Below are 52,811 nucleotides of genomic sequence, written 5' to 3'. Positions count from 1 at the left end.
CGGCAGGCCGTTGATGACGATGCCCTTCTCGATCGCGGCGTCGCGCGCCACCGTGACCGGGCTGCCATTGTTGTTGGGGCCGTCCCCGGAAACGTCGATTACGCGGCGGATCCCGCGATAGGGATCCTCGTCGAATAGCGGCATCGCGAAGGTGATCGCGCCGGAGATCGAGGTGCGCGAGGCGCGGCGGATCGGCGTCTTCATGATTTCGGCGGCGACGGCGTCCGCGGTCTCCGGTCCGTCGATCAGCCGCCAGGGAATGATGATCTTCTGGTCGGTCGAGGCGGCCCACTCGAAATAGGTCACCGCGATCCGGCCGTTGGGCCCCATCTTCAACGCCTGCAGGAATTCCTTCGACTGGATCGCCTGCGCATAACCTTCGCGCTGGATCGCCAGTTCGTCCATGTCCATGGAGTAGGAGACGTCGACCGCGAGGATCAGCTCGACATCGACGGTCTGCCCGTCCTTGTCGGCCGCTTGCTGCTGCGGTTGGCTTTTAGGCGCTTCGAATTTAGGCCGCTCAGATTTAGGTCCAGGTGCCGCGATGCCCGCGACGTCCCCTCCGGCAAATACGCCGGCCACCAGCACAGCCCCGATCGAGAACAGCAAGCGCATCGCAGTCTCCCGTCGTATGACGCGATGGTGACATGCAATCGCCCTGCCGCAAAGTGCGAAGATCGCTTGTGCTTCACATTCGAGTTAGGAATTTGCGAGTTAGGATTTGCACGCTTGCGCGAAGATGCCGCCGTTTCGCCATCTCGATGCCGCTGGAGCGTACGGAACACACCGAACGTCATTGCCGGGCTTGCCACCTTCGCTAAAGCCTCGCTGGCCCAGCATCGAAAGCCCGGCGAAGCCTTGGCGGCGCCAGGACCCGGAAATCCATCTCCGCAAGAGCGCTTTCGTTCTGGACGGATGCGTGGGTCAAACCCGTGCATGATATGCGCGGCATCCTCCCACCCTATTGTCCGGCGCGATTTCCATGCTAGGCTGACCGCACAGATGGGGATGGAGTCCCCCCGACAACTGCCCGGCGGTCGATGATCGTAGAGGGCTGATGACTTCTGCTTGAGGCGGGGCAATCTTTGAGCCTCTGCCTTTTGCGGGAGCATGGACAAACCCGCCGATGGCGGGTTTTTTGTTGCGGGATGGTTTTTTTGCCTGAGGACGAAGGCCAGGACGTGACGACGACCGCACCGAATGCCGCGCGCGCCGGACTGCCCAGAGGGATCTGGGTGCTCGGCTTCGTCTCGATGCTGATGGACATCTCCTCGGAGATGATCCACGCGCTGCTGCCGGTCTATCTCGTCACCGTGCTCGGCGCCTCCACGCTGACCGTCGGCTTCATCGAGGGCATCGCGGAGGCGACCGCCTCGATCACAAAAATCTTCTCCGGCGCGCTGTCGGACTGGCTCGGCCGGCGCAAGCTGCTCGCCGCGCTCGGCTACGGGCTAGCCGCCTTCACCAAGCCGCTGTTCCCGCTCGCCCCCAGCGTCGGATGGGTGGTGGCAGCGCGCTTCATTGACCGCGTCGGCAAGGGCATCCGCGGTGCGCCGCGCGATGCGCTGGTCGCCGACATCGCGCCTATAGGCCTGCGCGGCGCGAGCTTCGGCCTGCGCCAATCGCTCGACACGATTGGAGCCTTTCTGGGCCCGCTCGCGGCAATCAGCCTGATGTGGTTCACCGCGGATAATTTTACCGCCGTGTTCTGGGTGGCCGTACTGCCGGCACTTCTGTCCTTCGGACTGATCGCGTTTGCGGTCAACGAACCTGAGCCCGACGCAAGCCGGGAGCCTGCGAAAAATCCGCTCAACCTCGCCGCGATGCGGCAACTCGGAATGGTGTACTGGCGCGTCGTCGCGGTCGGAATCGTCTTCACGCTCGCTCGCTTCAGCGAGGCCTTTTTGATCCTGCGGGCGCAGAACATCGGCCTCAACGCGATGTGGGTGCCCGCCGTGCTGGTGCTGATGAACATCGTGTACGCGCTCTCGGCCTATCCGGCCGGCGTGCTGTCGGATCGGATCAGCCGGACCGGCCTGCTCGCGCTCGGCCTCGTCTTTCTTGCGGGAGCCGATCTCGCGCTCGCTCTGCTGCCGAGCCTTGCGGGTCTGGCGCTCGGCGTCGTGCTGTGGGGGCTGCACATGGGATTAACGCAAGGGCTGTTCTCGGCCCTCGTCGCCGACACCGCGCCGCCCAATTTACGCGGCACTGCGTTCGGCTATTTCAATCTGCTCACCGGCATTGCATTGCTGGCGGCGAGCGTCATCGCCGGCGCGCTGTGGGACGCCTTCGGTCCGGTCGGCACCTTCTTGGCCGGGCTAGGCTTCGCATTGGTCGCGCTTGCTGGGCTGCTCGTGATCGGCAATGGACTGAGCGTGGAGCGCAAGGGATGAGGGGAGACCATTCGTCGTGCTGAGCGGAGTGACCGCGATCGTGATCGGCAGCATGCTGGGCGGCTGCACGCGCTATTTCGTTTCCGGCGCGATCGCGCGGCGGCTGGGCGAGACTTTTCCCTGGGGCACCATGACCATCAACGTCACCGGCGCCTTCCTGATCGGCATCTTCGGCGCGCTGGCGACGCACCCGGCCTCGATTTTCGCCGCACCGGGCCCATGGCTGTTCGCGGTGACAGGCTTTCTCGGCTGCTACACCACCGTGTCCTCGTTCAGCCTGCAAACGCTGACCTTGGCGCGCAACGGCGAGAAGCGCGCTGCGCTCGGCAATATCGTGGCTTCGGTCGGTCTGTGTCTTTTCGCCGTCAGCTGCGGTTTCCTCCTCGCAGACACGCTTGCAGACACACTTGGAGGCTAGTCACACGTGAATGTCCCCTCCTCCACCGAACGCTGGCGCAGCGCGATGCTTTATGCCTGGGTGGCCGCCGGCAGCATCGCCGGTGGCCTGACGCGCTATCTGGTCTCCCTTGCGCTCGACACCGGGCCCGGATTCCCTTTTGCGACACTGTTCATCAACGCGACCGGCTCGCTGATCATCGGCTTCTACGCCGCACTGACCGGTCCCGACGGCCGGGTGCTGGCGCGGCCCGAACACCGGCAGTTCGTCATGACCGGGTTCTGCGGCGGTTACACCACTTTCTCGGCCTTCAGCCTGGAGACCTTCCGCCTGCTCCATGGCGGCATGAAGTACACTGCGTTCGCCTATGTCGCGGCGTCCGTCGTCTGCTGGCTGGTGTCGGTGTGGCTCGGCTATATGATGGGGAGCCGCTACAACCGCTTGAAGAGGAGCTGATCATGCAAATTCCCAATCAGGCCGTTTTGCTCCGGATCTTCATCGGCGAGAGTGACCATTGCGACGGCAAGCCGCTTTATGAGGCGATCGTGATGAAGGCGCGCGAGCAGCACCTGGCCGGCGCCACGGTGCTGCGCGGCCCCATGGGCTTCGGCAAATCGAGCCGGCTGCACACCTCGAAAATCCTGCGGCTTTCGGAGGATCTGCCGCTGCTGATCGAAATCGTCGACAGCGAGGATAACATCAACGCATTCCTGCCCATCCTGGATGGCATGATGTCGAGCGGGCTGATCACCTTGGAGAAGGTGCAGGTCCTGCAATATGGTGAGAAGGCCGCAGGCTGACGCCGCGGCTGGAACCGAGAGACGCCCGCCGTTTCAGGAGGCGGAATGAACGACATTGTTACCAAGCCGAAAACCCGGACGAAGACCAAAGTCGAGCGGCCGAAGCTGCACAAGGTCATCCTCATCAACGACGACTTCACGCCCCGCGAATTCGTCACCATGATCCTGAAGGCTGAATTCCGCATGACGGAGGATCAGGCCTACAAGGTGATGATCACCGCGCACAAGCTGGGCGCCTGCGTGGTCGCCGTGTTCACGAGGGACGTCGCCGAGACCAAGGCGACGCGCGCAACGGATGCCGGCCGGACCAAGGGCTATCCGCTGCTGTTCACGACGGAGCCGGAGGAATAGGGCGCGAGCTCTGCGCGGCGACTACTTTGTTCGTCCTGCTTCAAGCCATCACCACGGGCGCCTCCTCGGCCAGTCCATACACGCGCTGCGCCTTGGAAAATCCCGCGATCGGAAATTCACCAAGCTCACGCCAGCTTTCGCGACAGACACTCGCAAAGCCTTCCGAGGCCACGACGGTCCGTCCTGACCGGCCCGCGATCTTCTCCAGCCGTGCTGCCAGGTTGACGGCAGGGCCGATGCAGGTGAAGTCGAGCCGGTTGCCGCCGCCGATATTGCCGTAGAGGATGTTGCCGACATGCAGCGCGACGCCGAAGCGGAAGCGCTCGATGACGTCGCCGACCGGAAACGCGAGCGCCTCGATGCTGGCACGGGATTCGCGTGCGGCCTCCAGCACGCGCGAACAGACATGAGCCGCGTCGCCGACATATTCGTCGATCGGGAACACCGCGAGCAGGCCGTCGCCCATGAATTTCAGCACCTCGCCGCCGTGGCCCCTGATCGCGGTCACCTGGCAGTCGAAATATTGGTTGAGGATCTCGACCACCGTCTCGGCCGGCAGCCGGTCCGACAGCGCGGTGAAGCCGCGCAAATCCGACAGCCAGATTGCGGCCTGCATGGTCTCGTTGTGGCCACGGCGGATCTGACCGCCGAGGATGCGCGCGCCGGCGCTGTTGCCGACATAGGTGTCGAGCAGCATCTCGGCGGTGCGGCGTAGACTGATGATCTCGCTGACGCGCGCGAGCGGCGCTATCAGAGCCCGGATTGCGGCGATGTCGCTGTCGCTGAAGCCGCGAGGATGTCGTGTGGTCCAGCTCGTTGCGTGGATCGAGCCGTCGAGAAACGGCAGCGGCACCGCGACGTAGTCGGTTACGCCTTCGGCACGCATGTCGTCGAGGAACGGAAAGCGCTTGCTGCCGGGGTCGTCCATGCGGCCCCGCACCTCCAGTCCCTGTTCGAATACGACCCGCAGAGGACTTCTGGCGAATTCCGGCGTCTCCAGGATCTCGAAATCGACCGTGCCGATTTCGACCTCCTCGCCCTCCCGCCAGATGAAGTTGCGGCCGAAAATCTCGGGATGCAGCGTGCGGATGAAGATGCCGAACCGCCATAGCGGCAGGCCGGCTGCGACCATACGTTCGCAGGCTTCCGCAGTCATCTCGGCCGGGGCCTTCGACGACCAGGCGCCGTCGATCAGCCAGTTGATGATGCGCTGGAGCTCGAAAGTTTCCATGACCGCATTTGCGGACGAAGTTGTGGAATCGTCAAGCTGCGCGGTGGGCTAGTACCGCGACATCAACGTCCCACCTGCCCGCGATCGCGCAGGAAGTGGTCGGCCAGCACGCAGGCCATCATGGCTTCGCCGACCGGGACGGCACGGATGCCGACGCAGGGGTCGTGGCGGCCCTTGGTCATGATCTCGGTGTCGGCGCCCTGGCGATCGACCGTCAGGCGCGGCTGGAGGATCGACGAAGTCGGCTTCACGGCGAAGCGCACCACCACCGGCTGTCCCGTGGAGATGCCGCCCAGAACGCCGCCGGCATGGTTGGACAAGAAGCGCGTGCCGTCGTTGCCGTTGCGCATCTCGTCCGCGTTCTCCTCGCCGGTGAGTTCGGCGGCGCCAAAGCCGGCGCCGATCTCGACACCCTTCACCGCGTTGATGCTCATCATCGCGGAAGCGAGCTCGGCATCGAGCTTGGCGTAGATCGGCGCGCCCAATCCTGCCGGCACACCCTCGGCGACGATCTCGAGCACTGCGCCGATCGAGGAGCCGTTCTTGCGGATGCCGTCGAGATAGCTCTCGAAGAACGCCGCCTTGTCCTTGTCGGGACAGAAGAACGGATTGTTAGCGATCTCGTCCCAGTCCCAATTGTCGCGATCGATCTTGTGCGGGCCCATCTGCACCAGCGCGCCGCGCACTTTGACGTCTGGCAGCACCTTTCGCGCGATCGCGCCGGCGGCAACCCGTGTCGCGGTCTCGCGCGCGGATGAGCGCCCGCCGCCGCGATAATCGCGCAGGCCGTATTTGGCCTCGTAGGTGAAGTCGGCGTGGCCCGGGCGAAACTTGTCCTTGATCTCGGAATAGTCCTTGGAGCGCTGGTCGGTGTTCTCGATCAACAGCCCGATCGGCGTGCCTGTCGTCACCTGAACGCCGGTTTCGGGATGCGCCATCACGCCGGACAGGATCTTGACCTGGTCCGGCTCCTGGCGCTGGGTCGTAAAGCGCGACTGGCCGGGCCGGCGGCGGTCGAGGTCCTGCTGGATATCGGCCTCGGTGAGCGGGATCAGCGGCGGGCAGCCGTCGACCACGCAGCCGATCGCCACCCCATGGCTCTCGCCAAAGGTGGTCACGCGGAACATGTGGCCGAAGGTGTTGAAGGACATGCGCTGCTCGCTTGGTTCCGGCGTGTGGTAACGCGCGAGGGGCCGGGGGTCAAACCGCAGCACGGCCCCCGGATGATGGTCGCAGGACTTAACTATACTTCTCCAGCCGCCCGTCGCGGAAGACGTAGACGGCGCCCTGCTCGATATAGAGCTCAGCTGCGCTGGCCGGGGTTTCAATGCCGAGCGCAACCATCAGGGCCCGGCAGGTGCCGCCATGGGCGACCGCGACCGTGTCAACCAGCAGCGACTCGTACCAGTCGAGCATGCGCAGCTGCACGGCCGCATAGGTCTCGCCCCCCGCTGGCGCCACCGTCCATTTGTCGGCGAGGCGGTTTGCATAGACGTCGGGATCGGCTGCCTCGCTCTCGGCCAGCGTCAGCCCCTCCCAGACGCCGTAGCCGATCTCGCGCAGGCGATCGTCGAGCGAATAGTCGGCAGGCGGTAGTTCGAGGCTGCCGCGCACAAGTTCCATGGTCATGCGTGCACGGCCGAGCGGGCTCGACACGTAAGGCAGCGCCGCCTTGTCCTTCCCGTCGCGTTTGAAGAGGTCCGCCAGCACGCCCGCGGCATGCACCGCCTGCCCGCGGCCGCGCACGTTCAGCGGAACGTCCTTGGTGCCCTGGAGCCGCCCGAGCGCATTCCACTCGGTCTCGCCATGGCGAAGAAAGTAGATCGTGGGCACGGGCATTCAGGTAAGGTTTAGTCCTTGCCACCCAGCGAAATGTCCGGCGCGTCCGGCCGCTTCATGCCGAGCACGTGATAGCCGGAATCGACATGATGCACCTCGCCGGTGACGCCGCGCGACAGGTCGGACAGGAAGTACAGCGCGCTGCCGCCGACGTCTTCGGTGGACACGTTTCGGCGCATCGGCGCGTTGTACTCGTTCCACTTCAAGATATAGCGGAAATCGCCGATGCCGGAGGCGGCGAGCGTCTTGATCGGCCCCGCCGAAATCGCGTTGACGCGGATGTTCTTCTCGCCGAGATCGGCAGCGAGATAGCGTACGCTGGCCTCCAGCGCAGCTTTTGCCACGCCCATCACGTTGTAATGCGGCATCCACTTCTCGGCGCCGTAATAACTGAGCGTGATGATCGAGCCGCCGTCGGTCATCAGCTTCTCCGCGCGCTGCGTGACCGCGGTCAGCGAATAGCAGGAGATCAGCATCGACTTGGTGAAATTCTCCTGCGTGGTGTCGACGTAACGGCCGTCGAGCTGCTCGCCATAGGCGATCGCATGCACCAGGAAGTCGATCTTGCCCCACTTCTCCTGCAGCACCGCGAACGCCGCGTCGATCGTCGCGGCATCGGTGACGTCGCAATGGCCGAGCACGAGGCCGCCGATCTCGGCGGCGAGCGGCTCGACGCGCTTCTTCAGCGCATCGCCCTGGTAGGTGAAGGCGAGCTCGGCGCCGGCCGCGTGGCATGCCTTGGCGATGCCCCAGGCGATCGAGCGGTTGTTGGCAACGCCGAGGATCACCCCGCGCTTGCCCTGCATCAGTCCCTGCATCAGACCTGAATTCTGCGCCATTTTCTTGATGTCCCATCGAGCGGGGTTGATGTCTGGAGGTACACCAGCCCTCCTTCGCGGTACAGTCCTAATCCGCGGCGTTAACGCTGTTTGAAACGCCGGAATAGCCGTTCCGTTCGGGTGTTATCATCGTTGAGGCGCTCGCGCCGAACGTTAAGGACGTCAAGACGGCCATGAGTGCGTTTCGCCAGAGTGTCGAAGCCATGATCCCGGCGTTGCGCCGCTACGCCCGCGCGCTGACGCGCGATGCGGATGCGGCCGACGATCTGGTGCAGGACACGTTGGTGCGAGCGCTGCGCTCGGAACGATTGTTTCTCGGAGGCGACGTCAGGAGCTGGCTCTACACGATCCTGACCAACCTCAACAAGAACCGGCGCCGATCGCTGGCAAGACGGCCGCAATTCATGCAGCTGACGGAGAACAACCCCGATGCCAGCGGGACCGAAGCCGAGGGACGCGACATCGAAAGGGCGCTGGCGACGCTCGTCGAGGAGCAGCGCTCGGTGCTGCTGCTGGTGATGCTGGAGGGCATGAGCTACCGCGAGGTCGCCGATATCCAGGGCGTGCCGATCGGCACTGTAATGTCGCGCCTGGCGCGAGCCCGCGCCCACGTCAAAGCATCGCTGGTGGGCGAGCGCCCGGCGCTCAGGCGGGTGAAATGATGGCAGGGTTGATGCATTGCGCATGTCGCGTCCTCTGCTTGCAGAGGGACAAAGCGAAGGTCAGCCGCGAACGATATTTTGGGCCGCAGAGCCAGAGACGACCGATATGAAGGACCGCAATATTCCAATCACCGAGGACGAGCTGCACGCCTATGTCGACGGCGAACTGCCGGCCGAGCGCCGCGCCGAGGTCGAGGCCTGGCTCGCCGCCCACCCCGAGGATGCCGAGCGGGTGCAATCCTGGCGCGCCATGGCCGAGATGCTGCACGCCCGCTACGACGACGTCGCCCAGGAGCCGGTGCCGGCGCGACTGGAACTGGAGCGGCTGGAACGCCGCCCGAGGCAGTGGCTCTATGGCGCCGTCGCCGCTGCACTGGTTGCCTTCGTTGCCGGCGGTGCGGCCGGTTGGGTGGCGCATGGCGCCGCCAACACGCCGTCGACCTTCCAGAGCTTCACGGCGGACGCACTCGACGCCCACCGGCTCTATGTCGTCGAGGTCCGTCATCCCGTCGAGGTCGGTGGCAACGAACGCGACCACCTCCAGGCCTGGCTGACCAGGCGCTGCGGCTGGACCGTGTTCGCGCCGAACCTGGAGGCGAGCGGGCTGAAACTCGTCGGCGGTCGGTTGCTGCCGGGGCCGAACGGGCCCGCGTCGTTCCTGATGTATGAGGGCCCCTCGGGCGAGCGCTACACGATCTACACCGCCAAGACCGAGAGCGGCGCGACGCAGATGCGCTACGCCAAAACGGACAAGGATGGAGCGCTGTTCTGGGCCGACCGCGGCGTCGGCTACGTCGTCAGCGGCAGCGGTGACCGCGACCGGCTGACCAAGGTGGCGCAGGCCGTTTACGACCAGGCAGAGAAAAGCGGCACCTAAACAACCGCGCGAACGCGGTGCCTCGATTCCGACATTGAAAATTTGGAATCAGGACATCGGCGCGTCTCATTATCGCACCGGATGCTCACGCGAAACTGAGCAGCGTTCGATCCGCCGATCGACGCAGGCGGCCTCGATTGGGGTTTTTGGTACCGCGCTGGTCCCCCTCTCGAGGCCGCACCTTTTCATCGGCCGTCCCGCCGGACATCCGACACGTCGAGCACCTGGGATCGCGCAACGTTGCCGCGCTTCAGGCGACGGTATGATGAGCATCATCTGCTAGGAAAATGCTCTTGACCTTTAGGAGAACCCATTCAAATTCCGGTATCGCCCTAACCAAGCCCGCTACGCGGATTGTAGGGATGTTGGTCCCGCCACTTTTCCATCAATGCCTCAAGCTCGGCGTCGTTCCCGTCCGGTAGAATAATCCTGACGATGACGAAGAGGTCGCCGGTTCCGCCCGCCTTGGGCAGACCCTTGCCCTTGAGACGGAAGGTCCGGCCGCTGGAGGTGTTCTTGGGGACCGAGAGCTCCACGGCATTGCCAAGGGTGGGCACGCGGACCTTGCCGCCGAGCACCGCCTCGTAGAGCGTGACCGGCAGATCGATCCGCAGATCGGCACCCTCGACCTTGAAGAAGGCGTGCGGTGCGACGGTGATGGTGATCAGGAGATCGCCGGGCGGATGGCCGGGCACGGTCTCGCCCTGCCCCTTCAGCCGGATCTGCTGGCCGCTGACGACGCCGACCGGAATCTTGACGTTGAGTTCCTTGCCGGACGGCAACCGGACACGCTTCTCCCCGCCTTGCACCGACTCTTCCAGCGAGACGGTCATGGCGACGTTCAGGTCGAGATCCAGCCCGATCCCGCCCGTGTCGAATTCGAACTGCCCGGCGCCGCCGGCACCGGGCCGCGCCCCGCGCATCCCGCCGCCGAACATGCTGTTGAGGATGTCCTCAAACGCGCCCCCGCCCGGGCCTGCGCCCGCACCGCCGCTGCGGAATGTATAGCTTTCGAACCCGCCGGGACCCGCACGCCCGCGCGGACCGCCGCCGCCAGGAAACCCCTGGAAGCGCGGCTTGCCGTCGGCGTCGATCTCGCCGCGGTCGAACTGCTTGCGCTTGTCCTCGTCGCCGAGGATCTCGTTGGCGGTATTGAGCTCAGCGAAGCGCTCGGCCGCCTTCGGGTCGTTCTTGTTGCTGTCGGGATGGTGCTTCTTGGCAAGCTTGCGATAGGCGCTCTTGATCGCGGCAGCGTTGGCGCTCCGCGGCACCCCCAAGACCTCATAGGGGTCGCGCATCCGTCACGTCTCCTCTCGGAAATCGATATGATCAAAGGGCTCCCCGCCCCACCTGGGCTTCATGTGGGGACCAGTGGCATTTTTGCAACTAGCCCGCGGAGCCGATTCCTAACTCCGCCACGGCTTTAGCGTATGAATCTCCCAACGGCCACGGCTGCTTTGGCAGCCGGCGCCCTGAAGCCAGCTTTCGGTGCTGCCGTTGACATAGCTCGCCAGGAAATCGCGGCACTTGCGGCCGTCCTCGGCGGCGTAGGACTGCGCGATCGGGGTCACTGAGCCCCGCGCGCCGGTCTGCGGATTCTCCCAGTGCTGGCTGGAATCTTTGTCGCCCTGGCTCAGGACGTCGGAGGCGGCATTGCGGGCGAAGGCGAGATCGGTCTCGGTCGGTGCGGCCTCCTTCGCCGGCCGCGCGATCGAGCCGGTGAGATCGCTGTCCTCGGCCTTAGCATAGGCGCTGCTCTCGCTGCGAGAAAAGCTGCAACCGCCGGCGCCGAGCCCGATCAGAATCATCGTCATGACAAGGCCGGACGGCCGCATCGCCGATAGGCCAACGCGTCCCCATGCCCTATATAGAGCGGTAGCGGACAACAACGCGTTTTGGGCCTCAGGACGCAACTCGGACTCCAGACATGACCGACACGACCTCGATGAAACACCAGACACCCTTAACATCCGGTGATTTCACCACCGCCGACGAGCCTTTTGCGCTGTTCGAGGCCTGGCTGAACGAAGCGATCAAGAGCGAGCCGAACGATCCGAACGCCATGGCGCTCGCAACCGTCGACGCGGACGGGCTGCCGGACGTGCGCATGGTGCTGATGAAAGGCTTCGATTCCGCGGGTTTCGTCTTCTACAGCCACATCGCGAGCCAGAAAGGCCGCGAGCTCGCCGCAAATCCTAAGGCCGCGTTACTTTTTCACTGGAAATCGCTGCGCCGTCAGGTCCGCATCCGCGGCAACGTGACGCCGGTGTCCGAGGCCGAGGCCGATGCCTATTTCGCCACCCGCCCCAAGCAGGCGCAGATCGGCGCGTGGGCGAGCAAGCAGTCGCAGCCGCTGGAAAGCCGCTTTGCCTTCGAGCAGGCTATCGCCAAGGTCGCCGCCAGACACGTCATCGGCGAGGTGCCCCGACCGCCGGGCTGGAGCGGCTGGCGCATCACGCCGCTGCGCATCGAGTTCTGGCACGACCGCCCATTCCGCCTGCACGACCGCATCGAATTTCGCCGTGACGCCGCCGGCCAGCCGTGGTCCAAGACGCGGATGTACCCCTGACCGGAAAGACTTCAATGCCGCAGCCCTCCAACGCGCCGCGCCGCACGCTGCTCCTGACAGGAGCCAGCCGCGGCATCGGCCACGCCACCGTGATCCGCTTCTCCTCGGCGGGCTGGCGCGTCATCACCTGCTCGCGGCACCCATTCCCGGAGGATTGTCCGTGGGACGCAGGCCCCGAGGATCACATCCAGGTCGACCTCGGCAATCCCGCGGACACGACACGGGCGATTACGGACATTCGCAACCGCCTCGAGGGCGGCATGCTGCATGCGCTGGTCAACAACGCCGCGATCTCGCCGAAGGGACCGGGCGGCTCCAGGCTCGGCTCCGTCGACACCGATCTCGACACATGGACGCACGTGTTTAACGTCAACTTCTTCGCGCCGATCATGATCGCGCGCGGACTGATCGAGGAGCTGAAGACGGCCAAAGGCTCGGTGGTGAACGTCACCTCGATCGCGGGCTCGCGGGTGCATCCCTTCGCGGGTGCGGCCTATGCGACTTCCAAGGCCGCACTCGCATCGCTAACGCGCGAGATGGCGTCGGACTTCGGCCGCATCGGCGTGCGCGTCAATGCCATTGCGCCGGGCGAGATCGACACCTCCATCCTGTCGCCGGGCACGGAGAAGATCGTGGAGCAGCAGATCCCGATGCACCGGCTCGGCACGCCGGACGAAGTCGCCAAGATCATCTACGTGCTGTGCACGGAGACATCGTCCTACGTCAACGGCGCGGAGATCCACATCAACGGCGGCCAGCACGTTTAGGTCAGGCGCGCGAAGCATGGGCCGTTTTGCGAGCACTGCGTCACTCTACGAGCACTTGCGGCCGCCTTACCCGCCTGAGTTTTTTCGCAGCGTCGCGAAAAAGCTCGGCCTTTCCAAGCGATGCGGCCTGATCGACCTCGGCACCGGACCCGGGCTGCTGGCGCTCGGCTTCGCGCCCTACGTTGGCCGCATCGTCGGCGTTGACCCTGAACCTGCTATGCTCGATGCGGCGCGCCGCGCGGCGGCAAGCACAGGCTATGTGCTCAAGCTGATCGAAGGCAAGGCGGAAACATTGTCCCCCAACACCGGCAGCTTCGATGTCGTGACGATCGGCCGTGCCTTGCATTGGATGGATCGCGACCAAACGCTTGCCCTGTTCGATCGGCTGGTCGCGCGCGACGGCGCTATCGCGATCTGCGCCTCGTTCTCAGCTGCCGACGGCCGTAACCCGTGGCTTGATGGTTATAATGAAGCCCGCCGCCGCTGGTCACCAGCGCAGCTCTGGGAGGAGGCCGGCCGCGGCACGCGGACCCATCGCGACCTTCCCGCGTTCTTTCGCGGCAGCTCCTTCCAGCGCGCTGAGCTCGTCACAGTCGAGACAAGCCACGCGGTCAGTGTGCAGGACCTGGCACGGCGCACCCTCACCTACTCATTGTCCTCGCCCGACGCAGTGGGCGAGCATGTCGAGGCGATGCTGCGCGATGTCGAGGAGTGCCTAGCTTCCTTCAACCGGAACGGCGTCATCGCCGAGACCATCGTCTCGACGGCGCAGATCGTGACACGCTAGGTGATTTTCTGGGAAAGCGGGAAGCAAGGCAATCCAGACAAAGCCGCCGCAAGACCTGGATCGCCCGCCCTTCCGTCCGTTGCTCAATCGAGTCGAATCCGACGCGACCGTTCGCGCAGCCGGGGAGCTGCGGCGTTGAGTGCAGTCGAGCAGTCGTCGTCGTTCTCACCGTCGAGCAGCGGAGCACCACAGTGCCGGCACATGCGTGCCGACATCGACGACGCCTTGCCGCTCGCCAGAACCTGACGGTAGTTCGCCAGATCGATGACGTTGCGGGGCGACGTTATGTGTTTTTCAACCATGGCTGTTCCTCGCGGCTACGCACTGCTTATCGCAGACAAGTTTCGCGTAAACGTTCAGCCCACCGCTCAAATTTTACCGGAGGAATTGGGGCGGAGAGCACGTATCACCGCGCAGCCTCAATCCCGCTCTATTCTGCGACACCAACCGCCATGTCTGTGCGAACGGCGAAAGGTCTCGGTAGCTATTACAACCACTTCTTCCACTTGAAGATCCAGTACGGGACGATCGCCGCGATCAGCATCAGCACCAGGGCCATCGGATAGCCGTGCGCCCATTCGAGTTCCGGCATCATCTTGAAGTTCATGCCGTAGATCGAAGCGATAAGCGTCGGCGGCATCAGGACAACGGCCATGACCGAAAACAGCTTGATGATGTTGTTCTGCTCGAGATTGACGACGCCGAGCATGGCGTCGAGCACGAAGGTGATCTTGCTCGAGAGATAGGAGGCGTGGTCGGTCAGCGAGACCACGTCGCGCTGCATGGTCTTGAGCTGCTCGCGCATGTCCTTCGACCATTTCACGCCTTCCACCACCGCCGAGAGGAAGGCGACGACCCGGCCGATCGAGACCAGGCTTTCGCGGACCTTGGAGGTCAGATCGCCCTTGCGGCCGATCGAGATCAGGATCTGGGAATATTGCTTGGCGTGACCGTGACGTTCGCTCTCCGGCTCGAAAATGTCGTGCGAGACCTGGTCGATCTCGGCGCCACACCGCTCCAGAATGTCGGCACAGCGGTCGATCACCGCGTCAACCAGTTCCATCAGCACCATCTCGCCGGTGATGCCCGGCGTACAGGAGCGGGCCAGCTTGGCCTCGACCAGCGCAAAGGGCTTGGGCTGATCGTAGCGCACCGTCACGAGGCGGTGGTCGCCGAGGATGAAGGTCACCGCCGTGGTCCGGGGCATGTCGGTGTCGGAGTGGCACATCAGCGTCGCGGTCATGTAGCGCGCGCCGTTCTCGATATAGAGGCGGCTGGAGATCTCGATCTCCTGCATGTCCTCCCGGGTCGGGATCGCGATGCCCGAGAGCCGCTCCACCGCCTTGTCCTCGGCCGCGGTCGGGTTGAACAAATCGATCCACACCGCATGCTCCGGCACCGCCGCGAGATCGCCGACGATGGCCTTCTTGAGGGAGGACTCGGAGGGAACGAACACAGAAAACATGCACAACTCCAGAAGGGCCTGCGACAGAGCGACAGGCCTTAGCGCGATTCTGACAAGTTCACGATGACAAGCACATTAACGGGGCGTTTGCATTTATGGCCGCCCCGTGGCTCTACCGTGGCGGGGACGGGACATTCGGTGCACTTTGGCCCGAAAATCGACGTCGACGCTGCAAACTTGCGGCAAAAAAGCCACAGCTGGGGTCTCGCAGCGCGGGATAAAGCCTTAAGAGCTGGAATTGTGGCAGATTTCAACGATAATGGGACTAACGGAGTCGAGGAACTCGGGCGTTAAGCTCGGGATTTCCGCACGGTATTGTTTTGATTGGAACCAAATCATGTCGTCGCTGAGAGTTAAGTTAGTCATTTTGGCTGCCGGCCTGATGCTGTCGGGTTGCATGCAGGCCACGCATTTTGAAGCGACCGACACCAAAGCCTTCAAGCCGAAGGACAAGGAACTGCTTGCCAAGGTCCGGTACGAGAACACCCCTGTCGCGGAACCGTTCCGCCGCGCCATCGTCGAATACCACCGCAAGGAAGCGCCGGGCTCGATCGTGGTCGATTCCGACAACCATTACCTCTATTACGTGATGGATGGCGGCAAGGCGATCCGCTACGGCATCACCGTCGGCGAAGAGGCCATGGCGTGGTCCGGCATCGCCAAGGTCGGCAGCATGACCGAGTGGCCGGCCTGGCACCCGACGCCGGGCGAGATTTCGCGCCTGGGCGTGCCGACCTTCGTCGCGCCCGGCCCGGACAATCCGATGGGCTCGCGCGCGATGTATCTCTATTCGGGCGGCAAGGACACGCTGTTCCGCATCCACGGCACCAACCAGCCGGAATATATCGGCGCCTCGATCTCGTCGGGCTGCATTCGCCTGACCAACGAAGACGCAATCGACCTCTACAACCGTGTCAAGGTCGGCACCATCGTCGTGGTGCTCGAGCCGAAGCACGGCGACTCTCCCTACAATTCGCGCCTCGCGCTTCAGGGCGGCGGTTCCAATTCTTCCTACTGAGCGGGCCCTGCCTGAGGCTTTTCAAAAGCGCCGGTTTCACCGGCGCTTTTTTGTTGCGGGCTTGGACGGCTGGGCTTTGCCGTCGGCCGCCGACTTATCCGCAGGCGCCCGGAGTTTCTCCGTCGCCTCGTCATCAGCTTCCTCCTTTCCATCGGGCTTGGCCGCAACCTCGCGCGGCGGCGCCTCCTCGGGGCGTTCCGCCGGCAGCAGTGGGGCGACCTGGGGCAAGGGATCCCAGACGTTCCACTGGCAGATCCGGTAGTCGTTGCGCCGCTGCGCCAGGTCGAGATGGATGTGGTCCTCGTGGTACCAGTCCGAGCCCGGACCCAGCACGGTGGTAAAGCGGGAGCAGACCGAATGCAGGACGCGCTCGCGCACATCGCGCGACATGGCGCGGTCGGTCAGGCCGATCGACCGGCCATTGGCAAGCTTGATGGAACGGACGTCGAGTGCATTGGCCTTGCCATGCTCGGACAGCATCGCGCCCGCGATGCGGTTACGACCACGGCACTCGAAGGAATCGAAATTATCGAGATCGGCGATGGTCGAACCGAGGCTTGTGGCCAGCGGCACCATGTCCGTGCGGACCCAATCGGCGATCGCGGAGGCCATGGTGCAGCGGAGGACCGCAGCCGGCTTGACCGGCACCTTGCGCCTGTCCGGCAGCACGATGGCTTCGAGCCGCACCAGATCCTCGCCGCCGCAGCCGCCGGGTCCGCGGATTTCTGGGATCGAGGGCGCGATCGCAACCTCCTCGGTCAGTGCGAGCCGGCAGGCTGAAGCCTGCTTCTCGGGGGGCGGCGCGGCCTCGGCGGGCTTATCAGGGGAGGGCTTGCCGCCCGCGGCGGGAGCCTCCGGCGCCGGCTCATCCGACGCGTTGGGAGCCTCCTCGGGCCGCGGCTTCGGCAGCGGGATCTTGGCGGAATGAACCTTGCCGCGTGGCCGTGGCGCACCAAGGCCAAAGATATCGAGCGGCGCAGCATATTTTCGCGCCGCCGCAGGCTCCGGGAGCACAAGCAACAGCCCGACCCCGACGGTAACCATTGCCGCGCCGGCGGACGTATAGCCGCGACAAGACCATTTGCGGCGAAAGTCCAGCAGGCTAAAACTCATGGCAATTCTTTGGCCCAGTGCTGAGAGCGATAACAAGTCCAGCCTTACTCGGAGGAACGTCTGAATGCTTGGTCTGATGCAAGATTGGCCCCTGCTCTGCCACCGGATCATCGAACACGCCGCCAGGATTCATGGCAAGCAGGAGGTCGTCACCCGCTCGGTCGAGGGACCGATCCACCGCACCACCTATGCCGAAATCCACCAGCGCGCGCTCAAGGTCTCGCAGATGCTGGAGCACGACGGCATTAAGCTCGGCGACCGTGTTGCGACGATCGCCTGGAACACCTGGCGCCATCTCGAGGTCTGGTACGGCATCATGGGCATCGGTGCCATCTGCCATACCGTCAATCCCCGCCTTTTCCCCGAGCAGATCGCCTGGATCATCAACCATGCGCAGGACCGCATCGTGATGACCGACATCACCTTCGTTCCCGTGCTGGAGAAGATCGCCGACAAGCTTCCAAGCGTGGAGCGCTACGTCGTGCTCACCGACAAGGCGCATATGCCGCAGACCACGCTCAAGAACGTAGTCGCCTATGAGGACTGGATCGCAGAGGCCGACGGCCAATTCAAATGGAAGGACTTTGACGAGAACACGGCGGCCGCGATGTGCTACACCTCCGGCACGACGGGCGATCCGAAGGGCGTGCTGTATTCGCATCGCTCCAACGTGCTGCACGCGCTGATGGCCAACAATGTCGACGCGCTCGGCACCAGCGCCTCCGAGACGATGCTGCCGGTGGTGCCGCTGTTCCACGCCAATAGCTGGGGCATCGCGTTCTCCGCGCCCTCGCAGGGCACCAAGCTGGTGATGCCCGGTGCCAAGCTCGACGGAGCCTCGGTCTACGAGCTGCTCTCGACCGAGAAGGTGACGCACACCGCGGGCGTGCCGACGGTGTGGCTGATGCTGCTCCAGCACATGTCCGCCAATAATCTGAAGCTGCCACATCTGAAGATGGTGATCTGCGGCGGCTCGGCGATGCCACGCTCGATGATCAAGGCTTTCCTCGACATGGGCTCGAACGTCCGCCACGCCTGGGGCATGACTGAGATGAGCCCGATCGGCAGCGTCGCGGCGCTGAAGCCGCCGTTCACCGACGCCACCGGCGAGGCGCGGCTCGACGTGCTCCAGATGCAGGGCTATGCGCCGTTCGCCGTCGAGATGAAAATCACCGACGATGCCGGCAAGGAACTGCCCTGGGACGGCAAGACCTTCGGCCGCCTCAAGGTCTCCGGTCCCGCGGTCGCCAGGGCCTATTACCACGTCGACACCGACATCCTCGACGAAGACGGCTTCTTCGACACCGGCGACGTCGCGACCATCGACGAGGCCGGCTACATGCGGATCACTGACCGCTCCAAGGACGTGATCAAGTCCGGCGGCGAGTGGATCTCCTCGATCGACCTGGAGAACCTGGCGGTCGGCCACCCGGCTGTGGCGGAAGCCGCAGTGATCGGCGTCTACCACCCAAAATGGGACGAGCGCCCGCTCCTGATCGTGCAACTCAAGCAGGGCCAGCAGGCCACGCGCGAGGACATCCTGAACTTCATGGACGGCAAGATCGCCAAATGGTGGATGCCTGACGACGTCGCTTTCGTCGACGGTATCCCGCATACGGCGACCGGAAAGATCCTGAAGACCGCGCTGCGCGACCAGTTCAAGGATTATCGCTTCCCGAACGCTGCGGCGTAAATCATCACAGCCGTCATGCCCGGGCTTGACCTGGGCATCCACGTCTTGGCCGCAAGAAGGGCGTGGGTGGCCGGGTCAAAGCCCGGCCATGACCATGTGGGAGCCCTGCGGAACTCTTGAATTTGCCGCCGGGGCGTGGTCTCAACGGCGCTATCGTCGCGCCAAATTGGCCGGCACCGCCCCAAAACCCCGACAGAGCTTACCCATGGCCCGCAGGTTTTCCGCTCCCTATCAGTCGGAGCCCGTGTCCAGTCTCGCGAGCTGGGCGCGCAATCTGGCCGTGTTCGCGGTGGTGGCGGTGCTGGTGTCGATCGTCATCGTCCGCTTCGGCTTCCTGGAGATGAAGCCGGCGCTCGCGACTTTCCTGGGCGGACTTGCGATCGCCGCGCTCTCAATCCTGTTCGGGCTCGCCGGCTTTGCCGCGATCTGGCAGAACGGCTCGCGCGGGATGGCGCGCATCCTGCTTGCCTTCCTGATTGACGGAGCGATCCTCGCTTATCCCGCCTATCTCGGCCTGCAATACCGCAAGCTGCCGGCGATCCACGACATCACCACCGATCCGATCGATCCGCCGCGCTTCGATGCGCTGGCGCGCCTGCGCACCGGCGACGGCGCCAATCCGGCCGTCTATGCCGGCCTCTATTCGGCCGAACAGCAGCGTCATTTCTACCCTGATATCGAGCCGATCGAGCTCGAGATTTCGGTCGACCGCGCCTATGCGATCGCGCTCCAGCTCGTCAACAAGCGCAAATGGCTCGTGATCGACGAACGCGCGCCGCAGCCGCCGCGCCGCATCGGCCGCATCGAGGCGGTGGCGCGCTCGCCGATCATGGGTTTCCGCGAGGACATCTCGATCCGGGTCGTGCCCGACGGTGACGATTCCCGCGTCGATATCCGCTCCGCCTCGCGCTATTTCGAGAGCGACCTCGGCAGCAACGCCGCCCGCGTCACAAAATTCATCGACGATCTCAACGCCGCCGCCGATGCCGATGCGCTGAAGCCGGTGAAGAAGACGCCAGTCGCGCCGCCCAAGGCGCCCGCGAAGACGGTGAAGAAATAGCCTCGCTGTCATTCCGGGACGGGCGTTAGTGCGAGCCCGGAATGACGAGAGACTAGCTCGCCATCCGGTACGTACCACCAATCACTGGATCACCATCCGTCGCCACCACGCCGCGGGCGACGAGATCCTCCAGATGCGCCAGCACGGAATAACCGGCGGCCGTCGTCAATCTCGGATCGATGCCGATATAAATTGCGCGCACCATGGTCGGAATGTCGGCTTCGCCCTTGGCGAGGCGATGCAGGATGGAGGCCTCGCGCGCCTTGCGGTGACGGATCAGGAACCGCACGAAGCGCGGGCCGTCCGGGATCTCGGGGCCATGGCCGGAGAAATACAGATCCTCCTCGCGGGCGGCGAGCCGATCCAGCGACTCCATGTAGTCGATCATCGAGCCGTCGGGCGGGGCCACAATCGAGGTTGACCAGCCCATCACGTGATCGCCGACGAAGTTGAACTTTCGCTCGGGCCAGGCGAACGCAAGGTGATTGGCGGTGTGACCGGGCGTCGCGACCGCTTCGAGCCGCCAGCCGGCGCCCTCGATGACGTCGCCATGGGCGACTTTGACATCGGGCACGAAATCGCGGTCGGTGCCGGATTCCGGATTGTGCTTTTCGCTCTCGAAGCGCGGACGCGAGGCGCGATGTGGCCCCTCGGCATAGACGGTCGCGCCGGTCGCCCGCTTGATGCGGGCGGTGTTCGGCGAATGGTCGCGGTGGGTGTGGGTGACGAGGATATGCGTTACGGTCTCGCCACACACAGCATCGAGCAGTGCTGCCGCATGCGCCTCATCGTCCGGACCGGGATCGATGATTGCGACGTTACCCTGACCGACGACGTAGCTGACCGTGCCGGTGAAGGTGAACGGGCTGGGATTGTTACAGAGCACGCGCCGCACGCCCGGGCGGACCTCCTCGACGATTCCGGCTTTGAGTGGAAAGTTGCGGTTGAACGGGACGTCGTCGTTGTCGGACATGGCTTGCTCACACCTTGCTGACTTCGTCATGCCCGGCCTTGTGCCGGGCATCCACGTTCTTCGATCGACCTAAGACGTGGATGGCCGGGACATCTAGCGCGAAGACGCGCTTCGCGCTTTTGCCCGGCCATAAGCACTTGGATAGTCCTATCGTCTCACACGCTCACCGCACGCCTGCTCAGAAAAACGCCTGAATGCCGGTGATCGCACGGCCCAGGATCAGGGCGTGAACGTCGTGGGTGCCCTCGTAGGTGTTGACGGTCTCGAGGTTATGGACATGGCGCATCACGTGGTACTCGATCGAGATGCCGTTGCCGCCGTGCATGTCGCGCGCGACGCGGGCGATATCGAGCGCCTTGCCGCAATTGTTGCGCTTGACGATCGAGATCATCTCGGGCGCGAACTTGCCCTCGTCCATCAGGCGGCCGACGCGCAATGAGGCCTGGAGGCCGAGTGCGATCTCGGTCTCCATGTCGGCGAGCTTCTTCTGCACCAGCTGGGTCGCGGCGAGCGGCTTGCCGAACTGCTTGCGGTCGAGCGTATACTGCCGGGCACGGTGCATGCAGTCCTCGGCGGCGCCAAGCGCGCCCCAGGAGATGCCGTAACGGGCACGGTTGAGGCAGCCGAACGGGCCCTTGAGGCCGGAGACGTTCGGCAGCAACGCGCTCTCGGGGACCACGACGCCGTCCATCACGACCTCGCCGGTGATGGAGGCGCGAAGCGACAGCTTGCCGCCGATCTTCGGCGCGGAGAGGCCTTTCATGCCCTTCTCCAGCACGAAGCCGCGGATCTGGTTGTCGTGCTCGGCCGACTTGGCCCAAACCACAAACACGTCGGCGATCGGCGCGTTCGAGATCCACATTTTTGTACCGGTCAACCGATACCCGTCAGAGACCTTCTCTGCGCGGGTCTTCATCCCGGCCGGATCGGAGCCGGCGTCGGGCTCGGTCAGGCCGAAGCAGCCGACCCACTCGCCGCTGGCGAGCTTCGGCAGGTATTTCTTACGCTGGTTCTCGTCGCCATAGGCGTAGATCGGATACATCACCAGCGAGGACTGCACCGAGTTCATCGAACGATAGCCAGAATCGACACGCTCGATCTCCCGCGCGACCAGGCCGTAGGCGACATAGCCTGCATTGGCGCAGCCATATTCCTCCGGCAGCGTGATGCCGATCAGGCCGAGTTCGCCCATCTCGTTGAAGATCTCGCGATCGGTCTTCTCTTCGAGATAGGCCTTGGCGACGCGCGGCAACAGCTTGTCCTGGGCGTAGGCGCGCGCGGTGTCGCGCACCATGCGCTCGTCTTCGGTGAGCTGCTCGTCGAGCAGGAACGGATCGTCCCACTGGAAAGAAGCCGCAGCCGGCTTGTCCTTGGCCTGGGGGCGCACGCTCATGAAACGTCCTTTCGCGTCTGTTCCGTCAATAATTGCCCGACAAATTAGAGCGCCGCGGCAACAAGTGCAAATGCATCCTGGTTTCGATCATTCCGGGGCGCGCGTCAGCGCGAAACCCGATATCCTGATCGTTGCTACACCGAGATTCCAAGTCCGGCGCCGTACGCCATCCGGAATGACAGTATCAGATATCGAGCTGCTCGTTAGCGACGATCTCGATACCGAACCCCGACAATCCCTTGTAGTCGTGCACAGACGAGGTGAGATGCCGGATCGAGGTGACGCCGAGATCGCGCAGGATCTGTGCGCCGACGCCGACTTCGCGCCACTGGCGGTTGCGGTCGGCCTCCGTCGAGGTTTCATCCGGCAGCGGCTCCACGGGAACACCGGCCGCACCGTCGCGCAAGTAAACCAGCACACCACGGCCGGACTTCTTGAAGTGCTCCAGCACGGCCGCCATGCGCTTGTGGCCGGTAAAGGCGTCCTTGACGATGTTCGGCTTGTGGAAGCGCGTCAGCACGTTCCTGCCGTCGCCGACGCCGTTGTAGACGAAGGCGACATGGGCGATGGAATCGAACGGCGAGCGGTAGGCATAGCCCTGGAGCGGCCCGATCGGGCTCTCGGTGACGAACGTCGAGACCCGCTCGATCAGCTTCTCGCGCGCCTGGCGATAGGCGATCATGTCGGCAATCGTGACGTGCCTGAGCTTGTGGTGGGCGGCGAAGCGGGCGACCTGCTCGCCTTTCATGACGCTGCCGTCGTCGTTCATCAATTCGCTGATGACACCGACCGGCGGAAGCCCCGACAGCTTGCAGAGATCGACCGCGGCCTCGGTATGGCCGGAGCGCAACAGCACGCCGCCGTCCTTGGCGATCAGCGGGAAGATGTGGCCGGGCCGGGCGAAGTCGTTGGCGCCCGCGTTGGGATTGGAGAGCGCGCGGCAACACGAGGCGCGCTCCTCCGCCGAGATGCCAGTGCCGCCGTCGGGCTTGTAGTCGACCGACACCGTGAACGCGGTGGTGTGGGCGGAATCGTTATGGGCGACCATCGGATCGAGGCGAAGGCGGCGCGCGTCCTCGGTGGTGATGGGCGCGCAGACGATGCCGGAGGTGTGGCGGATGATGAACGCCATCTTCTCGGCGGTGCAGAGCGAGGCGGCGACGATCAGATCGCCCTCGCCCTCGCGGTCCTCGTCATCGGTGACGACGACGAGCTCGCCCCTGGCGAAGGCCTGCAAGACTTCCTGAACGGTATCGGGCATTTCCCAATCTCTATCGGTTATGGCCGGAGGCTTAGCCGGACTTGGGGCCCGGCGCTAGTGTCCTGGACGCAACCACATATGCCCGGAGGCGGCCTTTGCGCAGGCATTCGGGCTTGCACCGAAGATACCAGCGATATAGGCGCCAATGGCTCGAGCGGTAGGCCAGCCGGAGCCTAGGGCAGCACCTCGCGCCGCTCGCTCAGCCGCACGTCGAGCTCGGCGCGCTTGTCGTCCAGGAGGCCGGCTTGGGCGGCCTCGATCACCGTGAACAGCTCATGGGCATCGCTGACCCGGGTCACGGTGACATAGCTGGCGCCGGCCTCGTAGAGCTCGCCGACATCGGAGAGAAGATCGGCGGTCGCCACGATCAGAGCCTTCGGATTGAGGCTCCGCACGTGGCGCACCAGCTTCTCGTTGCTGGCGCCCTTCAACAGCGCATCCGGCACGCTGAGAATGATCATCTCGGACTTGCCAACGCCAGCATGGAGGAGCGTGTCGACGTTGCTGATATCGCCATAGATCACGTGCAGGCCGCGCGAAAGCAGGGTCTGGTACACATTGGGGTTGAAGTCTATCACCGTGATCTGCTCGAGCAGCAGCGGGTTCTGCCGCTCGATCTCGGCGAGCAGCGCGCTGGCCGCGCGGAAAAAGCCGAGGATAACGATGCGGCGGGCCTCGCCATGGCCGCCCTCGTGTCCCTCCTCGGCGTGGCCGTGGTCGAGATCGCGCAGGCCGATCCGCTTCAGGGGAGCGATCGCCCGGCGGATGATCTCGTCGCTGCGGGTCATCGCGAAGGTCGAGAGCACGGCCAGCACCACGAAGGCGAAGGAGGCCGCATTCGCTGTCTCGGGTGCGATGTGGTGGTCGGCGACGCCGGTCTGGATCACCACCAGCGAGAACTCGGAGATCTGCGCCAGGTTGATCGCCGGCAGCAGGCTGGCGCGCAGGCCCTGCTTCATCAGATAGAGCGGCGTGAAGGTGGTGACGACGCGGCTCACCACCGTGAAGGCCGCGATCATCAGCGCGAGGCCGATGACGGAAAGCCCGGGCACCGGAATGGTCATGCCGAGCGCGACGAAGAACAGCGTGATGAAGAAGTCGCGGAGCGTGGTGACCTTGGCCGTAACGTCGAGAGCATAAGGAAAGGTCGAAAGCGAGACGCCGGCGATCAGCGCGCCCATCTCGCGCGACAGCGAGAGCCGCTCGGCGGTCTCGGCGACGAGGAAGCACCAGGCCAACGCGCCGAGCAGAATCAATTCGGGGCGGCGGGCGATCTGGTGAAACAGGCGCGGCAGCACGTAGCGGCTGACCAGGAGCGCCGCTGCGACCAGTACCGCGACACGGCCAATCGAAAGCAGGATGACGCTGACTTGCAGGTTGGCAAGGCTCGGCTGCACCGCCAGAAACAGGATGGCGAAGATATCCTGGAGCACCAGAACGCCGAGCGTGACGCGGCCGGGCAGCGTGTCGAGCTCGCGCTTCTCGTAGAGCACCTTGACGATGATGACGGTGCTCGACAGCGCGCAGGCGACACAGAGATAAAGCGCGTCGAAATGGCCGCCGCCGAGCGACAGGCCGATGCCGGCGAAGAACAGGACGCCGAACAGGCAGCCGCCGAGGAGCTGGCCGCCGGCCGCGAACAGGATCACCCTTCCCGCCCGCACGATCTTCTTCAGGTCGATCTCGAGACCGATCATGAACAGCATGAAGATCAGACCGAGCTCGGAGATGACGCTGATCGATTCCTGCGACTTGACCCAGCCAGCGCCGAATGGACCAATGCAGAAGCCGGCGATAAGGTAGGACAATATCAGCGGCTGCCGGGAGAAATGGGCGAGCAGGCCCAGCATCCAGGCGAACAGAATACAGAGAGTGATGTCGCGAATGAGTTCGTGCATGCCAAATTGGTCCGTTTTGCCGCACCCTAGAGACAGGTTGCGGCGCGGCAAGCAAGCAATTCGTCACATGTGGATGGGGCTTGCCGCTGCAATGCTGCTATGCCTGCTCGCCTCGGCCGCAGTCGCTCAGTCCAAGGTCAATATCGAGCAAAACTTTGCGGATTCTCTCACGGCGCTGCCGAAGGATGAACTCAGCGTGTCCGGCGGGTTCTACGTGCCGGCCTATTCCAGCGTCGCGATGAGCCAGGGCAAGCTGCGCGTCGACTTCTCGGTGACGCTGAGCGTGCACAACGCCTCCGAGGCCCAGCCGCTGGTCGTCAGACGCATCGCCTATTTCGACACCGCAGGCAAGCAGGTCGAGAGCTATCTGAAAGCGCCGGTGGCGCTGAAGCCGCTCGCCACCATCTCCGTCTTCATTCCGACCGACGACGTGCGCGGCGGGACCGGGGCCAATTTCATCGTCGACTGGGCTGCCACGGGCGAGATCGCCGAACCGGCGGTCGAAGCCTTGATGGTTGGCGGTGTCGCCAATGCGCATTACGCTTTCATCAGCCAGGGACGTCCGACCCGGACGGCCGGCAAGAAGTAAGGCAGGCCGGGGCAACCGGCCGCTCAATAAGAACAGAACGAGGAACGCCCCATGATGTCCAGCTTCGACTTCGCTCCCCTGTTTCCCGCAGGGCTGCCGGCCCCGACTGCGCGCTGGACCGGTCTCGCCAAATACAGCTTCGTCGGCGGCAACAACGATTCCGAGCAGGTCCCGCTCGACGAGCTGGTCGAGGCTGCCAATGCCGCGCTGCGGCGCGAGGGCCGAAACCTCGCGACTTACGGGCTGGCACACGGCCCCCAAGGCTATCTGCCCTTACGCGAATTCCTGGTGACGAAACTCAAGCGCGACGCCGGCATCATCTGCACGGTCGACGATCTCCTGATCGTGTCCGGCTCGTTGCAGGCGCTCGACCTCGTCAACCACACGCTGCTGGCGCGCGGCGACACCGTGATTGTCGAACAGGACAGCTATCAGGGCGCGCTGAATCGCCTGACGCGGCTCGGCGTCAACGTGGTCGGCATTCCCCTCGACGCGGATGGTATGCGCATGGACCTGTTGGCCGCGACGCTGACTGACCTGAAGGACCGCGGCATCCGGCCGAAATACATTTACACTATCCCGACCGTGCAGAATCCGACCGGCAGCATCATGCCGGAAAGCCGGCGTGCCGAGCTATTGCGGTTATCGGCCAACTATGGCGTGCCGATCTTCGAGGATGATTGCTATGCCGACCTCGTATGGTCGGGACAACGTCCGCCGGCGATCCATGCGATGAGCCCGAACGGCGGCGTGATCCATATCGGATCGTTCTCCAAATCGATCGCACCGGCACTACGCGTCGGCTTCGTCGTGGCGCCCTGGGATGTGATGTCGCGGATGCTGTCCCTGAAGACGGATGCCGGCTCCGGCGCGCTGGAGCAGATGGTGCTTGCCGAATATTGCAAGCCGCATTTTTCGACCCACGTGCCGGCGCTGACGAAGGCGCTGCGCACCAAGCTCGATACGCTGATGGAGGCCTTGAACGAGCAGTTCGGGACCGCCGCCGAGTTCGAGGAACCAAAGGGCGGCATCTTCCTCTGGGTGAAGCTGCCCGACCAGGTCGATACGCTCAAGCTGTACGAGGCCGCGCTTGCCGCCGGCGTCTCGATCAATCCGGGGCCGGAATGGTCGACCAACAAGAAGCATTCCAGCTCACGGCTCAGGCTGTGCTTTGCGAGCCCGACGCATCAGCAGATCCGCGAGGGCGTCGCCGTGCTGGCCGAAGTCTGTCGCAGGGAGTTCGCCGTGCCGGCCCGCAGCGCCAACGTGGAGAAGGCGCGGGCCTGATGTCAGGCGGCCTGCCGCTGGCTAGCGTGGATCGCGGAGGCGAGCCGCAGCAGCAGCACGATCGAGACGTTGCCCTTGCCGGCCTCGATCTGGGCGATATAGCGCTCCGAAATTCCCGACCGGCGGGCGAGCTCCCGGCGCGATAGCTCGCAGCGCATGCGCGAGGACCGCAGCCGCTCGCCGAGCTCCGCCAGAAACGCGGTTTCGGAATATGGCGGCACGGCGCAGCTCCCCGGCAGCACCTCGCCGGCGAAATCCATCACTTCGTTCAGCATTGGCCTATCCAATTTCGCCCTTCGGAAGTCCCATCCTATCTGGAAAATGACCGGCCTCATTGACGCGGATCAAATTCCCGCGCGATTGGCGCCTGCCGTGGACGCAACATGAAAATGGCCCCTCACGGAGCCATTTCTTTGCACTCACGAAACGCTTTTTTGGTCAGTCCCACGCCGGCGCGAAGCCCGGATTGACGCAGCGCCTGTCCTTCGGCAGCGCCGCGATCTTGTTGCGGTCGGCCTGGTCGAGCGTGATCTTCAGCGCATCGAGATTGGCCTTTTGGCTTTCGCGGCGTGACGCCTTCGGGATCGCGGCAACGCCATCCTGGTCGAGCAGCCATTTCAGCGCGACCTGCGCGGCGGTCACATCGTGCTTGGCTCCGATCTCGCCCAGCACCGGATCCGAAGCGACGCGGCCCTGTGCCAGCGGGCAATAGGCGACCAGCGGGATGGACTTGGCGGCGAGATAGGCCAAAACCTTCGATTGGTCGAGCATGGCGTGATATTCGATCTGGTTGCAGGCGATCGGCGCCTTGATGTCCTCGACCACGATCTTGAGCAGCGGCGTGGTAAAATTGGCAACGCCGATCGCCCGCGTGCGCCCCTCCTCTTTCAGCTTCACCAGGGTCTCAAACACCGCGCCCCAGTTCGCCGCCTCTGACGGCCAGTGCACGAGATAGAGATCGACATGATCGAGCCCGAGCTTTTTCAGGCTGGCGTCGAAGGCACGGCGGATCGCGGCCGGCGCCAAATTCTCGTGCCAGACTTTTGTCGTGACATGCAGCTCGACTCGCGGCACGCCGGCTGCGGCAAGCGCGGCACCGATCGGCTCCTCGTTGGCGTACATCTCGGCGGTGTCGATGTGGCGATAGCCGAGCGACAGCGCGCTCTCCACAGCGGCGCGGCAGGCATCGCCCTGCATGCGAAAGGTGCCAAGGCCGAGCTTGGGCATGCTGATGCCCTGTGTCTTCAGATTGTCCATGAGGTCAACTCCTGACGAATTCCAGCCCGCCCGGTGCGGGGCAGCGAGAATGGACTCTACGGTGATGGAAACGAGGTGGCGGGAGCTGGCATTATACTGCGCTGGCTACGCAGCAGCCAATCAAGATCGGGTTAGGTGCTTCCTCACCGTCATACCCGGCGGAGCGAGTTATCCGTCGCTCACGAATGCTGCGCCACCACAGCCGGACGCGCCTGCGGCTGCGGTACGATGTCGACCGACCAGAGATCGCGGTTGTCGACGTCCTTCACCGTCACCGTCATGACGCCGGTCGCGCCATCGATGTCGACCTTGCCGAAGAACTGCAAGCCGAAGCACGGCGCGAGGTTCTCGCCCTGCGCTTCACTGCATCCGTTCTGATACATCGCGACCGGACCGAAGGTGTCGTCGAGCTCGCCCGGCCCCCAAGTGCCGGCATGCAGCGGGCCGGAGACGAACTCCCAGAACGGATCGAAATCCTGGAATTGGGCTTTGTTCGGATCGTAATAGTGCGCGGCAGTGTAGTGCATGTCAGCCGTGAGCCAGACGACGTTGCGGACGCCTGCGCGCTTGATCGATGCCAGCAGATCCGCGATCTCATGCTCGCGCCGGTCGGGCGCCCCGTCGCCGAGCGCGACCGCATCGAGACTGATCAGGCCGATCGGCAAATCGGCCGCGATCACCTTCCAGGTCGCGCGCGAGGCGGCGAGCTCGCGCTTCAGCCAGGCCAGTTGCTCGGCGCCCAAAATCCAGCCGCGATGGTCGGCGCCCTTGTTCCAGCTGTCATCGCGAAAGCTGCGCATGTCGATCATGAAGACGTCGAGCAGCGGGCCGTAGGCGATCTTGCGATAGACCCGACCCTGCCGCGCGCCGATGTCGCGGATCGGCATGAAGTCGAAGAAGGCGCGGCGGGCGCGCGCGACCAGACGCGGGGTGCCGTCGTCCTCAAAGCCGGCGTCGTCGTAGCTGCCGGCCGGCGACCAATCGTTGGTGACCTCGTGATCGTCCCATTGCGCGAACATCGGCACTTGCGCGTGGAAGGCGCGGAAATTCTCATCGAGATGGTTGTATTTGTAGTTGCCGCGGAATTGCGCCAGCGTGTGCGCGACTTTCGATTTTTCCTCGGTCACGATGTTGCGCCAAGTCTCGCCGTTCGGGAGCTTCTGTTCGGCGGGAATCGTGCAGTCGGCATAGATGTGGTCGCCGGAGTGGATGAAAAAATCAGGGCGGTTGTCGAGCATGGTGCGATAGCTGCGATAGCCGCCGCGCGAAACGTCGATGCCCCAGCCCTGCCCCGCGGTGTCGCCGGACCAGACGAAAGAGATCGATTGCCCTGCGGCCGGCGCGGTGCGGAAATGGCCGACGCGGCTTTCGCCGGCGAAGCCGGTCGCCATGTCGTCGAACCGCACGCGATAGAAGATATCCTGGCCGGCCGGCAGATCGTTCAATAGCAGTTTTGAGGCGAAGTCGGCCTCCGGCGTTGCGTCACCCGACGCTGACGCGATGATTGTCCTGAAGCTTTCGACGCTCGCGCACTCCACCTGCATCCGCGCGGCCCGGTCGGCGCGGGCCCAGACGATTGCAGAGCCGTCAGAGACATCGCCGGACTGGATGCCGCCCGCGATCTGCGGGCGGTCGGCGGCGCGGCTGATGGACGGGCTTGCGAGCGTGCCCAGCGAGGCGACGGCGAGGCTGGAGGTGGAGCGGACCAAAAACTGCCGCCGGGTCCATGCGCGCTGCGCGCGGAGCGTTGCCATTCAGGAGACCTTCGTCGAATCGTGACGGAAGGTGCCTGCGCTCCTTGACTCCCAGCTTACGGTTTCTTGACTCCACGCCTACGGTTTTGCGACGCGGGGATGACGGGCTGAGCTGAGGCGATGGTCTACTCCCTCGCCCCGCTTGCGTGGAGAGGGTTGGGGGTGAGGGGGAGTCTCCGCAAGGGAGGTGACAGACGGACTCGTGGAGAGTCCCCCTCACCCGGATTGCGTCTTCGATGCAATCCGACCTCTCCCCGCAAGCGGGGCGAGGTGAACCATCAGCAACGGTTCGCTCAGCGCCAGTTGCAGATGCCGCCGGACCGGCAGGGCCATGTCTGGATGCGGGTATCCCTTGCCTGCGCATTCAGCGGATTGCCGTGGCGACGTGCGAGCTTGGTGCGGGCCGCACCGCGCGGCTGCGAGGGTTTTGCGTGCGCGACCTTCGGCTCCGGTACATGCACGCGTTCGGCGACAACTTTCTTCGGTACGTCCATCGGTTCGATGCGCGCTTGCGCGTCATTGCCGCCGCGCGCTTCGAGGGGGACAGGCGCAAACCGCGTCTCGGGCCCGAGCCGCTTCGGCGAAAGCACGGCCTTGGAGAGATCAAGGCCGAGATATTCGTCAGGCTTGTAGTCGTCAGCGCGCGCGACGCCGCCCGCTGCGAGCACGAGAGCAACGGCAAAATGAACGCTCTTCAGGACCACGGACGCCTCCTGAAATTGATTATGAAAGAGGTAATTTACCCCTATTTAGGAGGCGCCGCGCGCAATTCCAGCGGGCAAGTGCCGCCGTGGTTAAGAAGTTTGGCGGTGTCAGGCGACCTTTCGCGCCGCACCCGTCCCGTCCAAGAATCCCATCAGGCGGCTGCGGATGATGGTTTCGGCCTCATCCATGATGCGATCGACGAGTTCCTTGCAGGAAGGGATGTCGTGGATCAGGCCCGCGACCATGCCACAGCTCCAGGCCCCGGCATCCATCTGTCCTTCCAGCATGATTTTGGGATAGACGCCGGCGACCTGATCGTGGATGTCGTCGATCGTGAGCTTGGCGCCCTTCTCGCGCTCGATCTCGAGCAGGCGATCGACGTTGGCGTTCTTGAGCACACGTTCGGTATTGCGCAAGCTGCGCATGATCAACCTTGTGTCGAGCTCGGTCGCCGCGACCAGCGCGTTCTTCACGTTCTGATGCACCGGCGCTTCCTTGGTGGCGATGAAGCGCGTGCCCATGTTCATGCCGGCCGCGCCCAGCGACAGTGCCGCGACGAGGCTGCGCCCGTCGGCCATGCCGCCGGAGGCAACGAACGGGATCTTCAATTCCTCGGCCGCGCGCGGTAGCAGGATCATGTTGGGGATGTCGTCTTCGCCGGGATGACCGCCGCACTCGAAACCGTCGACGCTGACGGCGTCGCAGCCTATCCGCTCGGCCTTCAGCGAATGGCGTACCGAGGTGCACTTGTGGATCACCTTGATGCCTGCCGCCTTCAGGGCCGGCATGTAAGCTTCCGGGCTGCGGCCCGCGGTTTCCACGGCCTTGACGCCGCCTTCGACGATCGCCGCGATGTATTCCGGATAAGGCGGCGCGGAGAAGGCCGGCAGAAAGGTGAGGTTCACGCCGAACGGCTTGTCGGTCATGTCGCGGCAGCGTGCGATCTCCTTGGCCAGCAGCTCCGGCGTCCTCTGCGTGAGGCCGGTGATGATGCCGAGCCCGCCGGCGTTGGAGACGGCGGCGGCCAGGTCGGCAAAGCCGACGAAATGCATGCCGCCCTGGACGATGGGATGCTCGATGCCGAACAGTTCGGTGATCGCGGTCTTCACGTAGTGCCCTCCCGGAGCTTTGGTCCGCGTTGGGATCAGTCTAGCCAGACTTTTGTGCCGCGGTCACCATCTCTATCGGAACGGCCCGATCTCCATCTCCAAGGTCCAGGCGCTCCTCGGCTGCCGATAGAGCTCCCAAGAGGGGTCCACCGACGATCGTGGCATCAGGGGACATCAATGCCCGCGCGCTGGCGCGCGCAAATCGATCGGCCGGATGACCGCGGCAATCGGGATCAACAACGCCGCAATAACGGCAAGCGTCCAGAACACGTCGATATAAGCAAGAAGATCGATCTGCCGCTGGAGGGTCTGGCCGATCCAGGCGATCGCTTGCGAGGCAGCATCCGTTGCGTTCGAGCCTTGGGCCTGGAAGAAGCGCGTCATGGCGTCGATGGTTTGCTGATAGCCGAGATCGGACGGCGCGGCGTGCTCGATCAGACGGCTCTGATGGAATTGCTGGCGCTGCGCCAAGAGCGTTTGCGCCAGCGCCACGCCCATCGAGCCACCGATGTTGCGGGCGACATTGATCAGGGCGGAGGCCTGGTTGGTCTTCTCCGGTGGCAAGCCGTCATAGGATGCCGTTGTCACCGGAAGGAATAGGAAGGGAAGAGCGACCGCGAGATAGATTCGCGCCAGCGCGGCGTAGCCGTAGGTGATGTCCCCGGTAAGCCCGGTCAGATGCCACATCGAAAGTGCGGCAGTCGCAGCGCCGAACATGATCAGATATTTCGGCTGCACTATCGTGACCAGTCGTCCCGCCGCCGGCATCAACATCATCGTCACGACGCCGCTCGGCGACAGCACCAGTCCCGCGAGCATGGCGGTATAACCCAGCTCCGTCTGCAAAAGCTGGGGCAATAGCTGCGTCGTTGAGATCAGCACCGCAAATGTGCCAAGCATGACCAGGAAACAGGACCCGAACTGGCGCCTGCCGAGCAGGCGGATGTCGACGATGGGATCATCCCGCATCAACTCCCACGGGATCAATGCGAGCAGGCAGAAGGCGGCAAGCAGTGCAAAGGACAGGATCATGTTCGATCCGAACCAATCATTGCGCTGGCCTTCGTCAAGGATGAATTCGAGCGAGCCGAGCCCAATCGCGATCAGCAGAAAGCCGATGTAGTCGACGCGCAGGCCTTTGCTCAGCAGCTCCGCCCTCTCCTCTTCCGCGCCCGACGGCTCCTTGACCAGCGTGCCGACCAGGAACAGCGAGATCAGACCCATCGGCACGTTGATCAGGAACACCCAGTGCCAGGAGTAGGTGTCGGTAATCCAGCCGCCGAGCGTCGGGCCAATCACTGGGGCGACCACGACTGCGACGCCGTAGATCGCAAACGCTTGGCCGCGCTTTTGCGGCGGAAAAGAATCAGCGAGGATTGCTTGCTCGCTGGTCGCCATGCCACCGCCGCCCAGCCCCTGCAGAATCCGGAACAACACCAGCGCCTGCAAACTCCAGGCGAGGCCGCACAACAGCGAGGCCACCGAAAAGGTCGCGACGCAGATCATATAGAAGCGCTTGCGGCCGATCACGGTCGAGAGCCATCCCGAGATCGACAGCACGATGGCGTTGGCGACGAGGTAGCTGGTGATGACGTAGGTGCTCTCGTCGATGCCGACCGCGAGCCCGCCGGCGATGTGGCGCAGCGCAACGTTGGCGATGGTGGTGTCGAGCACCTCCATGAAAGTCGCGATCGAGACGACGAACGCGATCAGATACGGATTGTGCCCGCCGGCCGCCGAGCGCTCCGGCGACCAGCCACCTGCGCTGCTTTGCGCGACCTCGGTCACCGCACCCTCGTCCAGGGCACGACTGACATGCCCGGGCCGACCGGCAGATCGGCCGGCCAGTTGTCGACCACGATCTTCACCGGCACACGCTGCACCACCTTGACGAAGTTGCCGGTGGCGTTCTCCGCCGGCAGCAGGCTGAACGCGGTGCCCGAGCCCGGCTGCACGGAATCGACATGGCCGGTGAGCTTGCGGCCGGGATAGGCATCGATGCGGATCTCGACGGTTTGGCCGGGCCGCATGTCGTTGAGTTGGGTTTCCTTGTAGTTGGCGACGATCCACACCTCGTCGGGCACGAACATCATCAGGCTCTGTCCCGCCGTGACGAAGGTGCCCTTGGCGCCGCTCAGCTTGACGACGCGGCCGGACTGCGCCGCGACGACGTTGGTATATTGCAGGTTCAGCTTGGCCTGATCGAGTTGCGCCTGCGACTGCCCGAGCTGCGCATTGGCTCCCTCGAGCTGGGCCTGGAGCGTCTTGATGCCGAGCTCGGCCGCGGTGACCGCCGTCTTGGCGCGCTCGGTATTGGCCTGCTGCGCCTGAAGGTCGGAACGGGTCTGCTGCTGGCGCTGCACGGTGCCGGCGCCCTTCTCGGCAAGGTCCTCGGCGCGCGCAAATTCCTCCTGCGAGAACCGGAGCTGGGCCTGGGCCTGCTCGAGCTGCGCCTGCGCCTGCTTGATCTGCTCGCGCTGCGAGTCGATCTGCGCATCAAGATTGGCGATGTTGGCCTTGGAGGCCTCGACCTGCGCCGCGGCCTGATCGACGGCGATGCGGTAGTCGCGCTCGTCGATCTTGGCCAGCAGGTCGCCGGCATTGACACGCTGGTTGTCCGTGACAGGGACGTCGGTGACGTAACCACCAACCTTCGAAGCCACGGAAAAGCTGCGCGCGGCGACGAAAGCGTCATCGGTGGATTCATAGTGGCGGATCTCCAGCCAGTAGAGCATGCCGCCGACCAGGGCCGCGATCAGCAAGGTGGCGCCGAGGGTTGCGAGCAGCCAATGTTCGCGAAGCCGCTCGCGCAGCGGCGGCGTCGCCGGCTTCTGGTCGTTGGCGTTGTGGGTCTGATCGGGAGACGCTTTCGGAGCGTCCTTCGCCCTCTGCGGCTGCTCCGCAGAGGGCCCACGCTCCCGTGTCTGAGCATCCACGGCGAACACCCTTTCTCGGGACTAAACCGGCAGGGCGGCCAAGGCCGGCGCGCTTGCCGCGAGCCTAACCGCCAGCGTCAAAGCAAGGTTCCGACTGCGGCCGGCATTACCGTCATTCGTGATTGCATCGTCCAAAAAAAAGCGTGCGTGCCGCGCCCATCTCGACCGCCTCGGCGCCTTGCTCAGTGCGTCTTCGTCTGATGCCATTTTTCGAGATCGGGCTTGACCTTGTCGTCCGATCCCTGCTCCTTCTCCGGATTGCCCTTCCAGGGCTTGTCCGTCTGGCGGTGCGATCCCCAGTCACTCTGGCGCCGCGGATCGTCGGTAGGCTTTTCCTTGCTCATCGCGTGTTCCTCGGTGATCCCTAAGGGAAGGGAACGCCGTAATAGGCGTTGATCCCGCGCACCGCCACGTCGTCCCCCCAGTTCCACTCGCCCTTTTCGCTATATTTCGGCGCGCGGCTCAGCTCCTTGGTGGTGATGCCGATGATGTATCCTCCGAGCTCGGTGTCATATTTCAGCGATTGCCAGGGCAACGGATAGTGGTCGTTACCGAGCCCCAGAAATCCGCCAAAGCCGAGCACGGCGTAGGACACCTTGCCGCTGATCTTGTCGATCATCACGCGCTCAATCGAGCCGATCTTGTTGCGATCGGCGCCATAGACCGATGTTCCCTCGACCTTGTCGCTACCGATCAACCGGCCCATCTCGTTTTGGTCCAGTTCGCCTCGATTCAACATCTCATTTTCTCCGCTCAGCCTAAACAAAGATAACCCGGACAAGCGAGCGATCGTTCCGGCGCATGTTCCGCGAGAGTTGAGGAACATCACCGGAGACGGAGGGTTCTCGATCGTCACACCAGGGAGCCAACCGCGATGACCCAGACCGTCTCCGACTTCATCGTCCAGCGTCTGCATCAATGGGGCGTGCGCCACATATTTGGCTATCCCGGAGATGGCATCAACGGCGTATTCGGCGCGCTTCAACGCGCCGACGGCAAGATCGGCTTCGTCCAGGCGCGGCTTCCCATGGAGGTCGGCCTCATCGGCGGGGCGGCCGAGACGCCGCTGCCGCCACACGTCACGTTGCAGCAGGCGAAAAACTTCTCGCTCGCACTGATGAAGGGCGATCCGAACGAAGCCGGGGTGATCAAGGGAGCGGCACGGCAGATGCTCGAGTCGATCCTGCCCGGAAAGGAGTGAACCATGAGCGACTTTCGCGACATCCAGCACGGCGTCAACGATCCGGTCGACGGCGTCGACGTGAAACGGCAGATCAAACCCAACCAGACACCGCACGAGCGGGCGCAGCGTCATGCCGACGTTCGCTCGGCGCCCTCCGCTTCGTCCGCCGAGGCATTCCTGCCGGAGAGACTTCGGCGCGAGCCGACCGACCCGATCAATCCGCGCACCGGCCGCAATCGAGCCGACTAGCCGCTCAGGAACATCCGCCTTTGCATCGTGCTGATCGGTGCAACGACCAGCGACATGTTCGAGATCGAATCGAGCAAGCTCGCCGAGCAGAAGGGCAACGCGCAGGAAAAATTCGGCGGCATGACGCCGCTTTGCCGTCCGGGCCAGCCCGTCGAGCTCGCCTCGATCTACGTGCAGCTTGCGGCGGCTGACGCCAGCTATGCCACCGGCCAAGTGTATGGCGCTTCCGGCGGAGCTGGCCAACCGTAGCCGCGATCGGGGCCGCAGGAGAGCGGCTCGCCGGCGAGGAACCTTCATTGTCACTGAAGCTTTACAAGAGGATCATTAAGGATAGTTCACCGCAGAACGATGGCGTTAGTAGAGGTCAGACCCACCCGCATCGACACAGCCATCGCGAACGAAATCGCGATGCACACCAATTCAGGCATTGAGCGCACCGCACAGACCCTGACCTGGGGCGCTGACGAGCACGTGCTGCTCGCGCTGGCTGGGGCCGGATGGCTCTATGCCCACCTTGTGCAGCCGCGGCAGCGCCGCATCGCCAACCACGTTCTGACTGTTTCGCTGGCGACCGCCTTGCTGCCACATGTCCTGAAATCCATGTTCGATCAGACCAGGCCGGACCGGTTGACCGTACGCGGACATCAAAAAGGCGTCCCTGTCTCCGGACAGCCGCGCGACGCCTTCCCCTCCGGCCACGCCGTTCATATGGGCGCACTTGCCTCGGCGGCGGGCTTGCTGCCGCCGACGTCGCGGCGCGTGGTGCGCTCGGTTGCGGTCGCGCTTTCGCTGACGCGGATTGCGCTGCTCGCGCATTGGACGAGCGACGTGGTGGCAGGCTTCGCGCTCGGCGCTGTCGTGGAAAGACTCGTGCGGCCATTGACGCTGGCAAAGTCACGCAGCCGGCAAGAATCGCGCAGCCGGCAAGACAAGTCACAGGCACGGTCATGACCGAATATATCGTGCGCTTCATTGCCGGCGGCGTGATCGTCTCCGCGTTCGCGATCCTCGGCGACATGTTCAGGCCGAAGAGCTTTGCAGGCCTCTTGGGCGCCGCCCCTTCCGTCGCACTGGCCACGCTTGGCATCGCCGTCGTCCGGCACGGATCTCACTATGCCGCCGCCGAAAGCTGGACCATGATCTATGGCGCTGTTGCCCTCGGCTGCTACAGCGTCGTCGTCTGCCATCTGTTGATGCGATACCGTCTGAATGCGTTGCCGGCTACCACCCTCGCTTTGACCGTGTGGCTTGCGGTCGCCTTCGGACTGCTCGCGGGCCTGGGAGGGGCGGCCTGATGCCGGTCAAGCTGTCACTCTCCGCGCTGGAACAGACTCGCTGGTACGAGTATGGCGTTCGCTTCCTGCTGGGCGGCTTGGCGACCATGCTCACAGGTGCCCTGGGTGCGAACCTCGGTGTGTCTGTCGGTGGTCTCTTCCTCGCGCTCCCCGCCATCTTCTGCGCCAGCGCCACGCTGGTAGAAAGCCATGAGCGCCGCACCAAGGAAAAGGCCGGTCTCAGCGGTCGGCGGCGCGGGCAAGAGGCGGCTGCGCTCGATGCGGCCGGCGCTGCCTGGGGAAGTATTGGTCTTGTGGCATTCGCTGCCGTTTTCTATCTCACCGCAGCTGCAAGCGTCCTTGGCGCCTTCGCCGCAGCCCTGACGGCATGGGCCGTTGTCTCAGTGTCGGCGTGGTGGCTCAGGCGGAAGCTCCGCATCGTGTCCCATCGTGCGCGACGGTCCGGGCGCTGCCCACCATCAGCGAAGAACCCCCACCACCTCCCGTGACGACAGAAATTCGTGCATCTCGGCCGCGGCGCGAAGCTGCTCGAGCCGCGCAGCAACAGCGTCGCACTGCTTGCCATCCGGCAGGTTCGCCGACTCACGTTCAAGCCGGCATTTCTGCGCCTCGATACGCTCCATGAATGTGTGTGGCATCGACCGCTTACGCATTTCGCTCCTCTGGCGGTTGGGGCTTCGGCGGTTGGGGCTTCGGCGGTTGCAGGCCCGGGCTATTGGCCCAGCGCTCCACTTGCTCGATAACCTTCTGATGGCTCGCACGCACCGGCTTGGGTGCTTCCGGTTCTTCGGAAAGCTTGCGGGGTAACCTGACTTCATCCGTCATGGTGAGTCTCCATTCCCGTTTCGCAGTATGCATCAGTCCTCGCACCTTCCCAACACACAAACTATTGATTTCATTGGATTATTTTACTAATTTGATGCTCTTTCCGACTTTTGTGGAACCCGCGTCGGGTTAGGCGGTTGAGTAAACTACTCAAGCTGCACATTCGATGTGGTGAGTCATGAATGATCTTCGCGCCGAGCGCCTCCAGGTCATGCTCTCGCCGGAAGAGTTGGCCGCAGTCGATGATTTCCGCTTCAAGCATCGTATGCCGACGCGTGCCGCAGCGGTCCGCGAGCTTCTCAAGATCGGGCTTGCCGGTGCCGTCCCCGACGGCCCACCAGGGATCAAATCAAGCAATTATGGCGTGTTCGGGCGGGGGGCCGACGGGCACATCCGCGGCAATCGAGCTCAGCCGGGCGACACGGAAGACTGAAGATATTTCATAAGCAAACGGCCCCGGCACAGGTGTGCCAGGACCGTCCTTGGAGACTGCTTCCGGCGCACCGGGGGCATGACAGCCGGAAGCAAACTTTCGACTCTCCGCGCGCGGATTCGTTCCTCGTGAAAACTAGCCGCTCGGCGCGCCGTCGGAATCATCCGGTGTCATGCCTGAGCCGGGCGTCTTGCTGTCGTCGTTCAGCTTGGGATCGCGTGTCGCCTCTCGCGAGGGCGAACCCTTCGGCCCCGACTTGTGCACACTCTGCGCACGCTGCTTATCGCGCGGCTGCTGTTCACCGCGCTTGTCTCTGACAATGCCTTGATCGCAATGGACCATGATGTCCTCTCGCCTCCTCTGATGTCTCGAAGCGCTTACGCGTCGGCGTGTCGAAGGTTCCGGCCCGTGCGAGAGCGACTTGTTGCTAGCTGTGTGCCGCGCGTACCGTGGCCTGTGTACTCGCCAGATGCACTTGCCGCACGGTGGTCACCGTCGCGAACGCGACGGAGACGCCGAAGGCAAGGATGAGTGAGAGAAGGGCTAGACGTGGAGCCATCGCAAATCCTCCTTCTGGAACCGAAAATCAACGCGATCGACTATTCGCTAATCATCGTGGATTTGTCGCCTTCATTCCGTGAGCGGACTCACACGGAGTTTGGCGCAAGCGTGAGCGCTCACACATCCTGCTTGTGGGGGACGCGGTCCGTAACGGGCGGGATTTCGCCATCGAGCCAGTCCTGCTCATTCGCGAGCGCCATCCAGGCCTCCGCCATGCGCGAATAGCGCTTGTAGCTCGGCTGGCCTTCCGCGCGTTCGGCCAGCTGCAGGCAGTTTTCGGCGTTATCTCTGAAGATATCTGATTGCTTCATCTTAAAGACATGGGGCCGGAACCTCGGTCCCGCAACCGCCCTACCAGATCGTAATGTTCGCGGAACTTCGCGCGCCATCGGTCATTGGATGGTCATGCGAGTTCTTGTCGCGATCGTCTTGGCATTCATCGGCACGGCGGCGCTTGCGGACAACATCGGCGAGCGGACGCGTAGGGAGCGCACGCCGACCGCGAACGACGTCGTCAGCAGCCTCTACGCCTTCAGCCACTTTCAGCAGGACCTGTTGGAGGGCGCCGACCTGAAGGGCAATGCGGAGGTCAAAAATCTTGCCGCCTTGCGAGTCGAGGAAGCAGCCAAGCGCGACAAGGCGCTGAAGGAAATTCAGCAAGCGATTGGTGCCGAGCCACACGCCTGCAAGACCGCGCCCGGCGCCAGCCTCGTCGAGCCCGAAGCCTCGGACGGACCAACTTACGTCAGAAGCTTCTATGCCGCGCAAATCCCCGAATATGAGTCCGTTATCACCCTGCTCGAGCACTATCTGAACGGGCCGGACAATCCCGCACTGGCCGCCTTCGCGCGCGAACAGCTGCCTAAGCTGCGCGGCCAAGTCAAGGACGCGGAGCGCACGATGGCCGACAAGTAGCCGCGATCATTTGTCGTCCGAATGCCGCTGCTGGCTCTCGGGGCGCACCGTACGGTCGCTCTCGGGCATCTTGTCACGGCCCGCATCGCCATTGTCATCCTTGCCGCCCGAGGTCGAAGTGCCGCTGCCGCTCGGGCTCGGCCTTGTCGCCGCGCCTGTCGTGGGCGAATCGGCGCGCGGGGTTGCGGAGCTTGCCGCGGGATCACCGGTCACGGCCCCGCGTCCGCTGGGTGCGCCCCCCTGCGCCAGCGCCGATCCGGCGACGAACAAGCTGACGATAATCGCTGCAAACACGGCTCGCATGCGTCTCTCCATGTTTTTGCGGGCCAACCACAGGGCCTGTGCGCTGTTCCGAAGGGCCTCTATCTAGGATACCTGCGGGACGGAAACTTCTTCTGAAAGGGATGGAACCGACGTCCTCCCTCGCCGTTATCGCAATTGGGCTGAGTAGAGCAGGTTCCATTTTCGCGCGCCGCAACCTTGGCGCTTGATTTGGAATTTGGCTGACGCTCTAGTTTGACAATTGCGTCTGGCCTTGGATTCGGCCAACGCCTGCGGGGGAATCATATGAGCGACCTCGATCCCGGAACTGCATCACGCTCCGGTCGTCGCGTCCCAAAGCCAAAAATCAACGATGCGTCGGACCCGGATTCCCGGCCGGAATTGCTGCTCGCATTGCAGGCAATGCGCAGCGGCGATTTTTCCGTGCGCATGAGCGGCGACTATCTCGGCATCGACGGCAAGATCGCCGACACCTTTAATGAAATCATCGCCGCCAACCAGCGGATGGCGCAGCAGCTCGAGCTGGTCGGCCAAGTGGTGGGGCGCGAAGGCAAGACGCGGCAGCGCGTGAAGTTCGGGCTGGCCTCGGGCTCCTGGGCCGACATGGAAGGCTCGGTCAACACCCTGATCGACGACCTGCTGTGGCCGACCCGCGAGGTCACCCGCGCGGTCGCAGCCGTCGCGCAAGGCGACCTGATCCAGACCGTCAAGCTCGACGTCGAGGGCCGACCGCTTCGCGGCGAATTCTTGCAGTCGGCGACCATCGTCAACACCATGATCAAGCAGCTTGGCGTGTTCACCTCCGAGGTGACGCGCGTGGCGCGCGAGGTCGGCACCGAAGGCAAGCTCGGCGGACAGGCGCAGGTGCCGGAAGTGACCGGCGTCTGGAAGGATCTGACCGAGAGCGTCAACTCGATGGCGAACAACCTGACCAACCAGGTTCGCAACATTGCCGAGGTGACGATCGCGGTCGCCAACGGCGACTTGTCCAAGAAGATCACCGTCGATGTCCGCGGCGAGATCCTCCAGCTCAAGGAAGCCATCAATACGATGGTGGACCAGCTGCGCTCCTTCGCCTCCGAAGTGACGCGCGTGGCGCGCGAGGTCGGCACCGACGGCAAGCTCGGCGGCCAGGCGATCGTGCCCGGCGTCGCCGGCACCTGGAAGGACTTGACCGATTCCGTCAACGCAATGTGCGGCAACCTCACCGCCCAGGTCCGCAACATCGCCAACGTCACCACCGCCGTGGCGCGCGGCGACTTGTCGCGCAAGATCACCGTGGACGTGCGCGGCGAGATTCTGGAGCTGAAGGACACCATCAATACCATGGTGGACCAGCTCAACTCGTTCGCCTCGGAAGTGACGCGCGTGGCGCGCGAGGTCGGGACCGAGGGCAAGCTCGGCGGCCAGGCCCAGGTGCCCGGTGTGGCCGGAACCTGGAAGGACCTCACCGACAACGTCAACTTCATGGCGTCGAACCTGACCGCGCAGGTCCGCAACATCGCCGACGTCGCCACCGCGATCGCCGGCGGCGACCTGTCGAAGAAGATCACGGTGAACGTGTCTGGCGAGATCCTTCAGTTGAAGGAAACGCTCAACACCATGGTCGACCAGCTCAATGCCTTCGCGGGCGAAGTCACGCGCGTGGCGCGTGAGGTCGGCACCGAGGGGCGGCTCGGCGGCCAGGCCAACGTGCTTGGTGTCGCCGGCACCTGGAAGGACCTGACCGAAAGCGTCAACTCGATGGCGTCGAACCTGACCGCGCAGGTCCGCAATATCGCCGAGGTGACCACGGCAGTCGCAGGTGGCGATCTCTCCAAGAAGATCACCGTGGACGTGCGCGGCGAAATTCTGGAGCTGAAGGACACCATCAACACGATGGTGGACCAGCTCAATGCCTTTGCCGGCGAAGTCACGCGCGTCGCGCGCGAGGTCGGCACCGAAGGCAAGCTCGGCGGTCAGGCCCAGGTGCGCGGCGTCGCCGGCACCTGGAAGGACTTGACCGACTCGGTCAACTCGATGGCCTCGAACCTGACCGGCCAGGTCCGCAACATCGCCGAGGTTGCCACCGCCGTTGCGAAAGGCGATCTGTCGAAGAAGATCACGGTGAATGTTTCGGGCGAAATCCTTCAGTTGAAGGAAACGCTCAACACCATGGTCGACCAGCTCAACGCCTTTGCTGGCGAAGTCACGCGCGTGGCGCGCGAGGTCGGCACTGAAGGCAAGCTGGGCGGCCAGGCCGAAGTGCCCGGCGTCGCCGGCACCTGGAAGGATCTCACAGACTCCGTGAACTCGATGGCGGGCAACCTCACCGCCCAGGTCCGCAACATCGCCGAGGTCGCGACCGCCATTGCCGGCGGCGACTTGTCACGCAAGATTACCGTCGACGTGCGCGGCGAAATTCTTCAGCTCAAGGACACCCTCAACACGATGGTGGACCAGCTCAACCGCTTCGCGGGCGAGGTGACGCGCGTGGCGCGCGAGGTCGGCACCGAGGGCCGTCTTGGCGGTCAGGCCAACGTGCCCGGCGTCGCCGGCACCTGGAAGGATCTCACCGACAGCGTCAACTCGATGGCGGGCAACCTCACCGCCCAGGTCCGCAACATCGCCGAAGTGACCACCGCCGTGGCGCGCGGAGACCTGTCGCGCAAGATCACCGTCGACGTACGCGGCGAAATCCTCGAGCTGAAGAACACCATCAACACCATGGTGGACCAGCTCAATGGTTTTGCCGGCGAAGTGACGCGCGTGGCGCGCGAGGTCGGCACGGAAGGCAAGCTCGGCGGCCAGGCCGAGGTGCCCGGCGTCGCCGGCACCTGGAAGGACCTCACCGACAACGTCAACTTCATGGCCTCGAACCTGACGGCTCAGGTCCGCAACATCGCCGAGGTCGCGACCGCCATCGCCGGCGGCGATCTGTCGAAGAAGATCACGGTGGACGTGCGCGGCGAAATCCTTCTGCTGAAGGACACGCTGAACACCATGGTCGAGCAGCTGCGCTCCTTCGCCGCCGAAGTGACGCGCGTGGCCCGCGAGGTCGGCACCGAGGGCCGGCTCGGCGGTCAGGCCGTGGTGCCCGGCGTCGGTGGCACCTGGAAGGACCTCACCGACAACGTCAACCTGCTGGCTGCGAACCTCACCACTCAGGTCCGCAACATCGCCGAAGTCACGACCGCCGTGGCGCGCGGCGACTTGTCGCGCAAGATCACCGTGGACGTGAAGGGCGAGATCCTGGAGCTGAAAAACACCATCAATACCATGGTGGACCAGCTCAACGCCTTCGCCGGCGAGGTCACCCGCGTCGCGCGCGAAGTCGGCACCGAAGGCAAGCTCGGCGGCCAGGCGCAGGTGCCAGGCGTCGCCGGCACCTGGAAGGACCTCACCGACACCGTCAACTTCATGGCGGCGAATCTGACCGAGCAGGTCCGCGGCATCGTCAAGGTGGTGACCGCGGTCGCCAACGGCGATCTGAAGCAAAATCTGACCGTGAAGTCGAAGGGCGAGGTCGCGGCGCTCGCCGACACCATCAACAACATGACCGAGACGCTCGCGACCTTCGCCGACCAGGTGACGTCGGTGGCGCGCGAAGTCGGCGTCGAGGGCCGGCTCGGCGGTCAGGCCAACGTGCCCGGCGCCGCCGGCACCTGGAAGGACCTCACCGGCAACGTCAACCTGCTGGCGGCCAACCTCACCTCGCAGGTGCGCGCGATCGCCGAGGTGGCGACCGCGGTGACCAAGGGCGACCTCACCCGATCGATCCAGGTCGACGCCCGCGGCGAAGTCGCGGAGCTGAAGGACAACATCAACACGATGATCACGAACCTCCGTCTGACGACGGACGTGAACACCGAACAGGACTGGCTCAAGACCAACCTTGCCAAATTCACCAACATGCTTCAGGGCCAGCGCGACCTCACCACGGTCGGCAGGCTGCTGCTCAGCGAATTGTCGCCGCTGGTGAGCGCGCATACCGGCGTGATCTACCAGGTCGAAAACGAGGACAGTCCGCAGCTTCGCCTGCTCGCCTCCTACGCCGGCGACGGCGTCTATCCCTATCAGCAGGTGCTGCAGTTCGGCGACGGGCTGATCGGCCAATGCGCGCTCGACCGGCGCCCGCGCGTGGTCGCGGACATTCCCGCCGACGTGGTGCCGATCAATTCGGCGCTGCTCCGCGTCGCACCGAAAAACCTCGTGGTGCTCCCGGTGCTGTTCGAAGGCCAGGTCAAGGCCGTGATCGAGCTCGCCTCGCTTGCCTCGTTCACGACCTCGCAGATGACCTTCCTGGAGCAGCTCACCGACTCCATCGGCATCGTGCTCAACTCGATCGAGGCGACGATGCAGACTGAAGGCCTGCTCAAGCAGTCGCAGCAGCTCGCCGGCGAGCTCCAGACCCAGCAGCGCGAGTTGCAGCAGACCAACGACCAGCTCGAGCAGAAGGCGCAGCAGCTCGCCGAGCGCAACGTCGAGGTCGAGCGCAAGAACCAGGAGATCGAGCAGGCCCGCCGCGCGCTGGAGGAAAAGGCGACTGAGCTCGCGCTGACCTCGAAGTACAAGTCCGAATTCCTGGCCAATATGAGCCACGAGCTGCGCACGCCGCTGAACTCGATCCTCATCCTCGGCCAGCAGCTCACGGACAATCCGGACGGCAACCTCTCGGCCAAACAGGTCGAGTTCGCCCGCACCATCCACGGCGCCGGCACCGACCTGCTCAACCTGATCAGCGACATTCTCGATCTTTCCAAGATCGAGTCCGGCACGGTGACGGTCGACGCCGAGGAGATCCTGACCGCGAACCTGCTCGACACCGTCGGGCGGCCGTTCCGGCACGAGGCGGAGAATCGCAACCTGTCGTTCAAGATCGACGTCGATCCGAACCTCGCGCGCAGCCTCGTCACCGACTCCAAGCGCCTGCAACAGGTCTTGAAGAACCTGCTCTCCAACGCCTTCAAGTTCACCGCCGAAGGCGAAGTGCGGTTGAAGGTCGCCGCCGCGCTCGGCGGCTGGAGTACGGATCATCCGGTGCTGAACACCGCACCGGCCGTGATCGCGTTCGAAGTGTCCGATACCGGCATCGGCATACCCCTGGAGAAGCAGAAGCTGATCTTCGAGGCGTTCCAGCAGGCCGACGCCGGCACCAGCCGCAAATATGGCGGCACCGGCCTTGGCCTTGCCATCAGCCGCGAGCTCGCAAGCCTGCTCGGCGGCGAAATCCACCTGCGCAGCGCGCCTGGCAAGGGCTCGACCTTCACGCTCTATTTGCCACTGAAATATTCAGGGCCGACGCTCGCACCGCGGGCCGCGCCACAACAATACAGCCAACCGCCGGCACTTCAGCAGGCAGCGACGGCTCCCGAGCGTGTCATCGAGCAGCTTCCCGACGATCGGCTCAATCTCGAGCCAGGCGACAGCATCTTGTTGATCGTCGAGGACGACCCGCATTATGCGCGCGTGCTGGTCGATCTGGCCCGCGACAAGGGATTCAAGGTGCTGGTCGCCGCACGCGGCGCGGAGGCCCTCGAGCTTGCGAAGCAATATCAGCCGAGAGCCGTCTCACTCGACGTCTTCCTGCCCGATATGCTCGGCTGGACGGTGCTGAGCCAGCTCAAGCACAATCCGCTGACGCGCCACATTCCGGTGCAGATCATCACGCTCGACGAGGACCGCCAGCATGCGCTCGCCCGCGGCGCCTTCTCCTTCGTGAACAAGCCGACGACGACCGAAGGCGTCGCCGCCGCGCTGACGCAGATCAAGGAATATGCGCGGCCGCGGCGCAAGCGGCTCCTGATCGTCGAGGACAACGAGGCCGAGCAGCTCTCTATCCGCGAGCTGCTGGATCACGACGACATCGAGATCGTGACGACCGGTACCGGCGCCGATGCGCTCTCGATGCTGCATGAGGCACCCTGCGATTGCATCGTACTCGACCTGCGGCTGCCCGATATGAGCGGCTTCGAGGTGCTGGACCATATCCGCAAGGACGATGCACTCTCGAACATTCCGGTGGTGGTGTTCACCGGCCGCGAGCTCTCGGCGGAGGAGGATGCCGAGCTGCACACCATGGCGCGCAGCATCGTGGTGAAGGGCGTGGAATCGCCGGAGCGTCTGCTCGACGAGACCGCCCTGTTCCTGCACCGCGTGATCACGGAGCTGCCGGTCGAGAAACAGCGTATGCTGGAAAAGTTGAACAGTTCCGACGAGGACCTGATCGGCAAGACCGCGCTGCTCGTCGACGACGACGCCCGCAACATCTTCGCACTTTCGAGCGTGCTGGAACGGCGGGGCATGAAGGTGTTGACTGCGACCACCGGAAGAGAGGCAGTAACCTTGGCCGAGTCCAATCCGGAAATCGCGATCGTCCTAATGGACATCATGATGCCGCAGATGGATGGCTATCAGACCATCGGTGTTATTCGCGAGAATCCGGCCTTCGCCCGCCTGCCGATCATCGCGCTGACCGCCAAGGCGATGAAGGGCGACCGCGAGAAATGCCTGGAAGCCGGCGCGTCCGACTACCTCGCCAAGCCCGTGAACACCGACCAATTGCTGCTTGCGATTCGCATGTGGCTGCATCGCTGATCGGGACCAGAATGGACCACGAAAAGGTCAACATCCTCCTCGTCGACGACCAGCCGGCCAAGCTGCTCGCCTATGAGGTGATCTTGAAGGATCTCGGCGAGAACCTCGTGATCGCCTCGTCGGGTCGCGAGGCGCTGGAGGTCCTGCTCAAGACCGAGATCGCGGTGATCCTGGTCGATGTCTGCATGCCCGAGCTCGACGGCTTCGAGCTCGCCGCCATGATCCGCGAGCATCCGCGTTTCCAGAAGACCGCGATGATCTTCATCTCCGCGATCCAGGTGAGCGACATCGATCGCCTCCGCGGTTACGAGATGGGCGCCGTCGACTACGTGCCCGTGCCGGTCGTGCCGGAGGTGCTGCGCGCCAAGATCAAGGTGTTTGCCGAGCTCTACCGCAAGACGCGCGAGCTCGAGCGGTGGAACCAGGAGCTCGAGGACCGCGTCCGCGCGCGCACCGCCGAACTGGAGAATTCGACCGCGAAGCTGCGCGAGAGCGAGCAGCGGCGCAGCATGGCGATCGCCGCCGGCAAGATGGGATCGTGGGACTGGGACTGGATCAACGGCGACTGGATGTGGGACGAAGGCCAATATCGTATCTTCGGCGTTAGCCCTGAGAATTTTAACGTCAATCCGGCCAACGTCCAGGCTCTGTTGCACCCCGATGACGTCGATGAGTTGCGCAAGGCGATCGCCGAATTCAACAAAGGCTCGCGCGCTTACGAAACGGAGTTCCGCATTGTGCGGCCCGACGGCGACGTGCGTTGGTGCGTCGGCACGGCTGCCGCGACCATCGATGGGAGCGGCCGCGTGGTGCGGGTGAGCGGTGTCACCGTGGACATCACCGAACGCAAGCGTGCCGAAGAGCGGCAGAATCTGCTCGCGCGTGAAGTCGATCATCGTGCCAAGAATGCGCTGGCGCTGGCCCAATCGATCGTGCGCCTCACCCGTGCCGACGAGGTCAAGGCATATGTCAATGCCGTCGAAGGGCGCATCAATGCGCTGGCACGCGTTCACACCATCCTGTCGCTGTCGAGCTGGCAGGGCGCCGAATTGTCGAAGCTGATCGACGAGGAGCTTGCGCCCTATTCGCTCGGCGGCCAGATCAGGCTCGCGGGTCCCGAGGTGCAGCTCGTGCCTGCCACCGCCCAGACGCTGGCGCTGGCGCTGCATGAGCTCTTCACCAACTCCGCAAAGTATGGCGCACTCTCGACGCGGTCCGGCCGGCTCACGATCGGCTGGCAGGTCGATAACGACGCGCTCGCCGTGACGTGGGAGGAATCCGGTGGCCCGCTAGTGAGGCCGCCGAAGTCGCGCGGCTTCGGCACACGCAGCCTGCTGGCGAGCGTCGAATCCCAGCTTGGCGGACAGGCGCTGTTCGACTGGCGGCCCGAGGGGCTGTTGTGCCGCCTGCAGGTGCCGTTGACCCGCAAGAATGCAGCGTCCTCCGCACCCGACAAATTTGGCGCCGCCGCCTCGGCGGAGTTGCAGCGCGCGTCGGGCTAGCCGGACGCCGCCCTCCTCATTCGCCGCAGCGGTCGCGCTTCCTCGGCGACGCGCCCTTCGAGCCAGGCTTCCGTCTGAGCGAGATCGCGTAGCGCCCTCGCGTAGCGGCGGGCCGCACTTCGTTCCGCGCCATGCGGCAGTTTGCGTGCCTTGCGCAGTATATCCGCGGCCGCGCTGCGATAGGCCAGCGAGCGGTAAAGAAAGACAACCTTGCCCATATCGAATGTCCCGTGTTGACAGTGCCATCCTCGCAAGTCCGGCCTGAACGCCGGATGAAGCCTGCCGTGACAATTTGTTCATGTAAGTGGAACCCGCGATCCTCGGTCGCGTTTCCCTGCAAATCAAAGGGGCGGCTCCATGCGCACGAAGAAGCCCTCCGGACTTATCTCTCGCACCGGCGCCATCCGCGTGATGACGCACGCGATGATGGGCGCGGCACTGGGCCTTGTCTTCGGCCTTGTGCTTGCACTCACAAACCCTGCCGTCGCCGCGCTGATCCACAACGGCGGCCGTGAAGCCGTTATCGTCTTCATCATCACGCTGGTGACCACGTTCGCGATCGGAGCGACACTCACCGGTGTCGTGTTCATTCTCGCCGAGGACAAGGAATTTTGAAGCGCAAGGAATAGCGCAAGGAATTTTGAAGCGGATGTGAAGCGCCGCAACGTTTTGCGTGGAACTCCTGCCGCGAACGGCAGTTGGCTGCCTGCGTCATTTTAACTCAGGAGCTCCCGCGCATGAAGACGACCAAGCTCGCTCTCGCCATGATGTTGGCAACCGGCCTTGCCGCGGCCCCCTTCGCTGCTCAAGCGAAGTCGCACAAGGCCAAGCAAGGATCTTCGATGTCATCGTCGCAGACCACGGGCGCCAACACCAAAGCCCCAAAGGGCGCTGACCCCTCCGGCCAAGGCGGCTCTGGCCCCGGCTCCGATCAGGGCGGTACCATGACGAACAAGGGCACCACCAACACCAAGTGAGCGCCGTCGACGACTCAATCACAAAGCCCCGCGGTGACGCGGGGCTTTTCTGCTCAGCGATACCGGGGGCACCGGTCACACCGCGCTGCGGTGGATGTGCACCCCACGCTAGCTGCGTCGATTGTCAGGATGTTAAGGCCGCCGCCTGCGGAATTCATCTTCACGAGATGCTCGAGCCGTACGCGCTTGCGTGGGATCAGAGCTTGTCGCCTCGTCGAGACCCTCGCAATGCAATTGCCCAATGGCGGAGTCCAGTTCGAAAAGCTCGGCGCGGGCGTCCGGCGCTCCTTCACGGTGGGCCACCAAAAAAATCTCAGCGAGGCGCGGTCGCGCCTGTTGGCTTGCCAACTTGCCTGACGGTCCGAAGACGCACCCTGTCCCCAATGTCGGGTAGGACGTCGCCACCGCCCGCCGCCTTACATTCGGTAATCAGCAGGTTGATTTTCCGCCGCAGCCCCATTTGCGACAGCGCCTGTTCGGTGCAGTCGCGATCACGGTTGACGAGGTCGCGGACAGATGCCTCGATCTCGGCCATTTCCAGCCGCAAGGCGCTGATTTTCCGTCGGATTTCATTAATTCTGTTGTCCATGGCTTGTTAGAACAAAAGAAGAACATATAGTCAAGCCACGATTTCAGAACGGAGAAGGGAAATGCAGATTCAGATGCGGTACGACGCGAGGGCCGTGCTTTCGGAGCAGATGACACGGACACAGGGGCTCAAGCTGAAGCAGCTCAGCGAAGAGGCTTACCAGCCTGCGCAATACGCGCGGGATCTGTCCTTCGCCGAAGCCGCGCGTCGCATCCAGGCACTTGAGGCGGAGATCGAGCTGGCGAATTCGTTCTAGCCTGCTTGCTGCCTTGGCGTGTCGCAGGGCATGGTTTCGGAACCATGCCTGCTACGAACGGTTTTCCCTCGGCCCAAGGGAGAACATTGATGGCACGCAAGGCAAAGAAGCGCCGCTATTCGCGCAGCTCCGGCAGTGATGTCGAAAGCGAGATGCGGCGCTACAAGAAGGGCACCGCAAAGAGTGGACGCGGCGGTCGTGGCGGACGCGTGAAGAACCGCAAACAGGCGATCGCGATCGGCCTCTCGAAGGCGCGCAAGAAGGGCAAGAAGGTCCCGAAGAAAGCCTCAAAGCGGAAGACGGCCAAGAAAACGTCAAGGAAAACTTCCAAGAGAACGTCGAAGAAAACTTCCAAGAAGACATCAAAGAAAACGTCCAAGAAGGCCTCGAAGCGCAAATCCGCCAAGCGGTCGCGCTGACCGGCGTCAGATCATGCTGCCCGGCATGAAGCAACGGATCGATATCCCGAACGAGGTCTTGACTGGCCACACCATGGTGCGACCGGCGCGGTTCGGCTCGGTGATGACAGCTTCATCGGGCACCTCGACCCACTGCCCGTCCAGCCGCACGCGATAGTGCCCGTTGTGCGATTCCCAGTCGGGATCGGCGACGGCAAGCCCGTCCGCATCCGAGCAGCACGGACCGAGATGGCTGCGCAGGCTGTCGAACCACGGCTTGAGCGGAGAATCGGCGTAGCGGCCATCGTCGCGGCCCAAGGCGCTTCCGATCGACAGCACGAAGGGCGCGACAAGCAGCGCACTTCTCAGAAAGAGCTTCAATCGATCCATCTTCGGCACCGATCAAATGCGAAACGCCGGCCAGTCCACAAAGCGGCCGGACGCTCGAAGTTCCATCCTTGCAACTCGCGCCGGCAGCTTCATTGCCGCCAAGCACATGCAACTCCCAAGTCTGATAAGCGAACGCGGCTTTTTCGGACGAACCTGTCATCATTCCTGCCGTTGACGAGAATGTTATCGGCACTCTCTGGGAAACTTGCGTGCCGACAGGAAAAGGCGGCCCGAAGACCGCCTTTTTGGACTTGTGCGGGTAGGCGTACGACTTACGCGAGCGGCACTGCGACGAACCGGGTCGCCTCTGCATTCTTCACCTGCAGCAACACGCTGCGCCTGCCGGACGATCTGGCCTGCGCCAGTTCGGAGCGGACGTCGCCAACACTGGCGACGGCCTTGCCGCCGACATTGAGGATGACGTCGCCGGTCTGGATGCCGCGCTGCGCGGCCGGGCCTTGCGGATCGACCTCGGTCACCACGACGCCGTTCTGGCCGGCGCCCTGCACGTCGCCTGCGGGCGCCAGGCTGAGGCCAAGGCGCGGCGTGCCGGCGTCCGGCTGGACCTTGCCGTCATCGGTCTTTCCGTTGCCTTGGGCCGGCCGCTCCTTCGGCAGTTCGCCAAGCGCGAGCGTCATCGTCTTGCTCTCGCCCTCGTGCCAGACATCGAGCTTCACATAGCTGCCCGGCGCCAATGTGGCGATGGTGCGGGCGAGATCGCGCGAGTCCTTGATCGCAGTGCCATTGACGGCCGTAATGACGTCGCCGGCCTCGATGCCGGCGTTCGCCGCCGGACTGCCACCTTGCGGATTGTCGACGATCGCGCCCCTTGCCTCCTTCAGGCCGATGCTGTCGGCAATATCCGCCGTCACGGGCTGCACCTGGACGCCAAGCCAGCCGCGGGTGACCGCGCCCTTGTCCTTCAGCTGCGCGATGACGAGCTTTGCGGTCGAGGCCGGAATGTCGAAGCCGATGCCGACCGAGCCGCCGGAGGGCGAGAAGATCGCGGTGTTCACGCCGATCACGTTGCCGGTCATATCGAAGGCCGGACCGCCTGAATTGCCCTTGTTGATGGGGGCGTCGATCTGGATGAAGTCGTCGTAGGGACCGTTGCCGATGTCGCGGCCGCTAGCCGAGACGATGCCGGCGGTCACAGTGCCGCCGAGGCCGAAGGGATTGCCGACCGCGACCACCCAGTCGCCGATCCGCGGCTTCTGGTCGGAGAATTTGACGAACGGGAAATCCTTCTTGCCCTCGACCTTGATCAGCGCCAGATCGGTCTTCGGATCGGTGCCGACCACCTTCGCGGTGTAGATCGCGCCGTCGTCCGTCGTGATCTGGACGGACTGGGCATGGT

Annotated in this window: 59 protein-coding genes, 2 pseudogenes and 1 riboswitch (2 of these 62 cut by a window edge); of the genes and pseudogenes, 29 read left to right on the top strand and 32 right to left on the bottom strand. The window is 64.0% G+C overall.

The genetic code is table 11. The annotated features are described in order from the left end of the window. Positions 1 to 615 carry the 5' portion of a DUF1194 domain-containing protein gene (locus FXV83_RS22960; RefSeq protein ID WP_148741646.1) on the bottom strand. Its footprint begins 264 nt before the window's first position, so the window shows 615 of its 879 coding nt (coding positions 1-615); the start codon lies at positions 613 to 615; its stop codon lies off the left edge, out of view. A 380-nt stretch (positions 616 to 995) separates the two neighbouring features. Continuing rightward, positions 996 to 1,074, top strand: a riboswitch (Fluoride riboswitch). 107 nt (positions 1,075 to 1,181) lie between these two features. On the opposite strand from FXV83_RS22960, the gene FXV83_RS22955 reads away from it, so the two are divergent. From FXV83_RS22955 to clpS, 5 genes are read left to right on the top strand one after another with little or no spacing between them, the layout of a single operon-like run. Continuing rightward, a complete protein-coding gene (locus FXV83_RS22955) occupies positions 1,182 to 2,393 on the top strand; it encodes an MFS transporter (protein WP_148741752.1) in 1,212 nt (403 codons plus the stop codon). A gap of 16 nt (positions 2,394 to 2,409) precedes the next feature. Beyond that, positions 2,410 to 2,811, top strand: a complete 402-nt coding sequence (gene crcB, locus FXV83_RS22950; RefSeq protein WP_148741645.1) for a fluoride efflux transporter CrcB — start codon at positions 2,410 to 2,412, stop codon at positions 2,809 to 2,811. 45 nt (positions 2,812 to 2,856) lie between these two features. Further along, the gene (gene crcB / locus FXV83_RS22945; RefSeq protein ID WP_430648945.1) at positions 2,857 to 3,246 is read left to right on the top strand and encodes a fluoride efflux transporter CrcB; all 390 of its coding nucleotides are present in this window, start codon (positions 2,857 to 2,859) and stop codon (positions 3,244 to 3,246) included. A 2-nt stretch (positions 3,247 to 3,248) separates the two neighbouring features. Further along, entirely contained in the window at positions 3,249 to 3,590 is a 342-nt protein-coding gene (locus FXV83_RS22940) for a DUF190 domain-containing protein (protein ID WP_148741643.1), read from the top strand. A gap of 45 nt (positions 3,591 to 3,635) precedes the next feature. Beyond that, positions 3,636 to 3,941: an ATP-dependent Clp protease adapter ClpS gene (clpS, locus tag FXV83_RS22935; protein WP_148741642.1), complete on the top strand. Its 306-nt coding sequence runs from the start codon at positions 3,636 to 3,638 to the stop codon at positions 3,939 to 3,941. Between the two features lie 40 nt (positions 3,942 to 3,981). On the opposite strand, the gene FXV83_RS22930 is transcribed toward clpS, so the two are convergent. The 4 genes from FXV83_RS22930 to fabI form a co-directional block, all read right to left on the bottom strand. Further along, on the bottom strand, positions 3,982 to 5,172 hold the full coding sequence (locus FXV83_RS22930; protein WP_148741641.1) for an adenylate/guanylate cyclase domain-containing protein: 1,191 nt from the start codon (positions 5,170 to 5,172) through the stop codon (positions 3,982 to 3,984). 62 nt (positions 5,173 to 5,234) lie between these two features. Then, positions 5,235 to 6,323 carry a chorismate synthase gene (gene aroC / locus FXV83_RS22925; RefSeq protein ID WP_148741640.1) on the bottom strand — a complete coding sequence of 363 codons (1,089 nt, stop codon included), beginning with the start codon at positions 6,321 to 6,323 and terminating at the stop codon, positions 5,235 to 5,237. A gap of 88 nt (positions 6,324 to 6,411) precedes the next feature. Continuing rightward, positions 6,412 to 7,011 (bottom strand): histidine phosphatase family protein, encoded by a 600-nt coding sequence (locus FXV83_RS22920; protein ID WP_148741639.1) that lies wholly within the window; start codon positions 7,009 to 7,011, stop codon positions 6,412 to 6,414. A gap of 11 nt (positions 7,012 to 7,022) precedes the next feature. After that, positions 7,023 to 7,850, bottom strand: a complete 828-nt coding sequence (gene fabI / locus FXV83_RS22915; protein ID WP_148741638.1) for an enoyl-ACP reductase FabI — start codon at positions 7,848 to 7,850, stop codon at positions 7,023 to 7,025. 173 nt (positions 7,851 to 8,023) lie between these two features. Here fabI and FXV83_RS22910 point away from each other — a divergent pair, with 173 nt between their 5' ends. Then, positions 8,024 to 8,512 (top strand): sigma-70 family RNA polymerase sigma factor, encoded by a 489-nt coding sequence (locus FXV83_RS22910; protein WP_148741637.1) that lies wholly within the window; start codon positions 8,024 to 8,026, stop codon positions 8,510 to 8,512. A 106-nt stretch (positions 8,513 to 8,618) separates the two neighbouring features. Beyond that, positions 8,619 to 9,389 (top strand): anti-sigma factor family protein, encoded by a 771-nt coding sequence (locus FXV83_RS22905; RefSeq protein ID WP_148741636.1) that lies wholly within the window; start codon positions 8,619 to 8,621, stop codon positions 9,387 to 9,389. 332 nt (positions 9,390 to 9,721) lie between these two features. Here the strand turns inward: FXV83_RS22905 and FXV83_RS22900 are convergent, their stop codons facing one another. Continuing rightward, positions 9,722 to 10,687, bottom strand: coding sequence for a DnaJ C-terminal domain-containing protein (locus FXV83_RS22900; protein ID WP_148741635.1), 966 nt, complete (start codon positions 10,685 to 10,687; stop codon positions 9,722 to 9,724). A gap of 108 nt (positions 10,688 to 10,795) precedes the next feature. Further along, a complete protein-coding gene (locus tag FXV83_RS22895) occupies positions 10,796 to 11,203 on the bottom strand; it encodes an RT0821/Lpp0805 family surface protein (RefSeq protein ID WP_187436090.1) in 408 nt (135 codons plus the stop codon). 113 nt (positions 11,204 to 11,316) lie between these two features. Here FXV83_RS22895 and pdxH point away from each other — a divergent pair, with 113 nt between their 5' ends. Genes pdxH through FXV83_RS22880 form a run of 3 tightly spaced genes read left to right on the top strand, consistent with a single transcriptional unit; the run spans position 11,317 to position 13,512 of the window. Further along, entirely contained in the window at positions 11,317 to 11,958 is a 642-nt protein-coding gene (pdxH, locus tag FXV83_RS22890; RefSeq protein ID WP_148741633.1) for a pyridoxamine 5'-phosphate oxidase, read from the top strand. A gap of 14 nt (positions 11,959 to 11,972) precedes the next feature. Further along, positions 11,973 to 12,725, top strand: a complete 753-nt coding sequence (locus FXV83_RS22885) for an SDR family NAD(P)-dependent oxidoreductase (RefSeq protein ID WP_148741632.1) — start codon at positions 11,973 to 11,975, stop codon at positions 12,723 to 12,725. A 16-nt stretch (positions 12,726 to 12,741) separates the two neighbouring features. Continuing rightward, a complete protein-coding gene (locus FXV83_RS22880; protein WP_148741631.1) occupies positions 12,742 to 13,512 on the top strand; it encodes a class I SAM-dependent methyltransferase in 771 nt (256 codons plus the stop codon). Positions 13,513 to 13,595: 83 nt separating this feature from the next. On the opposite strand, the gene FXV83_RS22875 is transcribed toward FXV83_RS22880, so the two are convergent. Both FXV83_RS22875 and FXV83_RS22870 read right to left on the bottom strand, forming a co-directional pair. Continuing rightward, positions 13,596 to 13,814 carry a hypothetical protein gene (locus FXV83_RS22875; RefSeq protein WP_148741630.1) on the bottom strand — a complete coding sequence of 73 codons (219 nt, stop codon included), beginning with the start codon at positions 13,812 to 13,814 and terminating at the stop codon, positions 13,596 to 13,598. 185 nt (positions 13,815 to 13,999) lie between these two features. Continuing rightward, positions 14,000 to 14,977, bottom strand: coding sequence for a magnesium transporter CorA family protein (locus tag FXV83_RS22870; protein ID WP_148741629.1), 978 nt, complete (start codon positions 14,975 to 14,977; stop codon positions 14,000 to 14,002). A 337-nt stretch (positions 14,978 to 15,314) separates the two neighbouring features. Between FXV83_RS22870 and FXV83_RS22865 the strand changes: the two genes are divergently transcribed. Further along, on the top strand, positions 15,315 to 15,995 hold the full coding sequence (locus FXV83_RS22865; protein WP_148741628.1) for a L,D-transpeptidase: 681 nt from the start codon (positions 15,315 to 15,317) through the stop codon (positions 15,993 to 15,995). Between the two features lie 36 nt (positions 15,996 to 16,031). On the opposite strand, the gene FXV83_RS22860 is transcribed toward FXV83_RS22865, so the two are convergent. Beyond that, complete coding sequence (locus tag FXV83_RS22860; protein WP_148741627.1) at positions 16,032 to 17,108, bottom strand: extensin family protein; 1,077 nt, start codon at positions 17,106 to 17,108, stop codon at positions 16,032 to 16,034. A gap of 64 nt (positions 17,109 to 17,172) precedes the next feature. Here FXV83_RS22860 and FXV83_RS22855 point away from each other — a divergent pair, with 64 nt between their 5' ends. Together FXV83_RS22855 and FXV83_RS22850 are read left to right on the top strand one after the other, a co-directional pair. Continuing rightward, positions 17,173 to 18,801: a fatty-acid--CoA ligase gene (locus FXV83_RS22855; protein WP_148741626.1), complete on the top strand. Its 1,629-nt coding sequence runs from the start codon at positions 17,173 to 17,175 to the stop codon at positions 18,799 to 18,801. Between the two features lie 205 nt (positions 18,802 to 19,006). Continuing rightward, on the top strand, positions 19,007 to 19,861 hold the full coding sequence (locus FXV83_RS22850; protein WP_148741625.1) for a DUF1499 domain-containing protein: 855 nt from the start codon (positions 19,007 to 19,009) through the stop codon (positions 19,859 to 19,861). A 52-nt stretch (positions 19,862 to 19,913) separates the two neighbouring features. Here the strand turns inward: FXV83_RS22850 and FXV83_RS22845 are convergent, their stop codons facing one another. The 4 genes from FXV83_RS22845 to FXV83_RS22830 form a co-directional block, all read right to left on the bottom strand. Then, on the bottom strand, positions 19,914 to 20,834 hold the full coding sequence (locus FXV83_RS22845; protein ID WP_148741624.1) for an MBL fold metallo-hydrolase: 921 nt from the start codon (positions 20,832 to 20,834) through the stop codon (positions 19,914 to 19,916). A 178-nt stretch (positions 20,835 to 21,012) separates the two neighbouring features. Further along, the gene (locus FXV83_RS22840) at positions 21,013 to 22,227 is read right to left on the bottom strand and encodes an acyl-CoA dehydrogenase (RefSeq protein WP_148741623.1); all 1,215 of its coding nucleotides are present in this window, start codon (positions 22,225 to 22,227) and stop codon (positions 21,013 to 21,015) included. A 184-nt stretch (positions 22,228 to 22,411) separates the two neighbouring features. Beyond that, positions 22,412 to 23,488 (bottom strand): 3,4-dihydroxy-2-butanone-4-phosphate synthase, encoded by a 1,077-nt coding sequence (ribB, locus tag FXV83_RS22835; RefSeq protein WP_148741622.1) that lies wholly within the window; start codon positions 23,486 to 23,488, stop codon positions 22,412 to 22,414. 173 nt (positions 23,489 to 23,661) lie between these two features. Further along, positions 23,662 to 25,386, bottom strand: coding sequence for a cation:proton antiporter (locus FXV83_RS22830; protein WP_148741621.1), 1,725 nt, complete (start codon positions 25,384 to 25,386; stop codon positions 23,662 to 23,664). Between the two features lie 67 nt (positions 25,387 to 25,453). Between FXV83_RS22830 and FXV83_RS22825 the strand changes: the two genes are divergently transcribed. Both FXV83_RS22825 and FXV83_RS22820 read left to right on the top strand, forming a co-directional pair. Further along, complete coding sequence (locus FXV83_RS22825; RefSeq protein WP_187436089.1) at positions 25,454 to 25,975, top strand: DUF3124 domain-containing protein; 522 nt, start codon at positions 25,454 to 25,456, stop codon at positions 25,973 to 25,975. A gap of 51 nt (positions 25,976 to 26,026) precedes the next feature. Beyond that, positions 26,027 to 27,262: an aminotransferase-like domain-containing protein gene (locus FXV83_RS22820; protein ID WP_148741619.1), complete on the top strand. Its 1,236-nt coding sequence runs from the start codon at positions 26,027 to 26,029 to the stop codon at positions 27,260 to 27,262. Between the two features lie 2 nt (positions 27,263 to 27,264). On the opposite strand, the gene FXV83_RS22815 is transcribed toward FXV83_RS22820, so the two are convergent. From FXV83_RS22815 to FXV83_RS22770, 9 genes are all read right to left on the bottom strand, one after another. Next, positions 27,265 to 27,537, bottom strand: coding sequence for a helix-turn-helix domain-containing protein (locus FXV83_RS22815; RefSeq protein ID WP_187436088.1), 273 nt, complete (start codon positions 27,535 to 27,537; stop codon positions 27,265 to 27,267). A gap of 163 nt (positions 27,538 to 27,700) precedes the next feature. Then, positions 27,701 to 28,519, bottom strand: coding sequence for an aldo/keto reductase (locus FXV83_RS22810; RefSeq protein ID WP_148741617.1), 819 nt, complete (start codon positions 28,517 to 28,519; stop codon positions 27,701 to 27,703). 179 nt (positions 28,520 to 28,698) lie between these two features. Beyond that, complete coding sequence (locus tag FXV83_RS22805; protein WP_148741616.1) at positions 28,699 to 30,273, bottom strand: alkaline phosphatase D family protein; 1,575 nt, start codon at positions 30,271 to 30,273, stop codon at positions 28,699 to 28,701. Positions 30,274 to 30,566: 293 nt separating this feature from the next. Then, on the bottom strand, positions 30,567 to 30,977 hold the full coding sequence (locus FXV83_RS22795; protein ID WP_148741615.1) for a hypothetical protein: 411 nt from the start codon (positions 30,975 to 30,977) through the stop codon (positions 30,567 to 30,569). 108 nt (positions 30,978 to 31,085) lie between these two features. Next, the gene (locus FXV83_RS22790; RefSeq protein WP_148741614.1) at positions 31,086 to 32,087 is read right to left on the bottom strand and encodes an NAD(P)H-dependent flavin oxidoreductase; all 1,002 of its coding nucleotides are present in this window, start codon (positions 32,085 to 32,087) and stop codon (positions 31,086 to 31,088) included. Positions 32,088 to 32,261: 174 nt separating this feature from the next. Next, positions 32,262 to 33,875, bottom strand: a complete 1,614-nt coding sequence (locus tag FXV83_RS22780; RefSeq protein WP_148741613.1) for a DHA2 family efflux MFS transporter permease subunit — start codon at positions 33,873 to 33,875, stop codon at positions 32,262 to 32,264. After that, on the bottom strand, positions 33,872 to 35,023 hold the full coding sequence (locus FXV83_RS22775) for an HlyD family secretion protein (RefSeq protein WP_148741612.1): 1,152 nt from the start codon (positions 35,021 to 35,023) through the stop codon (positions 33,872 to 33,874). The genes FXV83_RS22780 and FXV83_RS22775 overlap by 4 nt, the downstream gene beginning before the upstream one ends. A gap of 182 nt (positions 35,024 to 35,205) precedes the next feature. Then, positions 35,206 to 35,367, bottom strand: a complete 162-nt coding sequence (locus FXV83_RS42930; protein WP_187436087.1) for a hypothetical protein — start codon at positions 35,365 to 35,367, stop codon at positions 35,206 to 35,208. 20 nt (positions 35,368 to 35,387) lie between these two features. Then, positions 35,388 to 35,762 carry a PRC-barrel domain-containing protein gene (locus FXV83_RS22770; protein WP_148741611.1) on the bottom strand — a complete coding sequence of 125 codons (375 nt, stop codon included), beginning with the start codon at positions 35,760 to 35,762 and terminating at the stop codon, positions 35,388 to 35,390. A 135-nt stretch (positions 35,763 to 35,897) separates the two neighbouring features. Here FXV83_RS22770 and FXV83_RS22765 point away from each other — a divergent pair. The 6 genes and pseudogenes from FXV83_RS22765 to FXV83_RS22740 all read left to right on the top strand — a co-directional run. Beyond that, positions 35,898 to 36,044, top strand: a pseudogene (locus FXV83_RS22765) (thiamine pyrophosphate-binding protein); the annotation flags it as partial. Positions 36,045 to 36,227: 183 nt separating this feature from the next. After that, positions 36,228 to 36,455: a hypothetical protein gene (locus FXV83_RS22760; RefSeq protein WP_148741610.1), complete on the top strand. Its 228-nt coding sequence runs from the start codon at positions 36,228 to 36,230 to the stop codon at positions 36,453 to 36,455. A 105-nt stretch (positions 36,456 to 36,560) separates the two neighbouring features. After that, a pseudogene (locus FXV83_RS22755) lies at positions 36,561 to 36,704 on the top strand (SDR family oxidoreductase); the annotation flags it as partial. Positions 36,705 to 36,803: 99 nt separating this feature from the next. Next, complete coding sequence (locus tag FXV83_RS22750) at positions 36,804 to 37,406, top strand: phosphatase PAP2 family protein (RefSeq protein ID WP_148741609.1); 603 nt, start codon at positions 36,804 to 36,806, stop codon at positions 37,404 to 37,406. Further along, the gene (locus FXV83_RS22745; RefSeq protein WP_148741608.1) at positions 37,403 to 37,750 is read left to right on the top strand and encodes a DUF3147 family protein; all 348 of its coding nucleotides are present in this window, start codon (positions 37,403 to 37,405) and stop codon (positions 37,748 to 37,750) included. The genes FXV83_RS22750 and FXV83_RS22745 overlap by 4 nt, the downstream gene beginning before the upstream one ends. After that, a complete protein-coding gene (locus FXV83_RS22740; RefSeq protein ID WP_148741607.1) occupies positions 37,750 to 38,238 on the top strand; it encodes a DUF3147 family protein in 489 nt (162 codons plus the stop codon). The genes FXV83_RS22745 and FXV83_RS22740 overlap by 1 nt, the downstream gene beginning before the upstream one ends. Here FXV83_RS22740 and FXV83_RS22735 read toward each other — a convergent pair. Beyond that, positions 38,209 to 38,403 (bottom strand): hypothetical protein, encoded by a 195-nt coding sequence (locus FXV83_RS22735; RefSeq protein WP_148741606.1) that lies wholly within the window; start codon positions 38,401 to 38,403, stop codon positions 38,209 to 38,211. The two genes, FXV83_RS22740 and FXV83_RS22735, sit on opposite strands and share 30 nt — an antisense overlap. Further along, entirely contained in the window at positions 38,396 to 38,575 is a 180-nt protein-coding gene (locus FXV83_RS22730; protein WP_148741605.1) for a hypothetical protein, read from the bottom strand. Before FXV83_RS22730 ends, FXV83_RS22735 begins: the two co-directional genes overlap by 8 nt. 178 nt (positions 38,576 to 38,753) lie before the next feature. On the opposite strand from FXV83_RS22730, the gene FXV83_RS22725 reads away from it, so the two are divergent. After that, positions 38,754 to 39,008 (top strand): hypothetical protein, encoded by a 255-nt coding sequence (locus FXV83_RS22725; RefSeq protein WP_148741604.1) that lies wholly within the window; start codon positions 38,754 to 38,756, stop codon positions 39,006 to 39,008. A 135-nt stretch (positions 39,009 to 39,143) separates the two neighbouring features. On the opposite strand, the gene FXV83_RS22720 is transcribed toward FXV83_RS22725, so the two are convergent. Further along, positions 39,144 to 39,350: a hypothetical protein gene (locus FXV83_RS22720; protein ID WP_148741603.1), complete on the bottom strand. Its 207-nt coding sequence runs from the start codon at positions 39,348 to 39,350 to the stop codon at positions 39,144 to 39,146. A gap of 335 nt (positions 39,351 to 39,685) precedes the next feature. Next, positions 39,686 to 39,880 carry a hypothetical protein gene (locus FXV83_RS22715; RefSeq protein ID WP_148741602.1) on the bottom strand — a complete coding sequence of 65 codons (195 nt, stop codon included), beginning with the start codon at positions 39,878 to 39,880 and terminating at the stop codon, positions 39,686 to 39,688. 94 nt (positions 39,881 to 39,974) lie between these two features. Between FXV83_RS22715 and FXV83_RS22710 the strand changes: the two genes are divergently transcribed. Continuing rightward, entirely contained in the window at positions 39,975 to 40,484 is a 510-nt protein-coding gene (locus tag FXV83_RS22710; protein ID WP_148741601.1) for a DUF4142 domain-containing protein, read from the top strand. A gap of 6 nt (positions 40,485 to 40,490) precedes the next feature. Here the strand turns inward: FXV83_RS22710 and FXV83_RS42925 are convergent, their stop codons facing one another. Further along, entirely contained in the window at positions 40,491 to 40,787 is a 297-nt protein-coding gene (locus FXV83_RS42925; RefSeq protein ID WP_187436086.1) for a hypothetical protein, read from the bottom strand. A 264-nt stretch (positions 40,788 to 41,051) separates the two neighbouring features. Between FXV83_RS42925 and FXV83_RS22700 the strand changes: the two genes are divergently transcribed. Next, positions 41,052 to 47,342 carry a HAMP domain-containing protein gene (locus FXV83_RS22700; RefSeq protein ID WP_148741599.1) on the top strand — a complete coding sequence of 2,097 codons (6,291 nt, stop codon included), beginning with the start codon at positions 41,052 to 41,054 and terminating at the stop codon, positions 47,340 to 47,342. An 11-nt stretch (positions 47,343 to 47,353) separates the two neighbouring features. Then, positions 47,354 to 48,844: an HWE histidine kinase domain-containing protein gene (locus tag FXV83_RS22695; RefSeq protein ID WP_148741598.1), complete on the top strand. Its 1,491-nt coding sequence runs from the start codon at positions 47,354 to 47,356 to the stop codon at positions 48,842 to 48,844. Here FXV83_RS22695 and FXV83_RS22690 read toward each other — a convergent pair. Next, positions 48,841 to 49,062 carry a hypothetical protein gene (locus FXV83_RS22690; RefSeq protein WP_148741597.1) on the bottom strand — a complete coding sequence of 74 codons (222 nt, stop codon included), beginning with the start codon at positions 49,060 to 49,062 and terminating at the stop codon, positions 48,841 to 48,843. The two genes, FXV83_RS22695 and FXV83_RS22690, sit on opposite strands and share 4 nt — an antisense overlap. Before the next feature lie 139 nt (positions 49,063 to 49,201). Here FXV83_RS22690 and FXV83_RS22685 point away from each other — a divergent pair, with 139 nt between their 5' ends. Further along, a complete protein-coding gene (locus FXV83_RS22685; RefSeq protein WP_148741596.1) occupies positions 49,202 to 49,459 on the top strand; it encodes a hypothetical protein in 258 nt (85 codons plus the stop codon). A 122-nt stretch (positions 49,460 to 49,581) separates the two neighbouring features. After that, entirely contained in the window at positions 49,582 to 49,821 is a 240-nt protein-coding gene (locus tag FXV83_RS22680; protein WP_148741595.1) for a hypothetical protein, read from the top strand. A gap of 313 nt (positions 49,822 to 50,134) precedes the next feature. On the opposite strand, the gene FXV83_RS22675 is transcribed toward FXV83_RS22680, so the two are convergent. Further along, positions 50,135 to 50,356, bottom strand: a complete 222-nt coding sequence (locus tag FXV83_RS22675) for a hypothetical protein (RefSeq protein WP_148741751.1) — start codon at positions 50,354 to 50,356, stop codon at positions 50,135 to 50,137. Between the two features lie 115 nt (positions 50,357 to 50,471). Here FXV83_RS22675 and FXV83_RS22670 point away from each other — a divergent pair, with 115 nt between their 5' ends. Together FXV83_RS22670 and FXV83_RS22665 are read left to right on the top strand one after the other, a co-directional pair. Continuing rightward, a complete protein-coding gene (locus FXV83_RS22670) occupies positions 50,472 to 50,666 on the top strand; it encodes a DUF3072 domain-containing protein (protein ID WP_148741594.1) in 195 nt (64 codons plus the stop codon). Positions 50,667 to 50,755: 89 nt separating this feature from the next. Next, complete coding sequence (locus FXV83_RS22665; RefSeq protein ID WP_148741593.1) at positions 50,756 to 51,085, top strand: DUF6496 domain-containing protein; 330 nt, start codon at positions 50,756 to 50,758, stop codon at positions 51,083 to 51,085. A gap of 6 nt (positions 51,086 to 51,091) precedes the next feature. Here FXV83_RS22665 and FXV83_RS22660 read toward each other — a convergent pair whose 3' ends face one another. Together FXV83_RS22660 and FXV83_RS22655 are read right to left on the bottom strand one after the other, a co-directional pair. After that, entirely contained in the window at positions 51,092 to 51,454 is a 363-nt protein-coding gene (locus tag FXV83_RS22660; RefSeq protein ID WP_148741592.1) for a hypothetical protein, read from the bottom strand. A 272-nt stretch (positions 51,455 to 51,726) separates the two neighbouring features. Then, positions 51,727 to 52,811 carry the 3' portion of a Do family serine endopeptidase gene (locus tag FXV83_RS22655; protein ID WP_187436085.1) on the bottom strand. It continues 454 nt past the right edge of the window, so the window shows 1,085 of its 1,539 coding nt (coding positions 455-1,539); its start codon lies beyond the right edge, outside the window — the gene reads right to left on this strand; the stop codon is at positions 51,727 to 51,729.

The organism is Bradyrhizobium hipponense (assembly GCF_008123965.1).
GTDB lineage: Bacteria > Pseudomonadota > Alphaproteobacteria > Rhizobiales > Xanthobacteraceae > Bradyrhizobium > Bradyrhizobium hipponense.
The sequence above is the reverse complement of the archived record's forward strand: the minus strand, read 5'-3'. Positions and strand labels throughout refer to the sequence as shown.

What these genes read in the sequence shown, in the direction of transcription:
- crcB (WP_430648945.1), top strand. Translation starts at nt 2,857, where the DNA reads ATGCTTTATGCCTGGGTGGCCGCCGGCAGCATCGCCGGTGGCCTGACG.
- FXV83_RS22940 (WP_148741643.1), top strand. Translation starts at nt 3,249, where the DNA reads ATGCAAATTCCCAATCAGGCCGTTTTGCTCCGGATCTTCATCGGCGAG.
- clpS (WP_148741642.1), top strand. Translation starts at nt 3,636, where the DNA reads ATGAACGACATTGTTACCAAGCCGAAAACCCGGACGAAGACCAAAGTC.
- FXV83_RS22930 (WP_148741641.1), bottom strand. Translation starts at nt 5,172, where the DNA reads ATGGAAACTTTCGAGCTCCAGCGCATCATCAACTGGCTGATCGACGGC.
- aroC (WP_148741640.1), bottom strand. Translation starts at nt 6,323, where the DNA reads ATGTCCTTCAACACCTTCGGCCACATGTTCCGCGTGACCACCTTTGGC.
- FXV83_RS22920 (WP_148741639.1), bottom strand. Translation starts at nt 7,011, where the DNA reads ATGCCCGTGCCCACGATCTACTTTCTTCGCCATGGCGAGACCGAGTGG.
- fabI (WP_148741638.1), bottom strand. Translation starts at nt 7,850, where the DNA reads ATGGCGCAGAATTCAGGTCTGATGCAGGGACTGATGCAGGGCAAGCGC.
- FXV83_RS22910 (WP_148741637.1), top strand. Translation starts at nt 8,024, where the DNA reads ATGAGTGCGTTTCGCCAGAGTGTCGAAGCCATGATCCCGGCGTTGCGC.
- FXV83_RS22905 (WP_148741636.1), top strand. Translation starts at nt 8,619, where the DNA reads ATGAAGGACCGCAATATTCCAATCACCGAGGACGAGCTGCACGCCTAT.
- FXV83_RS22900 (WP_148741635.1), bottom strand. Translation starts at nt 10,687, where the DNA reads ATGCGCGACCCCTATGAGGTCTTGGGGGTGCCGCGGAGCGCCAACGCT.
- FXV83_RS22895 (WP_187436090.1), bottom strand. Translation starts at nt 11,203, where the DNA reads ATGACGATGATTCTGATCGGGCTCGGCGCCGGCGGTTGCAGCTTTTCT.
- pdxH (WP_148741633.1), top strand. Translation starts at nt 11,317, where the DNA reads ATGACCGACACGACCTCGATGAAACACCAGACACCCTTAACATCCGGT.
- FXV83_RS22885 (WP_148741632.1), top strand. Translation starts at nt 11,973, where the DNA reads ATGCCGCAGCCCTCCAACGCGCCGCGCCGCACGCTGCTCCTGACAGGA.
- FXV83_RS22880 (WP_148741631.1), top strand. Translation starts at nt 12,742, where the DNA reads ATGGGCCGTTTTGCGAGCACTGCGTCACTCTACGAGCACTTGCGGCCG.
- FXV83_RS22875 (WP_148741630.1), bottom strand. Translation starts at nt 13,814, where the DNA reads ATGGTTGAAAAACACATAACGTCGCCCCGCAACGTCATCGATCTGGCG.
- FXV83_RS22870 (WP_148741629.1), bottom strand. Translation starts at nt 14,977, where the DNA reads ATGTTTTCTGTGTTCGTTCCCTCCGAGTCCTCCCTCAAGAAGGCCATC.
- FXV83_RS22865 (WP_148741628.1), top strand. Translation starts at nt 15,315, where the DNA reads ATGTCGTCGCTGAGAGTTAAGTTAGTCATTTTGGCTGCCGGCCTGATG.
- FXV83_RS22860 (WP_148741627.1), bottom strand. Translation starts at nt 17,108, where the DNA reads ATGAGTTTTAGCCTGCTGGACTTTCGCCGCAAATGGTCTTGTCGCGGC.
- FXV83_RS22855 (WP_148741626.1), top strand. Translation starts at nt 17,173, where the DNA reads ATGCTTGGTCTGATGCAAGATTGGCCCCTGCTCTGCCACCGGATCATC.
- FXV83_RS22850 (WP_148741625.1), top strand. Translation starts at nt 19,007, where the DNA reads ATGGCCCGCAGGTTTTCCGCTCCCTATCAGTCGGAGCCCGTGTCCAGT.
- FXV83_RS22845 (WP_148741624.1), bottom strand. Translation starts at nt 20,834, where the DNA reads ATGTCCGACAACGACGACGTCCCGTTCAACCGCAACTTTCCACTCAAA.
- FXV83_RS22840 (WP_148741623.1), bottom strand. Translation starts at nt 22,227, where the DNA reads ATGAGCGTGCGCCCCCAGGCCAAGGACAAGCCGGCTGCGGCTTCTTTC.
- ribB (WP_148741622.1), bottom strand. Translation starts at nt 23,488, where the DNA reads ATGCCCGATACCGTTCAGGAAGTCTTGCAGGCCTTCGCCAGGGGCGAG.
- FXV83_RS22830 (WP_148741621.1), bottom strand. Translation starts at nt 25,386, where the DNA reads ATGCACGAACTCATTCGCGACATCACTCTCTGTATTCTGTTCGCCTGG.
- FXV83_RS22825 (WP_187436089.1), top strand. Translation starts at nt 25,454, where the DNA reads ATGTGGATGGGGCTTGCCGCTGCAATGCTGCTATGCCTGCTCGCCTCG.
- FXV83_RS22820 (WP_148741619.1), top strand. Translation starts at nt 26,027, where the DNA reads ATGATGTCCAGCTTCGACTTCGCTCCCCTGTTTCCCGCAGGGCTGCCG.
- FXV83_RS22815 (WP_187436088.1), bottom strand. Translation starts at nt 27,537, where the DNA reads ATGCTGAACGAAGTGATGGATTTCGCCGGCGAGGTGCTGCCGGGGAGC.
- FXV83_RS22810 (WP_148741617.1), bottom strand. Translation starts at nt 28,519, where the DNA reads ATGGACAATCTGAAGACACAGGGCATCAGCATGCCCAAGCTCGGCCTT.
- FXV83_RS22805 (WP_148741616.1), bottom strand. Translation starts at nt 30,273, where the DNA reads ATGGCAACGCTCCGCGCGCAGCGCGCATGGACCCGGCGGCAGTTTTTG.
- FXV83_RS42930 (WP_187436087.1), bottom strand. Translation starts at nt 35,367, where the DNA reads ATGAGCAAGGAAAAGCCTACCGACGATCCGCGGCGCCAGAGTGACTGG.
- FXV83_RS22770 (WP_148741611.1), bottom strand. Translation starts at nt 35,762, where the DNA reads ATGTTGAATCGAGGCGAACTGGACCAAAACGAGATGGGCCGGTTGATC.
- FXV83_RS22760 (WP_148741610.1), top strand. Translation starts at nt 36,228, where the DNA reads ATGAGCGACTTTCGCGACATCCAGCACGGCGTCAACGATCCGGTCGAC.
- FXV83_RS22750 (WP_148741609.1), top strand. Translation starts at nt 36,804, where the DNA reads ATGGCGTTAGTAGAGGTCAGACCCACCCGCATCGACACAGCCATCGCG.
- FXV83_RS22745 (WP_148741608.1), top strand. Translation starts at nt 37,403, where the DNA reads ATGACCGAATATATCGTGCGCTTCATTGCCGGCGGCGTGATCGTCTCC.
- FXV83_RS22740 (WP_148741607.1), top strand. Translation starts at nt 37,750, where the DNA reads ATGCCGGTCAAGCTGTCACTCTCCGCGCTGGAACAGACTCGCTGGTAC.
- FXV83_RS22735 (WP_148741606.1), bottom strand. Translation starts at nt 38,403, where the DNA reads ATGCGTAAGCGGTCGATGCCACACACATTCATGGAGCGTATCGAGGCG.
- FXV83_RS22730 (WP_148741605.1), bottom strand. Translation starts at nt 38,575, where the DNA reads ATGACGGATGAAGTCAGGTTACCCCGCAAGCTTTCCGAAGAACCGGAA.
- FXV83_RS22725 (WP_148741604.1), top strand. Translation starts at nt 38,754, where the DNA reads ATGAATGATCTTCGCGCCGAGCGCCTCCAGGTCATGCTCTCGCCGGAA.
- FXV83_RS22720 (WP_148741603.1), bottom strand. Translation starts at nt 39,350, where the DNA reads ATGGTCCATTGCGATCAAGGCATTGTCAGAGACAAGCGCGGTGAACAG.
- FXV83_RS22715 (WP_148741602.1), bottom strand. Translation starts at nt 39,880, where the DNA reads ATGAAGCAATCAGATATCTTCAGAGATAACGCCGAAAACTGCCTGCAG.
- FXV83_RS22710 (WP_148741601.1), top strand. Translation starts at nt 39,975, where the DNA reads ATGCGAGTTCTTGTCGCGATCGTCTTGGCATTCATCGGCACGGCGGCG.
- FXV83_RS42925 (WP_187436086.1), bottom strand. Translation starts at nt 40,787, where the DNA reads ATGCGAGCCGTGTTTGCAGCGATTATCGTCAGCTTGTTCGTCGCCGGA.
- FXV83_RS22700 (WP_148741599.1), top strand. Translation starts at nt 41,052, where the DNA reads ATGAGCGACCTCGATCCCGGAACTGCATCACGCTCCGGTCGTCGCGTC.
- FXV83_RS22695 (WP_148741598.1), top strand. Translation starts at nt 47,354, where the DNA reads ATGGACCACGAAAAGGTCAACATCCTCCTCGTCGACGACCAGCCGGCC.
- FXV83_RS22690 (WP_148741597.1), bottom strand. Translation starts at nt 49,062, where the DNA reads ATGGGCAAGGTTGTCTTTCTTTACCGCTCGCTGGCCTATCGCAGCGCG.
- FXV83_RS22685 (WP_148741596.1), top strand. Translation starts at nt 49,202, where the DNA reads ATGCGCACGAAGAAGCCCTCCGGACTTATCTCTCGCACCGGCGCCATC.
- FXV83_RS22680 (WP_148741595.1), top strand. Translation starts at nt 49,582, where the DNA reads ATGAAGACGACCAAGCTCGCTCTCGCCATGATGTTGGCAACCGGCCTT.
- FXV83_RS22675 (WP_148741751.1), bottom strand. Translation starts at nt 50,356, where the DNA reads ATGGCCGAGATCGAGGCATCTGTCCGCGACCTCGTCAACCGTGATCGC.
- FXV83_RS22670 (WP_148741594.1), top strand. Translation starts at nt 50,472, where the DNA reads ATGCAGATTCAGATGCGGTACGACGCGAGGGCCGTGCTTTCGGAGCAG.
- FXV83_RS22665 (WP_148741593.1), top strand. Translation starts at nt 50,756, where the DNA reads ATGGCACGCAAGGCAAAGAAGCGCCGCTATTCGCGCAGCTCCGGCAGT.
- FXV83_RS22660 (WP_148741592.1), bottom strand. Translation starts at nt 51,454, where the DNA reads ATGGATCGATTGAAGCTCTTTCTGAGAAGTGCGCTGCTTGTCGCGCCC.